Source organism: Leifsonia sp. 71-9, assembly GCF_001898805.1.
Lineage (GTDB): Bacteria > Actinomycetota > Actinomycetes > Actinomycetales > Microbacteriaceae > Leifsonia.
In genome coordinates this window covers 1-55,660 of sequence record NZ_MKVJ01000007.1, presented here as the reverse complement: position 1 = coordinate 55,660, position 55,660 = coordinate 1, and the positions used below count along the sequence as shown (strand labels likewise).

At 65.0% G+C, this 55,660-nt stretch carries 60 protein-coding genes and 1 riboswitch (1 of these 61 cut by a window edge); of the genes, 23 read left to right on the top strand and 37 right to left on the bottom strand.

Annotated features, from left to right (window positions below; genetic code table 11):
• From BGO91_RS04850 to BGO91_RS04825, 6 genes are all read right to left on the bottom strand, one after another.
• On the bottom strand, positions 1 to 662 hold the 5' portion of the coding sequence (locus BGO91_RS04850; RefSeq protein WP_290471739.1) for a hypothetical protein. It extends 208 nt beyond the left edge of the window; 662 of the gene's 870 nt are visible here — the first part of the coding sequence; its start codon is at positions 660 to 662; the stop codon falls past the left edge of the window.
• Entirely contained in the window at positions 659 to 1,492 is an 834-nt protein-coding gene (locus BGO91_RS04845) for a M23 family metallopeptidase (RefSeq protein ID WP_290471738.1), read from the bottom strand. The genes BGO91_RS04850 and BGO91_RS04845 overlap by 4 nt, the downstream gene beginning before the upstream one ends.
• A 101-nt stretch (positions 1,493 to 1,593) precedes the next feature.
• Positions 1,594 to 2,178: a DUF305 domain-containing protein gene (locus tag BGO91_RS04840; RefSeq protein WP_290471737.1), complete on the bottom strand. Its 585-nt coding sequence runs from the start codon at positions 2,176 to 2,178 to the stop codon at positions 1,594 to 1,596.
• Between the two features lie 95 nt (positions 2,179 to 2,273).
• Complete coding sequence (locus BGO91_RS04835) at positions 2,274 to 2,774, bottom strand: DUF6153 family protein (RefSeq protein WP_290471736.1); 501 nt, start codon at positions 2,772 to 2,774, stop codon at positions 2,274 to 2,276.
• Between the two features lie 99 nt (positions 2,775 to 2,873).
• Positions 2,874 to 4,937: a heavy metal translocating P-type ATPase gene (locus BGO91_RS04830; RefSeq protein WP_290471758.1), complete on the bottom strand. Its 2,064-nt coding sequence runs from the start codon at positions 4,935 to 4,937 to the stop codon at positions 2,874 to 2,876.
• A gap of 213 nt (positions 4,938 to 5,150) precedes the next feature.
• Positions 5,151 to 6,542 carry an MFS transporter gene (locus BGO91_RS04825; RefSeq protein WP_290471735.1) on the bottom strand — a complete coding sequence of 464 codons (1,392 nt, stop codon included), beginning with the start codon at positions 6,540 to 6,542 and terminating at the stop codon, positions 5,151 to 5,153.
• Positions 6,543 to 6,746: 204 nt separating this feature from the next.
• On the opposite strand from BGO91_RS04825, the gene BGO91_RS04820 reads away from it, so the two are divergent.
• The 7 genes from BGO91_RS04820 to BGO91_RS04790 all read left to right on the top strand — a co-directional run bounded on the left by BGO91_RS04820 (position 6,747) and on the right by BGO91_RS04790 (position 13,427).
• Positions 6,747 to 7,028, top strand: a complete 282-nt coding sequence (locus tag BGO91_RS04820; protein WP_290471734.1) for a metal-sensitive transcriptional regulator — start codon at positions 6,747 to 6,749, stop codon at positions 7,026 to 7,028.
• 24 nt (positions 7,029 to 7,052) lie between these two features.
• Positions 7,053 to 7,385, top strand: coding sequence for a heavy-metal-associated domain-containing protein (locus BGO91_RS04815; protein ID WP_290471733.1), 333 nt, complete (start codon positions 7,053 to 7,055; stop codon positions 7,383 to 7,385).
• Positions 7,382 to 9,667, top strand: a complete 2,286-nt coding sequence (locus tag BGO91_RS04810; RefSeq protein ID WP_290471732.1) for a cation-translocating P-type ATPase — start codon at positions 7,382 to 7,384, stop codon at positions 9,665 to 9,667. Before BGO91_RS04815 ends, BGO91_RS04810 begins: the two co-directional genes overlap by 4 nt.
• A gap of 141 nt (positions 9,668 to 9,808) precedes the next feature.
• Positions 9,809 to 10,213, top strand: coding sequence for a four-helix bundle copper-binding protein (locus BGO91_RS04805; protein ID WP_290471731.1), 405 nt, complete (start codon positions 9,809 to 9,811; stop codon positions 10,211 to 10,213).
• Positions 10,214 to 10,781: 568 nt separating this feature from the next.
• Entirely contained in the window at positions 10,782 to 12,047 is a 1,266-nt protein-coding gene (locus BGO91_RS04800; protein WP_290471730.1) for a hypothetical protein, read from the top strand.
• A gap of 226 nt (positions 12,048 to 12,273) precedes the next feature.
• Positions 12,274 to 12,654: a hypothetical protein gene (locus BGO91_RS04795; RefSeq protein ID WP_290471729.1), complete on the top strand. Its 381-nt coding sequence runs from the start codon at positions 12,274 to 12,276 to the stop codon at positions 12,652 to 12,654.
• Between the two features lie 50 nt (positions 12,655 to 12,704).
• Complete coding sequence (locus BGO91_RS04790; protein WP_290471728.1) at positions 12,705 to 13,427, top strand: hypothetical protein; 723 nt, start codon at positions 12,705 to 12,707, stop codon at positions 13,425 to 13,427.
• Between the two features lie 80 nt (positions 13,428 to 13,507).
• Here BGO91_RS04790 and BGO91_RS04785 read toward each other — a convergent pair whose 3' ends face one another.
• The 7 genes from BGO91_RS04785 to mobC all read right to left on the bottom strand — a co-directional run bounded on the left by BGO91_RS04785 (position 13,508) and on the right by mobC (position 19,857).
• Positions 13,508 to 14,020 carry a hypothetical protein gene (locus BGO91_RS04785; protein WP_290471727.1) on the bottom strand — a complete coding sequence of 171 codons (513 nt, stop codon included), beginning with the start codon at positions 14,018 to 14,020 and terminating at the stop codon, positions 13,508 to 13,510.
• On the bottom strand, positions 14,017 to 14,469 hold the full coding sequence (locus BGO91_RS04780) for a hypothetical protein (protein ID WP_290471757.1): 453 nt from the start codon (positions 14,467 to 14,469) through the stop codon (positions 14,017 to 14,019). The genes BGO91_RS04785 and BGO91_RS04780 overlap by 4 nt, the downstream gene beginning before the upstream one ends.
• The gene (locus BGO91_RS04775) at positions 14,466 to 15,536 is read right to left on the bottom strand and encodes a nucleotidyltransferase (RefSeq protein ID WP_290471726.1); all 1,071 of its coding nucleotides are present in this window, start codon (positions 15,534 to 15,536) and stop codon (positions 14,466 to 14,468) included. Before BGO91_RS04775 ends, BGO91_RS04780 begins: the two co-directional genes overlap by 4 nt.
• Before the next feature lie 250 nt (positions 15,537 to 15,786).
• Entirely contained in the window at positions 15,787 to 16,659 is an 873-nt protein-coding gene (locus BGO91_RS04770; protein WP_290471725.1) for a hypothetical protein, read from the bottom strand.
• Positions 16,660 to 16,960: 301 nt separating this feature from the next.
• The gene (locus tag BGO91_RS04765; protein WP_290471724.1) at positions 16,961 to 17,803 is read right to left on the bottom strand and encodes a hypothetical protein; all 843 of its coding nucleotides are present in this window, start codon (positions 17,801 to 17,803) and stop codon (positions 16,961 to 16,963) included.
• Between the two features lie 15 nt (positions 17,804 to 17,818).
• Positions 17,819 to 19,420: a relaxase/mobilization nuclease domain-containing protein gene (locus BGO91_RS04760; protein ID WP_290471723.1), complete on the bottom strand. Its 1,602-nt coding sequence runs from the start codon at positions 19,418 to 19,420 to the stop codon at positions 17,819 to 17,821.
• A 38-nt stretch (positions 19,421 to 19,458) separates the two neighbouring features.
• The gene (gene mobC / locus BGO91_RS04755; RefSeq protein ID WP_290471722.1) at positions 19,459 to 19,857 is read right to left on the bottom strand and encodes a plasmid mobilization relaxosome protein MobC; all 399 of its coding nucleotides are present in this window, start codon (positions 19,855 to 19,857) and stop codon (positions 19,459 to 19,461) included.
• A gap of 240 nt (positions 19,858 to 20,097) precedes the next feature.
• Here mobC and BGO91_RS04750 point away from each other — a divergent pair, with 240 nt between their 5' ends.
• Entirely contained in the window at positions 20,098 to 20,406 is a 309-nt protein-coding gene (locus tag BGO91_RS04750; RefSeq protein ID WP_290471721.1) for a hypothetical protein, read from the top strand.
• 253 nt (positions 20,407 to 20,659) lie between these two features.
• Entirely contained in the window at positions 20,660 to 20,956 is a 297-nt protein-coding gene (locus tag BGO91_RS04745) for a glutaredoxin family protein (RefSeq protein WP_290471720.1), read from the top strand.
• A gap of 256 nt (positions 20,957 to 21,212) precedes the next feature.
• On the opposite strand, the gene BGO91_RS04740 is transcribed toward BGO91_RS04745, so the two are convergent.
• Together BGO91_RS04740 and BGO91_RS04735 are read right to left on the bottom strand one after the other, a co-directional pair.
• Complete coding sequence (locus BGO91_RS04740; RefSeq protein WP_290471719.1) at positions 21,213 to 22,301, bottom strand: cation diffusion facilitator family transporter; 1,089 nt, start codon at positions 22,299 to 22,301, stop codon at positions 21,213 to 21,215.
• On the bottom strand, positions 22,298 to 22,678 hold the full coding sequence (locus tag BGO91_RS04735; protein ID WP_290471718.1) for a metalloregulator ArsR/SmtB family transcription factor: 381 nt from the start codon (positions 22,676 to 22,678) through the stop codon (positions 22,298 to 22,300). The genes BGO91_RS04740 and BGO91_RS04735 overlap by 4 nt, the downstream gene beginning before the upstream one ends.
• Positions 22,679 to 22,784: 106 nt before the next feature.
• On the opposite strand from BGO91_RS04735, the gene BGO91_RS04730 reads away from it, so the two are divergent.
• The 4 genes from BGO91_RS04730 (at position 22,785) to BGO91_RS04715 (ending at position 24,816) form a co-directional block, all read left to right on the top strand.
• The gene (locus BGO91_RS04730; protein ID WP_290471717.1) at positions 22,785 to 23,117 is read left to right on the top strand and encodes a metalloregulator ArsR/SmtB family transcription factor; all 333 of its coding nucleotides are present in this window, start codon (positions 22,785 to 22,787) and stop codon (positions 23,115 to 23,117) included.
• On the top strand, positions 23,114 to 23,791 hold the full coding sequence (locus BGO91_RS04725) for a cation transporter (RefSeq protein WP_290471716.1): 678 nt from the start codon (positions 23,114 to 23,116) through the stop codon (positions 23,789 to 23,791). Before BGO91_RS04730 ends, BGO91_RS04725 begins: the two co-directional genes overlap by 4 nt.
• 121 nt (positions 23,792 to 23,912) lie before the next feature.
• Entirely contained in the window at positions 23,913 to 24,248 is a 336-nt protein-coding gene (locus BGO91_RS04720; protein WP_290471715.1) for a hypothetical protein, read from the top strand.
• A complete protein-coding gene (locus tag BGO91_RS04715) occupies positions 24,235 to 24,816 on the top strand; it encodes a carboxymuconolactone decarboxylase family protein (RefSeq protein ID WP_290471714.1) in 582 nt (193 codons plus the stop codon). Before BGO91_RS04720 ends, BGO91_RS04715 begins: the two co-directional genes overlap by 14 nt.
• Positions 24,817 to 24,837: 21 nt before the next feature.
• Here the strand turns inward: BGO91_RS04715 and BGO91_RS04710 are convergent, their stop codons facing one another.
• From BGO91_RS04710 to BGO91_RS04700, 3 genes are all read right to left on the bottom strand, one after another.
• Entirely contained in the window at positions 24,838 to 25,428 is a 591-nt protein-coding gene (locus BGO91_RS04710) for a recombinase family protein (protein ID WP_290471713.1), read from the bottom strand.
• Positions 25,429 to 25,455: 27 nt separating this feature from the next.
• A complete protein-coding gene (locus BGO91_RS04705) occupies positions 25,456 to 25,659 on the bottom strand; it encodes a hypothetical protein (RefSeq protein ID WP_290471712.1) in 204 nt (67 codons plus the stop codon).
• Positions 25,660 to 25,964: 305 nt separating this feature from the next.
• Positions 25,965 to 26,387 carry a hypothetical protein gene (locus tag BGO91_RS04700; protein ID WP_290471711.1) on the bottom strand — a complete coding sequence of 141 codons (423 nt, stop codon included), beginning with the start codon at positions 26,385 to 26,387 and terminating at the stop codon, positions 25,965 to 25,967.
• 133 nt (positions 26,388 to 26,520) lie between these two features.
• Positions 26,521 to 26,690, top strand: a riboswitch (M-box (ykoK) riboswitch).
• 209 nt (positions 26,691 to 26,899) lie between these two features.
• Here BGO91_RS04700 and BGO91_RS04695 point away from each other — a divergent pair.
• Together BGO91_RS04695 and BGO91_RS04690 are read left to right on the top strand one after the other, a co-directional pair.
• The gene (locus BGO91_RS04695) at positions 26,900 to 28,540 is read left to right on the top strand and encodes an NRAMP family divalent metal transporter (RefSeq protein WP_290471710.1); all 1,641 of its coding nucleotides are present in this window, start codon (positions 26,900 to 26,902) and stop codon (positions 28,538 to 28,540) included.
• Positions 28,541 to 28,583: 43 nt separating this feature from the next.
• Positions 28,584 to 29,840 carry a CBS domain-containing protein gene (locus BGO91_RS04690; RefSeq protein WP_290471709.1) on the top strand — a complete coding sequence of 419 codons (1,257 nt, stop codon included), beginning with the start codon at positions 28,584 to 28,586 and terminating at the stop codon, positions 29,838 to 29,840.
• A gap of 177 nt (positions 29,841 to 30,017) precedes the next feature.
• Here the strand turns inward: BGO91_RS04690 and BGO91_RS04685 are convergent, their stop codons facing one another.
• From BGO91_RS04685 to BGO91_RS04660, 6 genes are all read right to left on the bottom strand, one after another.
• Positions 30,018 to 30,650, bottom strand: a complete 633-nt coding sequence (locus tag BGO91_RS04685; protein ID WP_290471708.1) for a recombinase family protein — start codon at positions 30,648 to 30,650, stop codon at positions 30,018 to 30,020.
• A gap of 354 nt (positions 30,651 to 31,004) precedes the next feature.
• Complete coding sequence (gene katG, locus BGO91_RS04680) at positions 31,005 to 33,278, bottom strand: catalase/peroxidase HPI (RefSeq protein ID WP_137837658.1); 2,274 nt, start codon at positions 33,276 to 33,278, stop codon at positions 31,005 to 31,007.
• Positions 33,279 to 33,526: 248 nt separating this feature from the next.
• On the bottom strand, positions 33,527 to 34,279 hold the full coding sequence (locus BGO91_RS04675) for a VIT family protein (RefSeq protein ID WP_137837649.1): 753 nt from the start codon (positions 34,277 to 34,279) through the stop codon (positions 33,527 to 33,529).
• The gene (locus BGO91_RS04670; protein ID WP_137837650.1) at positions 34,276 to 34,818 is read right to left on the bottom strand and encodes a DUF2231 domain-containing protein; all 543 of its coding nucleotides are present in this window, start codon (positions 34,816 to 34,818) and stop codon (positions 34,276 to 34,278) included. The genes BGO91_RS04675 and BGO91_RS04670 overlap by 4 nt, the downstream gene beginning before the upstream one ends.
• A gap of 277 nt (positions 34,819 to 35,095) precedes the next feature.
• On the bottom strand, positions 35,096 to 36,016 hold the full coding sequence (locus BGO91_RS04665; RefSeq protein WP_290471707.1) for an HAD-IC family P-type ATPase: 921 nt from the start codon (positions 36,014 to 36,016) through the stop codon (positions 35,096 to 35,098).
• A gap of 20 nt (positions 36,017 to 36,036) precedes the next feature.
• A complete protein-coding gene (locus tag BGO91_RS04660; protein WP_290471706.1) occupies positions 36,037 to 36,939 on the bottom strand; it encodes an HAD-IC family P-type ATPase in 903 nt (300 codons plus the stop codon).
• Positions 36,940 to 37,338: 399 nt separating this feature from the next.
• Here BGO91_RS04660 and BGO91_RS04655 point away from each other — a divergent pair, with 399 nt between their 5' ends.
• The 3 genes from BGO91_RS04655 to BGO91_RS04645 are packed head-to-tail and all read left to right on the top strand — an operon-like array spanning position 37,339 to position 40,160.
• Entirely contained in the window at positions 37,339 to 37,962 is a 624-nt protein-coding gene (locus tag BGO91_RS04655; protein ID WP_290471705.1) for a recombinase family protein, read from the top strand.
• A 6-nt stretch (positions 37,963 to 37,968) separates the two neighbouring features.
• Entirely contained in the window at positions 37,969 to 39,351 is a 1,383-nt protein-coding gene (locus BGO91_RS04650) for a Mu transposase C-terminal domain-containing protein (protein WP_290471704.1), read from the top strand.
• On the top strand, positions 39,351 to 40,160 hold the full coding sequence (locus BGO91_RS04645) for an AAA family ATPase (RefSeq protein WP_290471703.1): 810 nt from the start codon (positions 39,351 to 39,353) through the stop codon (positions 40,158 to 40,160). Before BGO91_RS04650 ends, BGO91_RS04645 begins: the two co-directional genes overlap by 1 nt.
• Positions 40,161 to 40,268: 108 nt before the next feature.
• On the opposite strand, the gene BGO91_RS04640 is transcribed toward BGO91_RS04645, so the two are convergent.
• The 7 genes from BGO91_RS04640 to BGO91_RS04610 all read right to left on the bottom strand — a co-directional run bounded on the left by BGO91_RS04640 (position 40,269) and on the right by BGO91_RS04610 (position 47,901).
• Complete coding sequence (locus BGO91_RS04640) at positions 40,269 to 41,471, bottom strand: TniQ family protein (protein WP_290471702.1); 1,203 nt, start codon at positions 41,469 to 41,471, stop codon at positions 40,269 to 40,271.
• Entirely contained in the window at positions 41,468 to 42,373 is a 906-nt protein-coding gene (locus tag BGO91_RS04635; RefSeq protein ID WP_290471701.1) for a TniB family NTP-binding protein, read from the bottom strand. The genes BGO91_RS04640 and BGO91_RS04635 overlap by 4 nt, the downstream gene beginning before the upstream one ends.
• Before the next feature lies 1 nt (position 42,374).
• The gene (locus BGO91_RS04630) at positions 42,375 to 44,030 is read right to left on the bottom strand and encodes a Mu transposase C-terminal domain-containing protein (RefSeq protein WP_290471756.1); all 1,656 of its coding nucleotides are present in this window, start codon (positions 44,028 to 44,030) and stop codon (positions 42,375 to 42,377) included.
• A 202-nt stretch (positions 44,031 to 44,232) separates the two neighbouring features.
• Positions 44,233 to 44,835: a cadmium resistance transporter gene (locus BGO91_RS04625; protein ID WP_290471700.1), complete on the bottom strand. Its 603-nt coding sequence runs from the start codon at positions 44,833 to 44,835 to the stop codon at positions 44,233 to 44,235.
• Positions 44,836 to 45,014: 179 nt separating this feature from the next.
• Complete coding sequence (locus BGO91_RS04620; protein WP_290471699.1) at positions 45,015 to 45,638, bottom strand: signal peptidase II; 624 nt, start codon at positions 45,636 to 45,638, stop codon at positions 45,015 to 45,017.
• Positions 45,635 to 47,449 (bottom strand): cation-translocating P-type ATPase, encoded by a 1,815-nt coding sequence (locus BGO91_RS04615; protein ID WP_290471698.1) that lies wholly within the window; start codon positions 47,447 to 47,449, stop codon positions 45,635 to 45,637. The genes BGO91_RS04620 and BGO91_RS04615 overlap by 4 nt, the downstream gene beginning before the upstream one ends.
• Positions 47,450 to 47,541: 92 nt before the next feature.
• Positions 47,542 to 47,901, bottom strand: a complete 360-nt coding sequence (locus BGO91_RS04610) for a metalloregulator ArsR/SmtB family transcription factor (protein ID WP_290471697.1) — start codon at positions 47,899 to 47,901, stop codon at positions 47,542 to 47,544.
• A 35-nt stretch (positions 47,902 to 47,936) separates the two neighbouring features.
• Between BGO91_RS04610 and BGO91_RS04605 the strand changes: the two genes are divergently transcribed.
• Positions 47,937 to 48,077 (top strand): hypothetical protein, encoded by a 141-nt coding sequence (locus tag BGO91_RS04605; protein WP_290471696.1) that lies wholly within the window; start codon positions 47,937 to 47,939, stop codon positions 48,075 to 48,077.
• Between the two features lie 8 nt (positions 48,078 to 48,085).
• On the opposite strand, the gene BGO91_RS04600 is transcribed toward BGO91_RS04605, so the two are convergent.
• A complete protein-coding gene (locus BGO91_RS04600) occupies positions 48,086 to 48,418 on the bottom strand; it encodes a hypothetical protein (protein WP_290471695.1) in 333 nt (110 codons plus the stop codon).
• Positions 48,419 to 48,463: 45 nt separating this feature from the next.
• Between BGO91_RS04600 and BGO91_RS04595 the strand changes: the two genes are divergently transcribed.
• Positions 48,464 to 48,790 (top strand): hypothetical protein, encoded by a 327-nt coding sequence (locus BGO91_RS04595; protein WP_290471694.1) that lies wholly within the window; start codon positions 48,464 to 48,466, stop codon positions 48,788 to 48,790.
• Between the two features lie 364 nt (positions 48,791 to 49,154).
• Here the strand turns inward: BGO91_RS04595 and BGO91_RS04590 are convergent, their stop codons facing one another.
• The gene (locus BGO91_RS04590) at positions 49,155 to 49,682 is read right to left on the bottom strand and encodes a hypothetical protein (protein ID WP_290471693.1); all 528 of its coding nucleotides are present in this window, start codon (positions 49,680 to 49,682) and stop codon (positions 49,155 to 49,157) included.
• A gap of 68 nt (positions 49,683 to 49,750) precedes the next feature.
• A complete protein-coding gene (locus BGO91_RS04585; protein WP_290471692.1) occupies positions 49,751 to 50,032 on the bottom strand; it encodes a hypothetical protein in 282 nt (93 codons plus the stop codon).
• A gap of 470 nt (positions 50,033 to 50,502) precedes the next feature.
• On the opposite strand from BGO91_RS04585, the gene BGO91_RS04580 reads away from it, so the two are divergent.
• Positions 50,503 to 50,661, top strand: a complete 159-nt coding sequence (locus tag BGO91_RS04580) for a hypothetical protein (RefSeq protein WP_208042386.1) — start codon at positions 50,503 to 50,505, stop codon at positions 50,659 to 50,661.
• 81 nt (positions 50,662 to 50,742) lie between these two features.
• Here BGO91_RS04580 and BGO91_RS04575 read toward each other — a convergent pair whose 3' ends face one another.
• The gene (locus tag BGO91_RS04575) at positions 50,743 to 51,789 is read right to left on the bottom strand and encodes an IS110 family transposase (protein WP_290471691.1); all 1,047 of its coding nucleotides are present in this window, start codon (positions 51,787 to 51,789) and stop codon (positions 50,743 to 50,745) included.
• Between the two features lie 824 nt (positions 51,790 to 52,613).
• On the opposite strand from BGO91_RS04575, the gene BGO91_RS04570 reads away from it, so the two are divergent.
• Positions 52,614 to 53,552, top strand: coding sequence for a ParA family protein (locus BGO91_RS04570; protein ID WP_290471755.1), 939 nt, complete (start codon positions 52,614 to 52,616; stop codon positions 53,550 to 53,552).
• On the top strand, positions 53,549 to 54,031 hold the full coding sequence (locus BGO91_RS04565) for a hypothetical protein (RefSeq protein ID WP_290471690.1): 483 nt from the start codon (positions 53,549 to 53,551) through the stop codon (positions 54,029 to 54,031). The genes BGO91_RS04570 and BGO91_RS04565 overlap by 4 nt, the downstream gene beginning before the upstream one ends.
• A 162-nt stretch (positions 54,032 to 54,193) precedes the next feature.
• Here BGO91_RS04565 and BGO91_RS04560 read toward each other — a convergent pair whose 3' ends face one another.
• Both BGO91_RS04560 and BGO91_RS04555 read right to left on the bottom strand, forming a co-directional pair.
• On the bottom strand, positions 54,194 to 54,628 hold the full coding sequence (locus BGO91_RS04560; RefSeq protein ID WP_290471689.1) for a hypothetical protein: 435 nt from the start codon (positions 54,626 to 54,628) through the stop codon (positions 54,194 to 54,196).
• 56 nt (positions 54,629 to 54,684) lie between these two features.
• On the bottom strand, positions 54,685 to 55,660 hold a 976-nt coding region (locus BGO91_RS04555), incomplete at its 5' end, for an ArdC-like ssDNA-binding domain-containing protein (RefSeq protein WP_366925290.1).

The window sequence follows — 55,660 nt, the reverse complement described above, 5'->3', positions numbered from 1 at the left end:
ATTTGGTTGAGGATCGGGGCGGTGGTGTCGATGGTGAAACTTTTGCCGCTGTCGGTGCTGATGGCGATGCCGGCGCGGGCGGTCGCATAGAGGGCGTCCGCTTTTCCGGGTTGTGCGGCGAGGTCCATGGCGTCGATTGTCGCGCCGCTGGTCCAGGTGTTGCCGCTGTCTTCGCTTCGAAGTACTTGTCCGGTGGCGGCGTCGAGCCCGTAGATCGTGGTGGCTGCATCGACGCGGGCGGTGGTGAGTGCATGGAAGTCGACCTTGCCGCCGAGGGAGGTGTTGGTCCAGTCGTCGTTTCCTCCGGTGCTTCGCATTACACCGATGTTGGGAGCTTGGAAGGCTTCGGGGGAGGCGGGGCTCGGGTGGCCGGAGGCGAACATGGTGTCGCCGCTGCTGGTGAAGGACATGGCGTCGAAGTGTGCGTCGCCGAGGGGTCCGGTGGGTGTGCCGCCGCCGGCCAGCGGGGGGAGTCGGTAGATGCCGTCGTGGGTGGCGATGAGGATGTGGTTTTGCTGGTCGATGGCGAGGTCGTGAATGTGGGCGAGTGCTGCGGCGGCGTTGACGGTGGGTTGTGGTTGTTGCGGTGCTGCGGTGCAGCCGGCGAGGAGGAGTCCGCCGAGGGCGAGGAGCGCGGGCAGGTAGCGGTGGCGGGTTTTCACGAGCCGACTTTCTGTTTCATGTAGGGGAACGGGTCGATGGGGGTGCCGTTCAGGGAGATCCCGAAGTGAAGGTGGGCGCCGGTGCTCATTCCGGTGCTTCCGACCTGACCGACGATGTCGGTCACTTTCACCTGGTCGCCGACTTGGACGCGGAGGGAGCCTTGGAGCATGTGGGCGTAGAGGCTGCTGACCTTTTGGCCGTCGATGACGTGGTCGATGATCGCGTATACGCCGAGTTCACCGCTGGGGTTGCCAATTTCATAGACGACGCCGTCGGCGATGATCTGGATCGGTGTTCCAGCGCCGGGGTTCATGTCGATGCCTTGGTGCATGGAGGAGCATCCGGAGCAGGGGGCGTTGCGGTATCCGAATCCATCACTGATCGGCACGCCGCGGGTGAAGGGCCACTGCACGGGCGAGGCCGGGTTGTTGGTAAAGGTGTCCGCGATCGATGAATATCCCCGGGATGCGGCAGGCACGACGGGTTTGGGTGGCGGCGGATTCGTGACGGAAAATTGTTCCCGGGCGATCGCTGCGATGCTGGCCTCGGCTGCGACCTCGACCGTCTGGGCGCCTTCCAGCGTTCGGATGACGGGGATCGCGTCTGGTTCGGCGGAGTTGGCGAATGCAGGCAGGGCAAACGGTGCCACCAGTAGGGCGGCGGCGCTGCCGGCGAGCAACGATCGCCAGCGCAGTCGCCTGACGCGGACGGGAGACCCGTGCGGTTGTTGCTGCTTACGACGTGTCGAGGCGGTCGTTGTCTGGCGTAGCCGGTTCGTGCGGAGGTCGCGTCGGCGCGGGTCTCGGGGTGTGCCGGGGGTGTCGGTCATGGCTCATTTCCGTGCGCCGTTGGGGCGCAGAGGATAGGGCGGGTGCCGCCGCTGCAGGGGGGACTGTGGGGTCGCGACGACACCCGCGGGGGTGGGACGGATTAGAGGCTGGCGAGCAGGCTCTGCATGGTGGCGATCTCGGCGGTCTGATCGGTGACGATCTTCTTCGCCAGGGCCACGGCGTCCGTGTTCTTTCCCGTCTTTACTTCCTCGCTGGCCATGTCGATGGCACCTTGGTGGTGCTGAATCATCTGGGTGAGGAACAGTTTCCCTGCGTCGGCGCCGGAGGCGTCTTTGAGCGCCTTCATGTCGGAGTCCGACATCATCCCGCCCATGTCGTGAGACATCCCGGCGGAGGCGCTCCAGGTGTTCAGCCAGCCGTTCATGGTGTCGATTTCGGGCTGCTGCGCTGCTTTGATCTTCTGCGCAAGCTCAGTGACTTTCGCGTTCACGCCGGTCTTTGACAGCACCATATCGGCCATCTCGATGGCCTGCTGGTGGTGCATCACCATGTTCTGGGCAAACGAAATGTCGGCCTTGTTGTGCGCGCCGGTTGCCGTAGCGGAACTGGACGAGCCGCCCATGTCCATGCCGGAGTGACCGCTGCCAGTGGTGGTGGAGCAGCCGGCGAGGATCAGTGCGGTCGCGAGAGCGCCCGAGGCGAGCACCATCATCTTCAACTTCATAGCGAATTGCTTCTCTCTTGCTCGAAAAAGGATTGTTTCCGGCCCGACATAAGGACGGGTCGACCGTGCCCGGGTATGACCGGGCGCAGGAGCAATCAGGTTCGGCTGATGGAGAGAGCGAGAAGCGACGGTGGCGATGGGGGAGCCAGCGCGGCCGGTAGCGCTGCAGAAAGCGCTGCAACGAGCCGATAGAGGTCGCTGCCCCACCGGCTGATGATGACTCGGACGGTGAGGATGAGGGTGGTGATCAGCAGCGCCAGCAGACAGGCCATGCTGGCCATGTTGTGTCCGGACTCGCAGGCGCCGTTACAGTCCGTCGTGGCGGCGCCGGCCGGAGAGGTGTCCGTCATCAGCATCGTGTCGGTGTGTTCGTGGGTCGTCGCGGCGGCGCCGGCCGGAGAGGTGTCCGTCATCAGCATCGTGTCGGTGTGTTCGTGGGTCGTCGCGGCGGTGTGGTGGCCGGTGTGGTCGGTACTCGTGGCGGTGATGACGTGCATCGCCAGCAACCCGACAACGATCGCCGCGACACCGAGGGCCAGGAACGCGATCCGGTGCCAGCTGTTTCGTCGTGGCAAGCGAAGACTGTTGCTGACCACGACACCTCCAACCGATTCGAACGGACGCGCCTAGGGTAACGCGTGATTCTGGATACGCCCAGGGGGTGTGGCCGATGCCCGCACCGCTGGGCGCTGTGGTCACCGTCTTGATGCTGTTTCCCGGGACGGTTCCGCGAGTGCGGGTTGGTTGGTTGCGGCGCGCACACTTGTCTCGGGGCGCAGGTCGAGCCGGCGCAGGAGTTGCGCGTTCAGTGCGACGACGATGGTCGACAGGGACATGAGCAGGGCGCCGACCGACATGGGCAGCACGAACCCGATCGGGGCGAGCACGCCGGCGGCGAGGGGAACGGAGATGAGGTTGTATCCGGCGGCCCACCAGAGGTTCTGCTTCATTTTGCGGTAACTGGCCCGGGATAGCTCGATCACCGAGAGCACCGAGCGGGGGTCGTCGCTGGCGAGGATCACACCAGCGGAGGCGATCGCCACATCCGTACCGGCACCGATCGCGATGCCGACGTCAGCCTGGGCGAGGGCGGGGGCATCATTGACGCCGTCGCCGACCATCGCCACCTTGCGGCCTTCGGCCTGCAGCTCCTTGACCTTGGCGGACTTGTCCTCCGGGCGGACACCGGCGAAGTAGCGGTCGATTCCGAGCTCTGTGGCAACGGATTTCGCCACCGCTTCGGCGTCCCCGGTGATCATCACCACCTGAACCTTCTGCGCCTGAAGCGCCTGGACGGCCTGCCGGGACTCTTCCCGGACCTCGTCAGCCAGTTTCAAGGCCCCGGCCACCTGTCCGTCGACGAGGACGTGCAAGATGATCGCACCGTCGGCACGCCATTCTTCGACACCGTCCAGCTCGTCCGCGTTCTCCTGCTCGAGCAGGTTCGGGCCGCCGACCTGCACCCGGTGTCCGTCGACCGTCGCGGAGACTCCGACGGCGGGGGAGGATTCGAAATCGGACGCTGCCGGCACGGTAAGTGTGCGGGTGCCTGCTGCGCTCACGATCGCCCGCGCCAGCGGGTGCTCCGAGTCGGTCTCGGCTGCGGCTGCGAGAGCGAGGAGTTCGTCCTGCTGGATGCTGCCAGCGGTCTGAATAGCGGTGACGGTCGGTTCGCCCTTTGTGAGGGTGCCGGTCTTGTCGAACAGGACTGTGTCAACCGTGCGCATGCTCTCCAACGCCAGCCGGTCCTTGATCAGGACGCCGCCGCGGGCGGCCCGTTCGGTCGCGATCGAGACGACGAGGGGGATTGCCAGGCCGAGGGCATGAGGGCAGGCGATCACCAGCACAGTGATCGTTCGCACGACCGCGTCATCCGGCTGTCCGATCATCGTCCAGACGAGCGCCGTGATCACCGCGGAGCCGAGAGCGAACCAGAACAGCCAGCCGGCGGCGGTGTCAGCGATCCGTTGCGCCCGTGATGAGGAGTTCTGGGCGTCGCTGACGAGGCGTTGGATTCCAGCTAAGGCGGTGTCGTCACCGACGGCGGTGATTTCGATCCGCAGTCCGGAGTCGGTTGCGACGGTGCCGGCAACGACTGGGTCTCCGACGTCACGGCGGACGGTGCGGGATTCTCCGGTGATCATCGACTCGTCCATGCTCGCCGTACCAGAGACGATCCTGCCGTCCGCCGGTACCCGTCCGCCCGGCCGGACCACGACCAGGTCACCGCGCTGCAGCTCGGCCGGTGGGACGGACACGGTGGTCTCACCCTCGACCCGTTCGGCCTCATCCGGCAACAGGGCCGCCAGCGAGTCCAGCGCGGAGGTGGTCTGCGCGAGGGACCGCATCTCGATCCAGTGTCCGAGCAGCATGATCACGATCAGCAGTGCCAGCTCCCACCAGAAATCCAGCTGATGATCCAGCAGCCCGAGGCTGGCACCCCAAGAGGCAAGGAAGGCGACGGTGATCGCCAGGGCGATCAGGAGCATCATTCCCGGCTTCAACGCACGCAGTTCACTGACCGCGCCAGTGAGGAACGGCTTGCCGCCCCACACGTACATCACAGTGCCGAGTACGGGTGAGATCCACGCAACCCAGGCCGCGTCGGGAAGCGGGTAGCCGAGGATCATTGCGAACATCGGGGAGAACACGACGACCGGGATCGCCACCACGAGCATGATCCAGAACAGCCGGCGGAACTGGCCGACGTGGTCACCATGCCCGCCGTGCCCGCTGTGGTCCATGCTGCCGTGCTCCATCGCAGCGTGATCCATCTGTTCATGGCCGTGGTGGTCGTGTCCCATCGCGCCGTGGTCCATGCCGTCGTGCTGACCGGCAGGCGGCCGCGAGGTGGGGGTGTGCATGCTGTGGTCCTGTTCTGGCGTGCCCATACCAGGAAGTTATACCCCTAGGGGGTATGTGTCAAGAGGTGGTCGCCCGTGTGAGGGGCGCCCGAGGGCGCCCCTCCTTAATTAGTGGGACTGTCCGACGGTTGCCGTCTGGGGTTCGGGGGCAAGGGCGCGCGGCCGTCGCATCGTCGCCATAACGATGATGGCGCCGGCGGCCGCGACGAGGGCTGCGCCGAGGAAGGCCGCCGCGTAGCCGTTGGTCAGGGCGATCTGGCTGGTGCCGGTGCCGGTGATGCTGGCCGCGACGGCGGTCAGGACGGCCAGGCCGAGGGCTGAGCCGATCTGGTAGCTGGTGCTCACGAGCCCTGAAGCGATCCCGGTTTCGGCGGACGGAGCGGCCCCGATTGCTGTTCCCAGGGACGGGACGAAGGCGAGCGACATGCCGAGCGCTGCGACGAGCGAAGCCGGCAACACATCTAGCAGATAGCTGCCGTCAGGTCGGACCAGTGCCAGCCAGCCAAGCCCGACGGCCAGCAGCAGAAGCCCGGTGACGATCATGGTCTTCGCGCTGAACCGTGCCTGCAACCGCGGTGCGAGAGCAACCATCCCCAGCACGATCAGGCCCGTCATGGGCAGCAGCGCCGCTCCAGCGGCGAAGGCTCCAGCGCCGAGCACCTGCTGCAGGTAAAGGTTCAGGAAGAACCACATCGATACCCAGGCGGCACCGAGTAGCAGCTGTGCGATGTTGGCGGAGCCGAGCTGTGGCGCGCGCAGCAGGCCCAGGCGTAGCAGCGGGTGCCGCGAGTGAGCCTGGATGAGGAAGAACGCGGCGAGCAGCGCGATGCCGATACCGAGTACCACCAGGGTGGGAGTAGTCAGCCAGCCGAGTTCGGGTGCCCTGACGATCGCATAGACCACTGCGGCGAGGCCGCCGGTGGCGGTGATAGCGCCGGCTGCGTCGATTGAACCGGCCGCACCTCGCGCCGTCTGAGGCAGTGACCTGGCGGTAAATGCGAGGACGAGGAGGGCGATCGGTACGGTGATGTAGAACACCCACGGCCAGCTGGCGTACTCCGTCAGCACACCGCCGAGGAAGACTCCCGCGGTGCCGCCGATCGGCGCGGCAGCTCCGTAGACGGCGAACGCCTTCGGCAGTTCGGCGGTGCCGCCGAAAAGCATCATCAGCAGGGTCAGTGCGGCCGGTGCGATCAGCGCAGCTCCGGCGCCCTGGATTGCTCGACCGGCGATTTCAACACCGACGTTCCCGGCGGCGCCGGCGAGGATCGAGCCGGCGATCAGCACCAGCCAGCCGGTGACGAAGATCTTCCGTGCTCCGAACAGGTCGGCGAGGCGGCCACCGAGAAGGAGCAGGCCGCCGAACGCGATCACATACGCGTTGAATACCCACGACAACGACTCCGGCGTGAAGCCCAACGCGCGTTGCAGGTCCGGCAAAGCGACGCCAATGATCGAGGTGTCCATGATGACCACGAACTGGGCGGCGGCGATCAACACGAGACCGAGCCACCGCCTCGGGTGGGGGGCTGGCGGGGGACTAAACATGGGGTTCCTTTGCGCTCAACAATTGCCGTGTACCCGGCGGGGGTATAAGCTATACCTACGGGGGGTATGCGTGTCAAGCTCTGCGGCTGATTGACAAATCGGCATTCCGACGAGTTACAATGCATACCCTGGTGGGGTATCAGCGTAGGGAGCATCATGATCGGCTACATCGACAACAAAGAAGACATCCTCAAACGGCTGCGCCGTGCCGAGGGCCAAGTGCGTGGCATTCAGCGGATGGTCGAAGAAGACACCTACTGCATCGACGTGCTCACCCAAGTGTCTGCCGCGACGAAAGCGCTGGAGACGGTGGCGCTTGCCCTGCTGGATGACCACCTCAGCCATTGCGTCGCCGAAGCCACCGCCGAAGGCGGCACCGTCGCCGAAGACAAGATCCGCGAAGCATCCGCCGCGATCGCCCGACTCGTCCGTTCCTAACCACACGATCCAAGGAGAAATCTCATGTGCAGTACAACCACCGGTAACAGCGACCTCGGGCTCACTGACAAGAACAGCGCGTGCACCTGCAGCACGGACGCTCACGGTCACACCGACACCGCCTCCGTGGCCTCGACCGCGCCAACGGTCGACTACCTGGTGGCCGGGATGACCTGCTCGCATTGCGTGGCCAGCGTCACCGAAGAGCTGGAAGCCCTTGACGGTGTCGAAGCGGTCAGCGTGGAGCTGAACGCGGGCGGAACCTCGAAGGTCACAGTTTCCTCGGCGACGCCTCTTGACGCTGACGCTGTCCGCGCCGCGATCGACGAGGCGGGATACTCGCTGGTCACGGCATGAGTGCCGACGCGGTTGAACTCGAGATCGGCGGGATGACCTGCGCCTCCTGCGCCACCCGGATCGAGCGCAAGCTCAACCGGATCGAGGGCGTTGAGGCGACCGTCAACTACGCCACCGAGAAGGCCAAAGTGAGCGCGCACGGCGTCGACACATCCACGTTGATCGCTGCGGTAAAGTCCGCCGGCTACACCGCCACCGTGCCGGCCCCACCCCAGACCGTCGAGGAGCCGGCCGGGTCACTGGCCGACCGGGAGACGATGGAGTTGCGCCGACGCCTGTTCGTGTCGGCGGCCCTGGCTCTGCCGGTGGTCGTGCTGTCGATGGTCCCGGCTCTCCAGTTCACCAACTGGCAGTGGCTCGCGCTAACGCTTGCCGCACCCGTGGCGGTCTGGGGTGCGTTGCCGTTCCACCGTGCCGCGTGGGTCAACGCCCGGCACGGTGCAGCCACGATGGACACCCTGATCAGCGTCGGCGTCATCGCTGCTTTCGGCTGGTCCCTCTACGCGTTGTTCTTCGGCATGGCTGGCATGCCGGGCATGCACATGAGTTTCCAGCTGATCACGACTCCAGGCGCCGGTGCGGATGAGATCTATCTGGAGGTCGCATCTGCGGTCACCGTGTTTATCCTCGCCGGCCGCTACTTCGAAGCCCGGGCCAAGCGCGAGTCCGGTGCGGCGCTGCGGGCGCTGCTGGAACTCGGTGCGAAAGACGCTGTCCTCCTCACCGACGGTGTCGAGACGCGGGTGCCGGTGACCTCTCTTGTCCTCGGTGATCGTTTCGTCGTGCGGCCAGGGGAGAAGGTCGCGACCGATGGCCAGGTGGTTGAGGGTTCATCCGCGATCGATATGAGCATGCTCACCGGCGAATCCGTTCCCGTCGAGGTCGGCCCCACCGATCACGTCGCCGGTGCCACGGTAAACGTCGGCGGACGCCTGGTGGTCGAGGTCACCGCGGTCGGCGCCGACACGGAGTTGGCCCGTCTGGGGCGGCTCGTGGAAGAGGCCCAGACCGGCAAGGCCGAAGCGCAGCGCCTGGCCGATCGGGTATCGGCCATCTTCGTGCCCGTTGTGATCGGTCTGGCGTTGGCGGCCTTCGTACTCTGGCTGGCGCTTGGTGCCGGTATCGAGCCGGCGTTCACCGCAGCCGTCGCCACGCTGATCATCGCCTGCCCGTGTGCGCTCGGCCTGGCGACCCCGACTGCGTTACTGGTCGGTACCGGTCGTGGAGCGCAGCTGGGCCTGCTGATCCGTGGCCCGCAGGTCCTGGAACAAACCCGCCGCACCGACACGATCGTGCTGGACAAGACCGGCACGGTCACCACCGGCCGGATGAGTCTCACCGCCGTGCACACCGCCGCGGCCGAGGAAGAAGGCATCGTCCTTGCCGTAGCGGCCGCCGCTGAACACGGGTCGGAGCACCCTGTGGCCCGGGCCATCGTCGACGGCGCGCGCGACCGCGGGATCCCGCTTGCCCCAGCGGAGTCGTTCCGTTCCGAGCAGGGCCTCGGCATCCAGGCCGTCATCGACGGCCGCCACGTCGTCATCGGACGCGCCTCCTGGCTAACCGACGCGTGGGCGCTCGATCTGCCGGCAGACATCGCCAAGGACATCCAGCTTGCGGAGAGCCAAGCGATGACCGCTGTCGTGATCGGCTGGGACGGTGCGGTACGTGGTGCACTTGTAGTCAGCGACACCATCAAGGAGTCCAGTGCGGCCGCGATCACGGAGTTCCGGCGACTTGGACTGACCCCGGTGCTGTTGACCGGCGACAACGAGGGTGCCGCGAAGGCGATCGCCGAACGCGTCGGCATCCGCGACGTCCGCGCTGGCGTCACCCCACAGGGCAAGCTCGACGCGATCCGTCAGCTCCAAAGTGACGGTCACGTGGTGGCAATGGTCGGCGATGGGGTCAACGATGCGGCCGCCCTCGCCGCCGCCGACCTCGGTATCGCCATGGGCGCCGGGACAGACGCAGCCATCGCCGCCAGCGACATCACCGTGATGAGCGGTGACCTCCTCGCCGTCGGCGATGCGATCCGGCTCGCCCGGCGCACCCTCGGAACCATCAAGGGAAACCTCTTCTGGGCGTTCGCGTACAACGTCGCAGCCATCCCAGTGGCCATGCTGGGCCTCCTGAATCCGCTGCTAGCAGGCGCAGCGATGGCGCTATCCAGCGTCTTCGTGGTCAGCAACAGCCTCCGACTGCGCAGCTTCAAAGGACACACCACCACCCGCGTGCCGCAAAGAAGAACCAGCGCTGTCGTCGCCACTGCCGGCCAGTAGTTCCGGCGGGCAAAGAGCCCCTGGAAATGCGGAAGACCCGAGCCCCCAGCTCGGGTCTTCTCGCATTTTTTCTTTGGCTCCGGTTGCGATCGGCGTACCGTCGCTTTGGCAAGGGGACTGCCGATCCGTGAGGAGAGCCCAATGTCCACCGTCCAGCAAATGCTCGAGAGCTACCCAGCCGACCTCGGCGCTATCGACCAGCAGAAACTCGTAGCCTGCATCCAAGCGTGCGGCGAATGCAGGCAAGCATGCACCAGCTGCGCCGACGCTTGCCTCAGCGAAGCAATGGTCGCCGAGCTCATCAAATGCATCCGCACGGACCTCGACTGCGCCGACATCTGTGCCTCCACCGAGTCAGTGCTTTCACGTCACACCGGCTATGACGCCAACGTCACCCGAGCGGCGCTGGAAGCCTGCCGTACCGTATGTGGCGCGTGCGCGGCCGAGTGCGAGAAGCACGCCGACATGCACGAGCACTGCCGCATTTGCGCAGAAGTCTGTCGGCGCTGCGAGCAGGCATGCTCCGACCTCATCGGCAGCCTCTGAAGACCCGCTATGAGGCTGTGTGGTCTTGGTGCCCGTCGGATGAATGGCTGTGCTCGAACCGGGCCAGAATATGCTCACGAGTGAGCGCCGGCCCGACGTGCCCGTGACTGCGGGCATGCTCACGAGCGTTCTCAACGAACTCGTCATCGGACCCGCCGGAGATGACCTCACCACACGCTTTGCAGGTCAATCTGAGTGCCATTGGATCTCCTCCAGATAGATATCGATTCATGGTCTCACTCGGCGGCGCGGCGAGCACGCTCAGAGATGTAAGCCTTGAGCTCACCCCGTCAACGAGAAGCCCACTCGAGCTGGCTCGGCCTGGCCACACCTCACACGGAGACGGACGATCCCGGGCATCGGGCCAATCCTCAACGGTGGACCCACCGACGGCGTGTTGCGGGAAGGCGACCAGTCGCCGCGGGATAGCGTCGGAAGCTCGGTGACCGGGCATATTCGCTGGCCACAATCAGATTCCCTACTGTTCGAAAGCCAAATGCGACGACCTCTCCGCTTAGCGCCTCGCCGCCGGGTCGCCCGGTCGCGTCTGGGGACGATCCTCATCGTCGTGGCAGTTCTCGCCGCCTGGAATGTGGTCGCAGTCCCGAAGGCGTTCGCGGATAGCTATCCTTCGTGGGGCGATGTGCAGGCCGCTCGATCGAGCGAGGCCGCCAAGCAGGCCCAGGTCAACGCGATTACCGCGCTGATTGCAGGGCTCAAGATACAGACGAAAGCGGCCGAGGATGCCGCCGCCGCCCGGGAGAAGGAAAACGAGGCGGCCCAGTTCGCTCTGACCGCCGGCCAGATCAAGTCGGACTCACTAGCCGCTGAGGCAACACGACTAAAGAAGAAATCTGAGTCGTCTCATCAGCAGGCCGCAGCGGTGATGACCAAGTTGGTCCGCACGGGAGACCAGAACCTGACCGGGACCTTGCTGATCAGCAAGTCGGCCGACGCAAGCGGACTGTTGTATCGACTGGCCAGCCTGGGAAAGCTCACTTCAACGATCAATGGTCTGTACTCGCGAGCGGCGCAGGACAGCAACAACGCCAAGGCGGCCAGTGACCAGGCTGTCTCGGCAAAGAATGCTCTTGCTGCCCTTGCTGCCGCGTCGAAGGCAGCGCTCGCAAAGGCCGTGCAGGCGCAAAGAGAGATGATCGCCGCCCTGTCGGCGCAGACTGCTCACGAAAATGAGCTCCAGGCTCAACTGGTGTCGCTCACGAGCGCGACAGCGATGACAGAACAGCAGTATCAAGCCGGAGTTGCCGCACGAGCCGCAGCTGCAGCAGCGGCGGCTGCGGCTGCTGCAGCAGCGGCTCGCGCTGCGGGCCCGAGCGCGCCAGTATCCACCGATGCGCGCGCGCTTGCCCAAGAGCTGATGGGATACGTTTCTGCCGGCCAGCTATCCGGTTCGTATCCGGACCACATCATGGAAATCCAGTGGATCGCGGAGGGCCGCTCTGTACCGAACTGTGGGATCGACACCCAGGTTCTCCAAGTGATGGTGATCGCTCTGCATACCTTCTCGAGCGTCGGCGTCAGCGACATCAACCGTCGCTGTACCGGCCAGATTGAAGGCGCCGGGATCTATTCGCAGCACTACGCGGGAGGTGGCGGCCATGCGGTGGACTTCTACAGCCTGGGCGGCCGTTCTTCGACCGGCGCCGACGGCAACTCATTGGCTCTGATCAGAGTCCTCGACCCGAGGATGCCGTACGGTTCGGGCCTAGGTCAGAGCAACTGCCGACATAACGCAGGCAACGAGCCCGCCCTGCAGAACTTCCAAGACTTCTACGACACCTGCAACCACCTCCACATCAACGATCCGATGTAGTCACCCCTTGAGGTAAAGAAGCCTCATGCTTCCGCGGGCCACGCCAGGACCGGTAGTAGGAGGGTACAAAGCTGGTCGGTATGGATATCAGGGGAGGGGTGTATCCGCAGGATTTGCGAATATGCCAATTACAAACTGTCATAACGACGGTTATCAGCGATTTGTTTAGGTTACTTTTCAGTTACTTTTTTGACGTTCTGCCGTCGAAGGCGCGTAAACTCGTGCCATGACCACCCACACACCGGTAACCCTGCACCGGAGCACTAACAAGAGCAACCCGCACGAGATCGTTCGTCAGCTCAACGAGGTGCTCGGCTCGACGTTAGTCGCAGCGTTGGCCGGTGTGAAGAACCGCAAGCAGCCGCACGACTGGGCGCGACCAGACGGCCCCGAACCGCGGGACGCTGCATGGAACCGTGTGCAGTTTGCCCATCAGATCTGGACGGCCTTGGAGGCCGAGGAGGGCCGCGATGTGGCACGCCGCTGGTTCATCGGCGGCAATCCGCTGCTCGGCGAGGGAACCCCGGTGATGGCAATCCGGGAGGACCGGCACGCCGAGGTGCGTCGAGCGGCGCAGGCGTTCATCGACGGCGACGTCGACGAGTGAGCCCGGCTGGAGCGCGCACCTGCACAAAGACGGGATTGCGGTTGATACCGGTGGACGACGCCGTGGGGTTCCATGTCGCGAAGCGGGCCTACGCTCAGCCGTCGGCGCCTTGGCGCTCTCCGGACGTCCATCGCCAGGAGTGGGGCCGCTTCGACACGCTTGGCTACACGTACTACCTGGCGGAGACGGCCGAGTGTGCATACGCGGAGGTGCTCGCATATCTCAGACGGGCTAACGGGAGCAAAGACCCACTAGCTCCCATTGCGGCAGCTCTTGAGATGACGCTCGATGAGACGGTGAAGGCGATCGCTGAGGAGTGGGACGAGGCCGACTTTCGGGGCGTTGGTGCACTGCCCTCCACCTGGTACGAGCGGCGCCGGATGTACCAGGGGCGTCTTATTAGCGGCGGCTGGTTGGTCGACGTGCAGCATCCTGATTCGATCGCTGCGCTGCAGGGGCCGGCGGATGGCGGGGTGGCCAGGTTTCTCGCGAATCAGGGTATCCCGTCGCTCAATCGCTCGGTCTTGATGAGCGATAACCGCTTGGTGACGACCATGCTCGCGGAGATGATGCGCGACGCCGAGCTGGATGACGGATCGAACCCGCGCGGCGTGCACTTCGGCAGCAAGCATGGTCGAGCCTGGTGCCGCGCTGTCTGGCTTCCCTACAACGAGGCCAGTCCCTCCGGCATTGAGATCACGGCTGCCGACGACATTCCGTCGAACGATCCTGCGATGCGCGTCGTAGCGCACCGGTTGGGTCTGACCGGGTAGCTGCGGCCGGGGAGGACCCTGGTCACCGATCGGCCGATGCTGCCCATCGCGCGAGACCAGTGTGGTCTGCTATTTGCGCTTTACCCTTTCATCGCGAGGATCAGCTGTTCGATCATCTCGTCACTTTTTGGATGCGGTAGCGGGGTCCCGAGCGGGACGGACTTATCGGCCCGTGTGGGCCTGCCTGCCCATGCGCCGCTCATTTGAGGGCCGGCTTCGGAGCGAGCAGCTGCAATCAACTGGTCGTACTGAACAGAAACAGCTTCGGGCGCATGTAGTTGAAGGAGGGTCCTGTAGTAGGCAATGCGGGACTGGACATCGCTGACGTGATTGGTAACGTCGAGTCGACTGGCGGCGCGCCCGTCCCGCCTCCGCACACGATAGGGCGCCTCGAGGTAGTCGTGAATGGCTCGGATGGCTTCGGCGTAGACGGCGGCTTGGCTTGCCTTCCGAGTTTGTGATTGTTGAACGCGATAGCCGATCACCACCATCATCGCGGCAAGAATCGCCGCGATGATGGTGGCGATCCCATCGCCGGTTATTGCGACGAACGCTGCTCCGGTGGGCGCTGGGATCGGCGTCGGTGTCATCATGCTGCAAACCCGTGAGGAGCCTCTGGACCCAGCCATTCGGTCGTCTCGCGCCAGTAATCCTCGAAAAAGAGGTGGTCCGAGATGAGATCGAATAACGCGAGGAGTCCCCGGGACGGCGTCCAACGCCGCTCCTCGGGGTCAGCGGCGTAGTAGAGGCAGAGCGCCCCGTCGCCTGGCATCCGATGCTTGGACGCAGCACCGCGGTCTGCGAACACTCGTGGATACTCGTCCGGCGTGAGTCCGTAAGTGGCATAGGGCGGCGACGCATAGAACCGGATCTCCACAGGAACTGCTTCTATACGGCCCCGCACCTCGACCCCTTGATGCTTGTAGGCGAGCCAGCCAGGACCATCGACTGCTCTGATAAGCCTGCCGTAGTGACGCTTTGCGTCTCGTTCCATCGGATAGCGCCAGGCCGGATCGTTGCCATACCAGCGACCCTTATTCATGCCGACCACGACTGTGCGTTCACCCGGTCACGCGGCGAGGCGGTGCTGGTAATGAGAGCCGGCGCGCCGAACTGCTTCGACTGGCCATGACGCTCCGCCATTGTCCGACGTGCCTGCTCGAGGCGAACGGCTGCCTGCGGCGGGTGCGGGAGCATCGATTCGTCTTTGAAGAGTTTGGCGAGCTCGTCTTGTGCGAGCAATTCGTATCCGTCACTCTCCAGTTGGATCGCGAACTTGAGGATCTGAAGCGCGCGACGAAGCTCCCGGACCACCTCGGTACGGTTCCACTTCTCGCTGATCTTGATCGGATGGGGCGCTACGCCTGCCGGGTCTTCGGTTTCGCCCAGGTTGAGCTCGTCGGCCGCGTACTCGAACCAAATTCGCAAGCCCTCGATGAGTTCAACTGGGCTAGTGATGCAGCCCAGGGCGAGCGCCTTGATGTTCCAGGAGCAGAGCGGCTTATCGTGGGTGCGGTTCCAGTGCTTCACGAGGCGAACGACTCGCGCGTAGCTGGTGTTGGTTCCTTTCACTGCTGCCCGTACAAGCCGAGTGTGCGTTTCTGGGTCCGAGCGATCCCAGCCGTTGAAGCGGGGGATGAAGAGGCCCGCCCCTGCGGGGTTGTCGATGGCTACGATGACGTCCGCGGTGAAGTCGGGCTGGCCTGGGGTGACGGGATCCCTGAACCTCACCAGGATCGAGCGCTTGCGGCCCTTCAGTTCGACGGCGATGTCTCCATAGGCCTCCTTGAGGTCGCGACGAGTCGCCGCGGCGGCGCGTTCCTGGAGGACGGAAGGGCCGGTCTTGTAGGGACCGTAAATGTGATCGGGGTCAGGGACGACCACGCCCAGGTCTACGTCGGTCAGCGGTGTGAGGGCATCACCGTGCGCGATACTTCCGTTGACGTAGGTGCGAGAGCCGGCGAATTCGGCTCGGAGGGATGCCGCTACAGCGTCTCTACGCTTGCGCGCTTCGAGCAGTTCTTCGTCTCTGACCTCGATACGGCGTCGCGCCTGATCGAGTACGGATTCGAGGTCGTCTTTTTGGGTGGGTGTTTCCAAGAGAGTCACGAGTGTCTCCCCTTTCTGCCGTCTTTTGACGTGCTGATGGGAGGCTCCGCGTTCGTCTCCGAGGAATTCCGCAGTTGAAATTCCCAGTCGGAGAGCGATAAAGTCAGTTGATTCTCGCCAAAGAATTCTGACTCTACGGAGCCGGGTGGCCCTGCCAGCTAACGCTGGCAGGGTATTTCTGTCTAATCCTCACTATTTTACTTGGCACCGCCGACACTGAGAGTCCCGAGCAGGAGCTGGCGTGTCGTCGCTAGGGGATACCTCCTTCCTCGGCGTTCACCGGAACGAAGACGATCGGCGTGTGCCTCTTAGGCTTTGTTTTCATCAGGGCGTCGCGCTCCGACTTTGACCAGATACCGACCGTGGTGTAGCTGCGTACTTCGACCCAGCCGAACTCACTCCGTCCGTTGATGTGCCAGTCAGTGTGCACGTCGATGATCCCGCGCCGGGCCAATCCAGTCAGCCCTCGCTTTGCGGTCGATTCAGACACTCCATACCACTTCGAGAATCTGTCGTAAGGGATCTGGAACCCGTCCGGTTGATCGAGCGCAATAAGCAGCATCACCTTTTCTGCCGTTGACAGCTTCGCGTCCCACCCGTCCAGCCAGTATTCGTAGGGAAGGGAGAACCACCTGCCGTCGGCGAGCTTTGTCGGTCTCTTGTAGGGGTCGCCGTTGCCTGCTTCGTCGAGTAGGTGGTACTCCTGCACGTTGCCTACTCGTTTGCGTTCGATGAGTTTGAGTTTCTCGAGTCGCGTTGCAGTCTTGGACCATCGTGAGCTCGCTGCGGCTGGCGCAGCGTCTTGGTCGAAGCGCATCAGCCGCACCCAGGAGCTCGAGAAGTAGGCCGCTCGATAAGGCTCACTGGCTGATGCCATCGCGTGGATCAGGAGGTAGGCGTCTAACGTCGAGCCGTCCCTACCGCGAAGCATCTTGGCAAGAGTCGCTGCGCGCGAACCATCTGCGCCGGCTCCGTCGGTCTGAAGGAACCGACGGCGGATGGGCACTCCGTGCCGGCCCGTCCTCGCCAGCATGTCCGGCAGCAGAAGGTCGCGGGAGGCAACCGGAGGCACCGTTGGCCTGCGCTTCTCTGCCACTTGCTGGCTGGGGGCTGTCGTCGTCATGTGGCAATGATGCTCTCCCCCAGGACCATTCGCCAACCACATCCGCTCCGCCGATGGAGTGTCTGGAACCGTCTATAGGATACGTAGCAATACCCATTAGAGAGCCCACATAGGACTCTCATAGTTAGGCCCGCAGTGGCTCCACGGACTCGAGGCCAACGATCGCCGAGACGGGTCTAGACCGATCCCCGACACCGCGACATCTGAGTTGTGATTTCGGTGAATTTCACAACCACTTGCCGAATGTCGGTCTTCCCTGCGGAATCACGGCGGGCGAGCACCATGTGCGACTCTTGCGCCATTACCTACTGAGGTTCCGTTCACGCTGTGGCGCCTGTCCGGTCGACGCCTTGCGCGCCTTGGGCGCTCGTGTCATCGCGGTGGTCACTGCCTCCCTGGGATGGCGTGCCTGGCCCGCGGCAGCAGTCATGCGCGCGTCGATGACCTCGCGGTCGGCCTTGCCTTCAAGCGACGATGCGAACCGGTCTCGCCGCTCAGCGCTATCGAAAGCCTCAGCTGCGTCCACGCGGTTCGCGTTCGCATCGCCGCGCAGTTCGTCGGTCACGTCCCTGTCGTTCTCCGCCGCAACTCGCTCGTCGCGTTCGTCCGCCTGTTGCTGGCGTTCCTCGGCCATTCGATCGAGCGTCTCGGCCGCGGTGAGGAACGCGCCGGTTTCCGCTATGTCGACGGCACTTTCACCGCGCGAGGCGGCTGCTTCTGAGCGTGCGCGCTCTGCCCGGGCCAGCGCCTCACGCACCGCGGACGGGTCGGCGTCGAGGTCCTGGACGTCCAGGCCGTAGCGGTCTCGGACCTCCTGTGCGATGCGTTCGCCGGCTCGGTCGGCCTCGGGGTCGATGCCGTGCCAGGCGGTGGCGGTCTCGTGCACGTTGGCGATCTGCTCGAGGTTGGCGGAGTCCCACCAGTTGCGCTCATAGACCGGTGCGAGTTCGGCGCGTGCTGCCGCTCGTTCGGCGTCGAATCGTGCTTGCAGCTCGCGGTTCTGCTGTTCGGTCTGCGCTTGGCGGGTGCGGGCGAGCTCTTCGCGGATACGCGCGAACCGTGCGCCCAGCTGTGCCGCCACAGTGAGTGCGATGCGCAGCTGACCGTCCAGTGCGTCCGCGATGCCGTCGTTCTCTTCTGCCATGATTGCCACCTTCCGTTATCGTCCGATGCCGCGGTCTTGCTCGGGTCCGGTCGCGGGCTTGTAGGGTTTGGCGGGTTCGATCTTCGTCGGCACTGGCGACCCGGGCCGCGGAGCGCTAAGTCCGGTCTGCGCGATCCGCACAGCTTCGGCGGTGCGCTCGTCGACGTCGGCGGCCGGGGTGCTCTGACCCTTCCGTGGGACCTCCGGGAGCCGCGAGGCCACCGTGGCCATCTGCGAGTTCAGAGTGCGGGAGATCTCCGCCGCGCGAACCTCGTCCCCGATGGCCTTGTGCATGTCGATGATCGCCACGGTGAGCCGTGCGAGCTGGCGCATCAGGATCGCCTCGGCCATCGTCCCTTGGCCCTGGCTCGCGGCCTGCATTAGGAGCATGGCGGCGCCGCCGGCGCTGCCCATGTTGACCTTCTTCGGCTTCGACGTGTGCGCTTTGATCTGCGCGGATCGGGCAAGCTCACGCGAGGTTGCAGCAAGCGGCCCTGGCGTCGTCTCGACGCGCTGCGACCATGCGGCGAACGCTCCGGCGGTGTCGCGCGCGACGTGTGCCCACGCCGCCCGATCGCCCGGTGGCACGCTGCGCAGCTCATCGCGCATCCGCCGCATGTCGTCGGAGTATTTCTGCCACAGCTCCGGTGCCGGTTCGTGCTCTTCACGGCCCGGTGTGACCGGCCGGTACTGCCACGGGTTGCGGCTCGTGGCCTTCCACTCGTCGACCGCACCCTGCGCCGCCTGGGGGTTGTCGGGCCATCCCTCGCGCAGCCGCGGGAGAGTCAGGTCGCGGGCGAGCCGACCGCCGCCGTACCAGATCGGGGGTGTGCCGTGCTCGGTGCGCAGCGCAACCGAGTAGCCGGCCACCACGTCGTCACGACCGGCCGCGAATCGGGGACGGATGAGGACGCCGGCCCGGCGCACGCGACGCACAAATTCGCCCTCGTCGACCGACGCGGCCGCCGCCGCACGGACGGCCCGCTCGAGCCGGTGCGCGTCGACTTCGACCGCGCCGGTGCGGCGGGCGCGTTCCTGTTCGGCGGGCTTTATGCCCCGCTCCCCCAGACCGTGCTCGCGGCTGCTGAGCTGCTGCAGCCCGTACTCGCGCTCGAGGTCGCGGCACGTGTCCTGCGCCTTCTTGAAGTCGTTGTGCGTGCTCGCCTTCGTGCCGTCCTCGCGCACCAGTGAGACCGCGATGTGGATGTGGTCGTTGCCATTCGTGGAAAGTCCGTGACGGACAGCGACCCACCGGCACTCGGCCTTGCCGCTGGCCTCAGTGAATCCCATCCGGTCCACGAAGTCTTGCGCGATCGCGCCCCACTTCTCATCAGACAGCTGACCCTCGTCCGCGCGCAAAGACAGTGAACAGTGCCACACATCCGCCGGGGTCGCGGTCGAGTGAACCTGACCCGTTTCCGGGTCGGTGATGCTCTGGGCGCGGGTCACCTCGACGCCGAGCGCGACGCGCGGCTCGTCGAGGTCCTTCGCGATCGCCAACGCCGTCTCACGATCGAGCACTCCGTAACCGTGCATCGTCACGATGGCGGAGTTGCCCGCGACCAGGTGCTGCTCCTCGTGTTCGTTCGACCGGCCCGGACCGGCGAGGTAGACCATGAGCCCACCCATCCGGCTCCCCCGGGTGATGTTCGGCATCATGAGTCGGCCAGCGTTTCAATCGCGGCGGACAGGCGCGGGACGATCGCCCGATACTCGGTCACAATCGCCTCGGCCTCGTCCGGGAACGTGCCCTCACTGTTCGCGTACTTCGCCAGCTGATTGGCATTGTTCGCCAGGCTCGCAAGCAACCGGCGCACCGCGAAAATCTCCACGATCGCCGCCTTACGATCCGTGTCGGTCTGCACATGACTACTCATCGCGGACTCGAACAACAGACGCGGAACGGTCACACCACGAACCGCGGCACGGGCGCGCAACTGTGTGTCCTCCTCGGGAGTAACCGACACCTCGTAACGCTTGGTGCGCTTCGCTTCACCGCGGGCGTTGGCGCGTCGAGAACGGCCGAAGAGCCGGTTCTCGTTCTGCTCCGACATCGCCCCTCCCCCGTCCTTCTGGCCCAGCGCAGCGAACCCGCCTCCTGGCGGGGACCATACGACCAGTATGCCGGTGCCGGACGCGACAGTCCAGCACCGCAAGCCAGTTACCCCGGGTAACTGTATAGCTTGCTCCGTCTGGGGCTCCGCCCGAATGGCGCGTGAGCATCGGTGAGGCAGCACCTGGCGGGTGCAACGTTACGCCTAGTGGAGCGCTTGCGGTCCTGTTAATCTGGTGCCATGAGCGACGTACAACTGGACCCACAGGAAGCCGCCCGGAAGGCGCGGGCCATCATCGAGGCCGAGCAGAACGCACGCGTGCGCTCCGTGGAAGAACTGGTGTCTGCCACCAACGCCTTCGACGCCGCGGAGCAGGCCGTCAAGGATGCCGCCGCCGCGCACGACAAAGCCTGGAGTGCTGCACTTGCCGCCGGTTGGACAGAGAAGAACCTGCGCGAGATTGGCGCCCGTGCGCCCGGCCAGTCCGCACCCCGCGCTCGCAAGCGCCGTGCTGCAGCTGCACCGCCCACCCAGACCATTAAAGGGTGAGCCTACGGCTCCTCAACTTGTAGAACAGGCCCCGCCGAGCGTCGCTCGGTGGGGCCTGTTCGCTGGGCAACTCCGTTGCCTTTCGGCTAGGTGATGGTACGCACCGTTCCTCTCTGAGCAAGAGCTTTCGCGGCATATCCTCACTCGCTGCGCTCCCTCCGGTATTCCACGGTCTCTTGCTCATTCACCCCCGGCGCTGTTTCGGCAAGAGCGCCGAAAGGCAAATGGGTTGAGATGAGAGAGGGAGCGCGTCATGAGCACGAACGTCACCTTGTACGTGGAGTCCGGATCCGCAACAAGCGAACGCACCAAAGCAGCAATGGACAGCGCCGGCATCGCATACGAGCTGGTGTCAGTCAGCGCGGACGACTACCCCCTGCGGGCAGTGGAAACCTCATACGCGACAGCACCGGTCACGGTCGTCGACGGGAGCAGCTGGGACGGGTACCGGCCCGATCTGATCGCGCGGCTCGCATCCCAGCAGGCGCTCGAGGTGTACGAGGTGCCCGTCGATCCGACGGACGAGCTCTACTGCGAAAGCTGCCAGTGATGAGCGCCGCATACCTCCGCCGGCACCGCGTCACCGTGCCCGCACAACTGCGCTCCTACACCCCCGACGAGGCCGCAGCCCAGACCGGTTTGACGCTCGAGGAGCTGCGCCGAATGCGTGAGAGCGGGCAGGGTCCAGCGTTCGTTGCAGTCAGCAAACGAACAATCCGGTACCTCGGACCCGACGTGGAGAAGTGGCGGGAGCGGTTTGTGAGGTAGGACCAAAGCGTCGGAATCGTGGAGAAGCCGAAGTGTCGTCACGACGACGCAGGCGCTGCCTCCGGTACGAGCTCGAGCTGGAGCTCATCGAGATTGCGGAGGTGGCTGCGCGCGTGGGAACGCGCCGCCTCCAGAATCAGCTGCGCGTCGTGCAGACTCTCCGTGTCGACAACCAGTTGCGCGCCGCCGTGCAGACGGTGGCCGACCCAGCGCAACTGCACGTGCGGAACAGCGGTGACACCGGGAGTCTCCTCGAGCGCGTGCTCGAGCTGGTCGACGAGCTCGGGTTCGATCCCGTCGAGCAGGCGTCGGCCGATGCTGCGGACGGTGCCCCAGAGCAGAACGATGATCGCAGCAGAGATCAGCAGACCCACGATCGGGTCCGCCAGCGGAAAACCGAGCATCACCCCCAGCGCACCGATCACCACGGCGAGGGACGTGAACCCGTCGATGCGCGCATGGACTCCGTCGGCGACAAGGGCGGCCGAGCCGATGCGCTGACCGACCCGAATGCGGTAGATCGCAACCGCCTCGTTCCCGACGAAGCCAATGACGCCGGCAACGATCACCCAGCCGAGATTCTCAAGCGGATGCGGATGGAAGAGCCGGTCAATCGACTGCCACGCGGCAACTATCGCCGAGAGCGCGACGACGGCGATGATGAACAGGCCAGCGAGATCCTCCGCTCGCCCGTAACCGTAGGTGTAGCGGCGAGACGCAACTCGGCGGCCCAGCACGAACGCCACCCACAGCGGCACCGCGGTCAGCGCGTCCGAGAAGTTGTGAATGGTGTCCGCCAACAAGGCGACCGACCCGCTGAACCCGACGATGATCGCCTGCAAGAGCGTCGTGCCCAGCAATATGAACAGGCTGATCTTCAGCGCACGAACACCCTCGGTACTCGCCTCAAGAGCGTCGTCGATGGAGTCGGCGGCGTCGTGCGAGTGCGGGACGAACAGCCCGTACAAGAATCCCTTGAAGCCGGTCGGATGCTGATGACCGTGCTCATGGCTATGACCGTGCCCGTCCCCGTGCCCGTCCCCGTGATCGTGCCCGTGGTCGTGCGTGTGCCCGTGGTCGTGCGTGTGCCCGTGGTCGTCGTGCTCGTGGGTGTGCGTTCCGCTCACGCGCTCGCCTCCGCGCCGAGATTGGCCTCGGTGTGATGGTGCCGCGGTGTCCCACCGAGCGAGTGCTCCGCCTGAAAGACTGCATCTGTCACGAGACGGCTCGCGTGCTCATTCTCGAGCCGGTAGAACACCCGCTGGCCGTCCTGGCGCGTCGAGACGATCCGAGCGAGCCGAAGCTTCGCGAGGTGCTGGGAGACCGCAGCCGGCTGCTTGTCCAGGATGTCCGCCAGGTGGTTCACCGACAGCTCCCCCGCATCCTTGAGCGCGAGCACGATCCGTACACGGGTCGCGTCGGCCAGCATGGCGAACACCTCGACCGCGAGTTCGACGTACTGACTGTCGGGGAGGCGTCCACATATCGCCTTATCTGCATCCATACGCAGATTAAAGATCATTCGCTTCCGATCCGCAAACCGCGTCCAGGTTGCGGTGGGGCATTGATACACGGTTTCGTTAATTCAGCGTTCTCTGTACTGTTGTTGCATGGCAACTGCGACCGCAACCCACACCGGGGCGTTGGCCCGGTTCGGGCACGCCCTTTCGGACCCGACCCGGGTCGGCATCCTGTTGGCGTTGCGGGAGGCGCCGGCGTATCCGTCGGATCTGGCTGACGCGCTCGGGGTGTCTCGTCAGGTGATGTCGAACCAGCTGGCCTGTTTGCGCGGGTGTGGCTTGGTGGATGCGGTCCCTGACGGGCGGCGGACTTGGTATCGGTTGGCCGATCCGCATCTGGCGCCGGCGATGGAAGAGCTGCTGCGGGTGGTGCTCTACGTTGAGCCCGGTTGCTGCGCTGGAGAGGTTTGCACCTGCTCGTGACCGACACGCATACGCAGCCGAACCCGCGCAGGGGGCTGCTCGAGCGCCGGATACGGTGGATCGTCGCTGCGACGATCGGCTACAACCTGATCGAGGCAGTCATCGCGATCGTCGCCGGCAGCGCAGCATCTTCTGCGGCACTCGTCGGCTTCGGCCTGGACTCAACAATCGAGGTCCTCTCCGCCGCGGCAGTCGCTTGGCAGTTCACCAGGCGCGACCCCGAGCGCTGGGAGAAGGCAACCCTTCGGGTCATCGCGATCGCGTTCTTCGCCCTCGCCGCTTACGTCACCGTCAGCTCGTTGCTGACTCTGCTCGCGCGCGTCGAGGTTCACCATTCACCCGTCGGGATCGTCCTCACAGCCGTCAGCGTGGTCGTGATGCCGTTCCTGTCCTTCGCCGAACGGCGAGCAGGCCGGGAACTCGGCTCGGCGACCGCTGTCGCAGACTCCAAACAGACCCTGATCTGCACCTACCTCTCAGCCGCGGTCCTCATCGGATTGCTGCTGAACACGCTGTTCGGCTGGTGGTGGGCCGACGCAATCGCTGGCCTCGTGATCGTCGTGTTCGCCATCCGCGAGGGCGTCGAGGCATGGAAGGGCGACGCGTGTGCGACCTCGGTGGGAATGCTTCTAGACGATGACCACGAGCACGATGAGGACCACTCCTACACGTAGTCGACCTTCGCGCCATACCCGGAGTGAGCGCCGCTATCGCCTCCTCCGGCTTCGCGTGCAACTACAGCGGCGGACTGCCAGCAGCTGTCCCGCTCGATACGTTCGCGCGTAGAGTCTGTGCATGTCCGGAGAAGATCTCGGATCCCACGAATTGCACGCTGAACAGCTTCGCACCCGTGTTGCGGCATCTGGGCTGACAGCCCAAGAGCTGCGCCTGGCTGTGCTTTCCTCTGCTGCAGGCGGCGCAGAGATTCGGGAACCGTACGGTGCTCTGGTTCGCCAGATCAACGAGGACTCCTCCCGTGTCACCGACGCGCAGGTGGGAGCCGTCCGCGAGGCTGCCGGCTCTGACAAGGCCGCATTCGAGCTGATCTTCACGGCCGCGATCGGAGCTGGCTTGGATCGGTGGGACGCGGCGCACCAGGCGATCACCGAGGCAACTGATGCGGCTCGCTGAGATCGACCGTGGGGACAGCCTGCAGCACCGGATGCTCATCGGGATGATCTCGCGTGTCTCCGGCATGCGGCTGCCCGATGCCGCTCGTGTCGCGTTCTATCACCAAGACTTCGCAGGCCCCACCCTGGGCGCGTGGACGCAGAAGACGATGCGCGGACCGAGCCCCTGGAGTGTGTCCGAGCGGGAGCTGATGGCCGCGACAGTCGCCCGCTGGAACTCGTGCCCGTTCTGTGTCGGCGCGCACTCCGCCATCGCCGTCCGCGGTATGGATCGAGCCGTCACTGATGCCGTGCTGGAGGACTACCGTTCCGCTCCCATCTCGGCCAGGCTCCGGGCAGCGCTGACGTTCATCGAAAAGATGACGCTCACCCCGAACAATCTCACCGCCGACGACGCACGAGCCGCATTCGCGGCAGGTCTGAGCGTCGAAGAGCTCGATGACGCGGCGGCTGTGGCGGCCGTCTTCAACATCATCACCCGATACGCAAACGCGCTCGATTTCGAGATCCCGACCGATGAGGAGTTCGACAAAGCCGCAGGAATGCTGCTGCGTCGCGGCTACTCGTAATCCTCAGCGTCCACCGGTCGGCTACCTGAGAGAGCCTGGACCTCTGTCTGGGCTTGAGGCGAGGGCGCGTCTGACGGTGGCCGAGCCGACTCGGAGGGTCTTGGCAATCGTGTCCCACGTCGCCGGCGGAGTCTGCTCACGCATCTGACGTGCCACCTCTACGCGCTCCGGCGTCATCACCGTGGGGCGGCCGCCGACACGACCCTGGGCGCGTGCGTACTCCAACCCGAGCCGCGTGTTCTCGCGGATGGTGTCGACGCGCAGCTGCGCGAACACGGCGACGATGCCGAACAGTGCTCGGCCCATCGGGCTTGTGGTGTCGATCACCGGTTCGGTGAGGCTCTTGATATCGACGCCCTTGTCCTCGAGCTCGTGCAGCGTCTCAATCAGAATCCGCTCGGTGCCGCCGAGGCGATCCAGCCGGCGCACCAGCAGCACGTCACCGAAGCGGAGGTAGTCCATGCAGGCGACCCATTGCGGGCGGTCTTTGACCCGGCTCGAGTCGCCGTGGTCGATGAAGACTCGTTCGGCGCCGGCGGCTTTCAGCTCGGCCTCCTGCGCCTGCGAGTTCTGTTCTCGCTTCGAGACTCGCGCGTATCCGACAACCGTCATCGTCGCCTCCCCCTTTCGTCGACGACGTTAGACAAGGCCATAGCGGGCGCGGGTGCGGCGCCCCAGCTCGCCGGCGTCGAACTCCCCCGCTACGAACGCTGCAGCGTCCGCGCGGTACTCGGCCGAAGATGCCAGACCCTCCATCTCGGAACTGTGCGCGGCGTCAGCCACTACACGCGCACGGAGCTCGCGCTCCGCGTCGGAAATAGTGCCGGTGCTTTTAGCGCTCATCACTGCCCCTTCGACCTCTCCATTCTATCGAAGCTGCTCAAAAACCCTCGCATAGCGTTTTGAACAAGTCCGGGTTTCGGCAAGGGTTTTGAGCAACCCGGAATCCCCGAAGTTTCGGGCGTGTCTGTCAGTTCTCGCACTCGCCTGCACTAATGCTCAAGGTCGATTGCACGGCTGTAGGCACCGGGTCACGACTGGGCGTTCTCCTTCTCCCCGGGCTGCGTGACTTGCCTGGGTCGGTGCCGAGCGTCGTTTGCCGGCTCTTCTCGCATGCACCCAGTTGGCGGTTGGAGGATGGGGCTGGCTCAGGGGCGAAAGCGGATTGGCTGCAGCTCTCGATCAAAGCGAAACAGTTCGGGTCGGCCAAGTGTTGTGTCCGCGGGGTTCGGGTCGATGAGGTTTCGTAACGCGCCGGTGACCGAAGCGCGCACCAGCAGCACCACCGACTGGCCCTGTATCAGCGCCGGCGCGATGTGATCGTTGTAGAACTCCTGGACGGTGGCAGGGTTGTCCAGTCGAGCGTCGGCGATGATCTTGCGGGGAAGTCTGCCGAGCTCCTCGAGGGTCCGGTTCGCCAGGGTGCTGTCCCTGGGATCGTCACCGTGGGCGACGACGTCGAGTTGTATCCGGCTCTCCGAGATGTCAGCGGCCAGCGCCGCTGCCGCAGCAGCGATCTCGGAGCTGGCCAGGTCGGACGGAAGCAGCAGGAGGTATCCGAACGCGCTCACGATTCGTGTCGTCGGATGAGCACGTCCGCGTAAGACGCGGCGTGTACGCCCAGGAATTCACAAGCCGGTAAACCTGCATTCATACGCAGATTATTGCACGGGATTATTGTGCAGCGTATAGTGATCATCGCAAGGTGCTGATCGTTAGCTGAGGCTCCTTCGCGGATACAAGCCAGCGACCCCGAACGTCGAGAGACGCCCCGGGTCAGGACAGGCCCTCCCGGCGTAAGGGATGGTCCCGATTGGCTCCCGTTTCACGGGTTCACGCCGCGGAGTGCCAAAGGTCTTACGAGGAGAGGTACCCACCGCCGACCGGCCGTGGCTTCTCCGTGTGCGTCGCGAACCGAGAGGAGCAGACCCGTGAGCGAAAGCCATAGTCCGCGCTTCCGGCTGTCGACGATGACGGCTTAGAGCGCCAAAATTCTCGCACCCGCGGCGGCGTAGACCGCTGTTCGACGTGCCGCCGCGTTCTCACCCTCTTTTTCCATCCCCTCGCGGGAGGAGGCATCACTATGACCGACGTGAACCACGCCGACACGGGCGCGACCTCGGCTGTGCTCGATAGCGCGCACATCGGCGACATCGAAGGCGCGATGGGCACTATCCGTCTCGGCGACGACGCGCCCCGCCAGAAGCTCTCGGCGAAACTCCGCACACTGCTGGCCATCGTCGGTCCCGGCCTGATCGTGATGGCGGGCGACAACGATGCCGGTGCCTTCGGCACCTACACCCAAGCCGGCCAGAACTACGGCACCACCCTCCTGTGGACACTGCTTCTTCTGGTGCCCGTGCTCTACGTCAACCAGGAGATGGTGCTGCGTCTCGGCGCGGTCACCGGTGTCGGGCACGCCCGGCTCATCCTGGAGCGGTTCGGCAAGTTCTGGGGCGCGTTCAGCGTCATCGACCTGTTCCTGCTGAACGCATTGACGATCGTGACGGAATTCATCGGGATCAGCCTGGGACTGAGCTACCTGGGCATCCCGCAGATCCCCGGCGTGATCGTCTCTGCCCTGGTTGTGCTCGCGGCCGCGAGCACCGGATCGTTCAAACGGTTCGAGCGCACCTGCATGGTGCTCATCGCTGGTTCGGTGGTGCTCATCCCGATCTTCCTCATGGTGCACCCACCGCTTGGGCAGATCGCCCGCGACTTCGTGATCCCCGGAATGCCCGCCGGTGCCCAACTGTCGACGGTGATGCTGCTGATCATCGGCATCGTCGGCACCACTGTTGCGCCTTGGCAGCTGTTCTTCCAGCAGTCGTATGTGATCGACAAGCGCATCACCCCGCGCTTCATGAACTACGAGAAGGCCGACCTGTGGATCGGCATCGTGGTCGTGATCGTCGGCGCGGGCCTCATCATCTCCTTCACCGCCGCGACGTTTGCCGGTCGCCCGGAGTTCGGCAACTTCACCGATGCGCTGGGCGTTGCGAAAGGCCTCGGCACGTACGTCGGGCAGATCGCCGGTGTGCTCTTCGCGATCGCACTGATCGACGCCTCGATCATCGGCGCTGCGGCGGTGGGGCTTTCCACGTCGTATGCGCTCGGCGATTTCCTCGGGCTCAAACACTCCCTGCACCGCAAGCCGAGCGAGGCGAAGGGGTTCTACGCGGTGTTCGCGGGACTGCTGCTGGTGTCGGCGGTGGTCGTCCTCATCCCTGGCAGCCCCCTCGGACTCCTGACCGTCGGCGTGCAAACGCTCGCGGGTGTGCTCCTGCCGTCGGCGACCGTGTTCCTGCTGCTGCTCTGCAATGACAAGCAGGTTCTCGGACCCTGGGTCAACGGCCGGTGGCTCAACCTGTTCACCTCGATCGTCATCGCCATTCTGGTCATGTTGTCGATCGTGCTCACCGCAAGCGTGCTCTTTCCCGACATCACTTCATCGACCATCCTCTGGATCCTCGGCGGCGGCAGCGCGATCACCATCGTCGCCGGCATCGTTCTCGCCGTCTCGCGGCGAGGACGGTCCGCGGTGGTGCAGGAACCCGTCGACCGCAGCCAGCGCATGAACTGGCGGATGCCTCCGCTCACCCTGCTCGCCCGTCCCGAGGTCTCGGCCGGTCGCCGCATCGGACTGACCGTGCTGCGCACTTACCTGCTCGTCGCGATGATCCTGGTCGTCGTCCGGGTCGTCCAACTCGCCCTAGGCCACTAGAGTCGCCACCCCTACACTCGAACCTGTACAAGGGAGTTCTGTCATGAACACCGTCACACTGGCCGAACTGCTCAAACACGCCGTGATCGACGCGAAACACGAACCGCTCGGCAAACTGTCCGACCTGATCGTCCGTCTGCATGCCGACAACTATCCGGCACTGGCCGGGCTCGTCGTGCGAGTCGGATCCGCATCCATCTTCGTCCCCGTCTCCGCAGTGACCGAAATCACCCGCGACCGCATCACCCTCTCCACGGCGCGACTGGACCTGCGGCCGTTTGAACGCCGCAACGGCGAGGTCCTGCTGAACGCGGACGTGCTGGGGCACCGGCTGATCGATATCGACCGCGCCGCCCTGGTTCGCGCACATGACATCACCCTCACCCAGACCACCGAAGGGTGGGTGGTCACCGGCCTCGACGTCCACAAGCACCGCTGGCTCGGCCCGAAACCGCGCGGCCAGCACCAGGTCCGCGACTGGCGTTCCTTCGAAGCGTTGATCGGTCACCAACCATCCGCCGTGGTGCGTTCCCCGTTCGGGCAGCTGCGGCGATTGAAGCCCGCGCAGATCGCCGACCTGATCGAATCGGCCTCGAGCAGGGAGCAGGACGACCTGCTCACCCAGGTGCACAGCGATCCCGAACTCGAAGCCGACGTGTTCGAAGAACTCGACGACGACAGCCAATCCCAACTGCTCAAAAGCCGCAGCCTCGACGACGTCGCCTCCGTTCTCAGCCGGATGCGCGCCGACGACGCCGCCGACGCCATCCTCGACCTCCCGCAGCAGCGGCGCCAGGGGGTCCTCGATCTGCTGCCCGAGCCGCAGCGGTCATCGGTCCTGCGACTGCTCGGCTATCACGGAGCCACAGCCGGCGGCCTCATGGGCCTGGACTTCCTCGCCATGCCCGGCACCGAGCTGGTACGCAACGCGATCGAACGGATCCGTTCCGCGCGCGACCAGCAGGCGGAGGCTCTCCTCACCATCTACTGCACCGACACGGACGGCGCTCTCTCGGGAGCCGTAAACCTCATCCACGTCCTCCAAGCCGACCCGGAGGCTACGCTCGCAGAGATCGCAGACCGCGACCCCGTGCATGCATCACCAGAAGACGACGTCGTCGATGTCACCACCCGCATGGCCGACTTCAATCTCATGGTGCTCCCCGTCATCGACCACCAAGGGCACCTCCTCGGTGTGGTCACCGTCGATGACGCGCTGGAGGCTGCGATCCCCGACGACTGGCGACGACGCGAACCCCAGACACACTCCACGGAGACCGCCCCAATCACGACCGTATGAGCGAGAGACTTGATCAAGCATTCGGCTCCGCCTAACAAATGAGCGGGGCGAGCGTGCTGGTTCGCGTCAGTTTCAGCGACCAATTCCTCCGCGTGAATTTCTTGCTCCAGCGTCCCCGACGTTCCCGGCGTGGTCGGGTCCGACATGGGCACCTGATGGACTGGCTCTTGCGGGCTCCTAACTCCGCGGCCCCGAGTTCTTCCGGCCGATGACACGCAGGCCATCCGCTCGCACTTCCCCGCTTGGTGACACGTGGCGGTACAGCGTCTGTCGCGAGATTCCCAGCTCCTTGCACAGCTCACCGATGTTCGTCTCCGGCTGCCCCATCGCGGCCATCGCGGTGCGCACCTTCGCCGGTGTCATCGTGAATGGTCGGCCTCCGGTACGCCCGCGCGCTCGGGCGGACACGAGACCGGCGACGGTTCGCTCAGAGATCAACTCACGCTCGAACTCCGCGAGAGCGGCAAAGATCCCGAATACGAGCTTCCCGGCGGCGGTCGTAGTATCGATCGCGGCGCCTTGCCCGGTCAGGACCTTCAGCCCGACACCGCGCGCGGTGAGGTCGTGTACCGTGTTCACCAGGTGGTGCAGGTTGCGGCCGAGTCGGTCGAGTTTCCAAACGATCAATGTATCGCCGTCGCGTAACGCTTTGAGGCAGGCGGCGAGACCGGGCCGATCGTCCTTCTTCCCCGACGCCCGATCTTCGTATAGCTGCGCCTCATCGATACCGGCCTGAAGCAGCGAATCACGCTGCGGATCCGTCGTCTGTGATCCATCGGACTTCGACACGCGCATATAGCCGACGAACATCGCGAACTCCCGGTCATTTATACGGCCGAATACGTGACAGGCCCGCGAGCTTACGACTCGCCGCCTGTGGATGTTGGCGCTTCATTGCGGCGTTCTGACGCCGCCCCGTGTCGCGAGTCGGCGTCAGCGGTTTTCGGTGAGGTGGCGGTAGATGGTGACCGGTGGGTCATCGCCCGCACCGTCGCCTGCGCCTGGTAGCCCTCGCCCCCAACCCATCAGGAGACGTGCCGTGGAAGGCCTGGAACGTCGGATGCGCGGCTTCGAAAGCCTCACTCGGTTATGGCGGGGGCGCGGATGCGCTTGCGGGACCGCGCCGTCCTCCAGACCATCGCGCGTTGGGACGAGAGCTCCGGGTCAGGCGGCCATCGCGCCGTACCGCTTGTGGCCCTTGATGTCGTAGCGGTCGAGCATCATGACCTTCGACCAGGTGCGGATGAAGTCGCGCACGAACCGGTCTTGCCCGTCGCTGCCCGCGTAGGCGTCGACGATCGACCGCAGTTGTGCGTTCGAGCCGAACACCAGGTCGTTCCGAGAGGCCCGCCAGCGAGTGTCGCCGGTCGCCTGGTCTCGGCCGGTGAAGGTCGTAGCGGTCTCGTCGTCCGTCGTCCACACCAGGTCGGTGTCGGTCAGATGCACGAAGAAGTCCGTTGTCAGGATTCCGACGCGCTCCGTGAGCACCCCTAGGTCTGACCCGTCCCAGTTGGCGCCGAGCACCCGCAGCCCAGCGGTGAGGACGGTCCACTCGGGTGCGGTGAGCGTGAACAGGTTCGCCTTGTCGAGGAACGCCGCCTCGGGCGCGACGCCCGGAGCGAATTGATCGAAGCGCTCGGACACGAAGTTCCGGAAGCCGTCCGCGACGGGTCGCAGCCACTCGAACATCTCGATGTCGGTGAGCTCCTGGGTGGTGTCGACACGTCCTGGCGTGAACGGCACGGTGACGTCAGCTCCTGCCGCCTGCGCGGCGCGCTCCACCGCGGCGCTGCCGGCGAGGACGATCAGGTCGGCGAGGGAGACCTGCCGCCCGCCGGACGTCACCGCGAATGCCGCCTGCACGTTTCGCAGCGCGTCGATGACCGGGACGGTGCGTCGGTTGACCGCCCAGTCCTTCTGCGGTGACAGGGCGAGCCGGGCGCCGTTCGCGCCCCCGCGCTTGTCGCTGTCGCGGTAGGTCGAGGCTGCGGAGAACGCCGTGTACACGAGGTCCGACACGGACAGCCCGGTCTCGAGGACCGCTTCCTTGAGCGTTGCCAGGTCACCTTCGTCGAGTGCGTCTCCTGCTGCGTCCGGGAGCGGGTCCTGCCAGAGCAGGTCGTCGGCGATGGTGACCTCGGAACCGAGGTACCGGTGCTTCGGCCCCATGTCGCGGTGCGTGAGCTTGTACCAGGCCTTCGAGAACGCGAGTGTGAAGAGGTCGAAGTCGGCCAGGAAGCGCTCGCACACTGCCCGGTACTCCGGGTCGACCTTGAGGGCGATGTCCGAGGTCATCATCATGAGCGGGTTCATCCGGCCGGGTACGTGTGCGTCCGGGGTTCTCGGCGCCTCCGGGTCGGTCGGTGTCCACTGCAGAGCACCGGCCGGGCTCCTCGTCTGCTCGTAGTCGTACGCGAACAGGTTCTCGAGGTAGGCGTTGTCCCACTGCGTCGGGTTCGGAGTCCAGCTGCCTTCGATGCCGTTCGTGGAGGTGTGTTCGGCATTGCCGGTGCCGACCGGGTTGTGCCAGCCGAGCCCCATCGACTCGATCGGAGCTGTCTCAGGTGATGGCCCGATGTCGGATGCGGGCACCTGGCCGTGACTCTTGCCGAAAGCGTGGCCACCGGCGATCAAAGCGACCGTCTCCTCGTCATTCATCGCCATCCGAGTGAACGTGATGCGGATGTCGCGCGCTGAGCCCATCGGGTCGCCGCTTGCGTAGGGCCCCTCGGGGTTGACGTAGATGAGCGCCTGGTGCGAAGCGGCCAGCGGGCTCTGCAGGTCGTAGTCCTCGTCGCCGTTCTTACCGTGCCAGCGTTCGTCGCGGCTGACCATCTCGTCAGGGCTCGCGACCGCGTGCGGGTTCCAGACCTCCGGGCCCCACCATGTGCCATCGTCAGGCTCCCACGCATCGAGTCGTCCACCACCGAAGCCGTACGTCGGCAGCCCCATCAGCTCGAGGGAGCAGTTGCCGGTCAGCACCATCAGGTCGGCCCAGGACAGCGCGTTCCCGTACTGGTGCTTGATCGGCTGCAGGAGGCGTCGTGACTTGTCGGTGTTGCCGTTGTCCCACCAGCTCCCGATCGGTGCGAACCGCTGCATCGCGGTGCCCGCCCCGCCACGGCCGTCCGCGATGCGGTACGTGCCGGCGGCATGCCAGGCCATCCGGATCATCTGCGGGCCGTAGTTGCCGTAGTCCGCCGGCCACCAGTCGACCGAGGTGGTGAGCAGACGCTTGATGTCCGCCTTAAGAGCTTCGAGGTCGATCGTGGCGAAGGCCGCCGCATAGTCGAAGTCCGCGCCGAGCGGATCGGCGGCGATGCCGTTCCGATGGAGGAGCTCGACCCGCAGCCTCTGCGGGTACCAGCTGTCAAGGCTCGGCGACTGACCGAAGGTGCCGCCGAGGTGATCGCCACCGGCCGGCAGCGCCCCTGCCATGGGGAAAGTGCATGTGTTGGTCTGGTCGTGCGTAGCCACGGGAAGCTCCTTGCTTGCTCAGAATGGGGGAGGGGGCGACATCATCGCGGTCGAAGACTTCACTACCGGTCAGAATCACAGCGGCGACCTTGATTCCTCAAGGTGACCTCGATTGGCGTCCGAGGATCTTCCTGATATTGGTTATCGAGGTGACTGAAGGCGGATCGCCACAGCGGTTGTGGCGATACGGCGAGGTGCGGCAACGCGGCCTAAACGAGGCCCGTTGTGCCGAGGAGTGTGCCGATGGCGAAAGTGGCGATGAGCGCGAGCGCTCCGCCGATGACGACTCTCAGAGTGGCGGCGATAGCGGGACTGCCGCCTAACCGGGCGCCGAGTGCTCCCGTCGCGGCGAGTGCGACGAGCACGACCACGAAAGTGATCTGGACGCGAAGGGAATCGGGAATCAGCAGGATGGCCAACAACGGCAAGATACCGCCGATGAGAAAGGCGAGTGCTGACGCTCCAGCAGCATGCCAGGGACTCACGACATCGGCTTCATCGATGTTGAGTTCCATCGCAAGATGAGCCTTCAACGCGTCCTTCGCGCTGAGTTCGACGGCGACTTGGTGGGCTGTTTTTTGTGAGAGGCCGCGTGCCTGGTAGAGCCCCGCGAGTTCAGCGAGTTCTCCGTCCGGATCGTTCCTGAGCTCCTGTTTCTCCTTCTCGATGAGCGCGCGCTGGCTGTCGCTCTGGCTGCTGACCGACACGTACTCGCCGAGGGCCATGGAGATGGCCCCACCGACGAGCGCGGCCGATCCCGCCGCAAGAATCGCCGGCGTCGACGAACTCGCCCCGGCGACACCGACGACGATCGCCGCAACGGACACGATCCCGTCGTTCGCGCCGAGTACACCTGCGCGCAACCAGTTCAGGCGGCCGGAGAGGCTCCCCGTATGCGGTTCGACCGGTTGTGACGCGACTGGGGTCGCGTCGGACGAGCTGGTTCCGACATGCCGGCTCATTCCGAGTCGCCAGACGGTGTAGACGTTCCCATGTCCTCGGTCCACACGGCGGTCGCACCACTGTGACCGACCAGCACGGCTTGCACGGTCGTTCCCGTCGAGACGAGGAGGGCCAGCACGAGAAGGCTCACCGGCACCCAGCGCAGCTTCTTCTTCGCTGGTTCCGTTCCGGGCGCCCTGTCGCTCTCTGCCGTGGAAGCACGTGCCGTACGACGTTCTCGGATGTTCCACCACAAGAGCGCCGCAGCAACGATGACGAGCCCCGCAACCCAGGGCAGGAGTCCATCGGCCAGCTCGGAGTGGGTTTCGATCAGGTCATTCTCACCTACCCGACTTTCCAACTTCTCTCCGGACTGGGTAGTGATAGGAACGAGCGCTAGCGCGACGAGTGTCACGGTAAGGGTCAGGTATCCGGACCAGCGACGGAAGCGCGGCCATGCTGCGGTGAGAATGACCAGAATGGCAGCCAGCGGAACGACGACCTCAGTGGCGTGCACGACCAGCGGATGGAGGGGAAGACCGAAGAATGTATCGAACACGAGGCTCCCAAAGGATTAGTGATGAAAAGAAGTCAGTCGACGAGACTGTGAGTGGATCCAGAGTGCGGAAGTGCGCGGATTCTCTAACACTAGGCGCGTGGCGTCTGCCGCGCCACGCAGGATAGGCATCCCTTGGCGGGGCTGCCGGATACCGCATCGCGAAAGCGGCACGGGTATCGGTCTACTGCTCGGCGACCGGTCAGGGATTCACATCAGCTGTGGGTTCACTTCGGATCGGCAGGGGAAGTCGTGCCCTCGGGTGGCGGGTGAGGTGATTTCAGGTGCCGATACGCACGACCGCCACTTCCACTGGGACGGGCGACGCCGGTTTCGCGGCGGGCTGCCTGTCGCGCAGTGCCCGGAGGGCGTTGAGGATCGTCGCGAGGTCGACGACCTCCTGCGTCGCGGCACCGAGGGTCGCCGGTATCAGACCGAATGCGGCGACGATCATGAGTCCGATGCTGAGGGCCATCCCGATCCAGATGCTCTGCAAGGCGATCCGCACAGTGTCCTGGCCGATCCGGACGGCTCGGACCACGACGGAGATGTCGTCGAGAAGGATCACCGCTGCAGCGGCCTCACTCGCCGCCGTCGCTCCCCGGGCGCCCATGGCGATTCCGACGTCGGCGGAGGCGAGAACCGGGGAGTCGTTGACGCCGTCGCCGACCATCAGCACAGGGCGGTCGACGATGCCGCGGAGTATGTCCACCTTGTCCCGCGGCAGGCAGTCGGCCCGCACCTCGGTGATCCCGACGGCACGCGCGATGTGATCGGCCGTCGTCTGCGCATCGCCCGTCAGCATCACGATGCGGTTCACTCCCTCATCTCGGAGTCCCGAGATGGTCTGCGCCGCGTTCTTCCTCACGCCGTCGCTGGCGATGACGATGCCGGCGGCGCGTTCATCGATGACCACGTAGATGGCCATCTCACCTCCCCTGAGCGACGCCTCGACGACATCGGGCGCACTGGTTCGCGCGAACCGGAGCGTCCCGACGGACACGGTGTGATTCTCGAGGACGGCCGTGACGCCTTCAGCGGCGGTCTCTGTGGAGCGCTGCACGCGAAGCGGGGTGAGCCCGCGTTCTCGGGCGGATTCGACGATGGAGGCGGCGAGCACATGGGAGGAGTGCTCCTCGGCGGAGGCGACGAAGGTCAACAGAGTGTCCTCGTCCCACGGCGGGAGGGCGTCGATGCGCACGATCTCTGGTCTGCCGTGCGTCAGGTGCCTGTCTTGTCGAAGACGGCCGTGCGTACCCGCGCGAGCAGCTCGAGAACCCCTCCGCCCTTCACGATGATCCCGCTGCGGGCGGCGCGGCTCATGCCCCCCATGAACGCTACCGGGGCCGCCAGCACCAGGGGGCACGGCGTCGCCAGCACGAGCACCTCGGCGAATCTCACCGGATCGCCCGACAGCCACCACGCCACGCCGGCGATCAGAAGCGACACGACGGTGAAGGGCACCGCGTAACGGTCGGCGAGTCGAACGACGGGGGCACGATTCGACGAGGCCTGCTTCACTAGGGCGACGATCGCCTGATATTCGCTGTCCTGTGCTCTCGCGGTCGCCTGGATGGTCGCCGACGTGTTGCCGTTGACCGACCCGCTCAGGACACGCTCTCCCCGCGAACGATTGCGCGGCAGGCTCTCGCCGGTCAGTGATGACTGATCGAAGGCCGCCGTCGAGGACTCGAGGATGCCGTCCACGGGCACAGCCTCGCCGGACAGAACACGGATCAGGTCTCCGATGACCACATCGTCGGCTGGGACATCGACGGTATCGAGCGAGCCCGCGTCCAGGCGATGCGCTGTCCGCGGCTCGCGTGCGAGGAGCGCAGTCAGCTCCCGTTGGGCACGGCCCTGAGCGAAATCTTCGAGGGCTTTGCCACCAGAGACCATCAGCACGATGATCATGATGGCGATGACTTCACCCACCGCGACTGTCGCGACGATCGCGAGGATGTCGATTCCGAACCGACTCCGGCGCAGCTCGCCCACCACCCGGATCGCTTGGACGCTAGCGATCAGGATGGCGAACACGCCGAAACCCCAGTGCGCGACGACGTCGAATCCCGCGAACCAGATCACCGCACCCACTGCCCCGACAACGAGGGTGAGCGTCACGATCGGATACCTCAGAAGCAGGTGCTGCGGCCGTGCACCTGTGTCACCCACGTTTTGCAGACGCTTCGAGCTGCTCCTGCCTTAGAGCGGTCGAGGCGGCGACGCGAAGGATGACTTGTTCGACTACGTCCATGTCGCCACTTTGCTCGGCCGTTGGTGCACAGAACAGGGTCCAAGGTCCCGAAAACAGGATCCTTTGTGAGTGCGTCCAACTATCGCCAGTCAAATTTTCGTGGGGGCGGAGGCGCACCCGTACTCTGAGACCTTCGTCTCGAAAGTCAATAGCTTTCTGAGACGTGCCTCCCGGCGGTCGCATCGCGCCCAACGGATCCGGATTATCGGGACGTCGGCTGTCTCGGAAAGACGTCTTGCCGCGTTTCGTCTCAGGAGGGGACACGGATGGTGTTTCCGAGTCAGAATGAGGTCGTGAGACTTCTGGGTTATACGCGTGTGAGTACGTCGAGTCAGGACGCGCAGCTGCAGCTCGAAGCGCTCGTCGCCGCCGGCGTGCAGAAGCGCGACGTCTTCGCGGATGTCACCTCGGGGAGTAAGACAGCGATCGAGCGGACCGGGATGAAGAAGCTCCTCGAGTACGCCGAGGATGGCGACACCGTCGTCGTCTGGCGAGTCGACCGCCTCGGCCGCTCCCTGATCGACGTGCTGAACACGGTGAACCTGCTGCGCGAGCGTGGTGTGCAGGTCCGGTCGATCTCGGACGGTATCGATCCGTCGACGTCGACGGGCCGGCTGATGCTGAACATGCTTGCCACGCTCGCGGAGTACGAGCGCGAGCTCATCGTGGAACGGGTCAACGCTGGCATCGCGGCCGCCCGCGCGAACGGGACACGATTCGGTCGGCCTCTGTCAGATCCGGTCGTGATCGCGGACAAGCTCGCGATCGCCGCAGATGCGCGAGCGCGCGGTCGCACCGCTGAGGACGCTGCTCGTCTCGTCGGGTGGAGTCGCGCGACGCTCTATCGCCACCAGCAGGCTCACGCAGCCCGCGAGAGTGCAGCGATGTAGCGACTGATGGACGGCCTCGAGCGGTGGCGGATCCTTCGACTTCACGTCGAAGATCAGGTCCCCCTCGCGGCCCTCGCCCGCGAGAGCGGCATCGGCACGCGGACGCTGCAGCGCTGGCATCAGCTCTATAAGAGGGACGGGCTCGCCGGGCTCGACGACACTGCGAGGACGGACAAGGGCGGTCGGCGCACGGTTCCGGCGACCGTCGCCGCCATCGAGCGACTCGCCCTGACCCGGCCTCGTCCGTCGATCGCGACGTTGCATCGCCTCACCGTCGAGGAGTGCCTGCGCGACGGCCGGCCGACGCCGAGCTACGCCACCGTCCGCGAGATCGTGCAGGCCCTCGACCCCGCACTCGTCACCCTCGCGTTGGAGGGTCCCGCTTCCTATCGCGACCGCCACGAGCTGGTGTTCCGCCGCCGGGCGGAACGACCGAACCAGATCTGGCAGGCCGACCACACCGAACTCGACATCCTCATCGTCGGCGCGAACGGGAAGCCTGATCGCCCGTGGCTGACAACCGTGATGGATGATCACTCCCGCGCGATCTGCGGCTACATGGTCTTCACCGGAGCGCCCTCCTCGCTGAACACCGCTCTCGCCTTGCGGCAGGCGATCTGGCGGAAGACCGACCCCGCGTGGGCGATGTGCGGGATCCCCGACGTGCTGCACGTCGATCACGGCTCCGACTTCACCAGCCACCACCTCGAGCGCACCGCCGTCGAACTGCACCTCCGGCTCATCTTCTCGACCGTCGGTCGACCCCAGGGGCGCGGCAAGATCGAGCGCTTTTTCGGCACCATCAACACCGAAGTCCTCCCGACCCTCCCCGGCCATCTCGGCCCCGGGAACCGCAGCCCGCAGCCCGTGCTCGATCTCCCGGGCGTGGATCGGGCGATCGGCTCCTTCATCGCCACCTACAACCAGCGCACCCACCAAGAGCTCGGTATCTCCCCGCGAGACGCATGGGTCGCGGACGGCTGGATGCCTTGCATGCCCGACACTCTCGAGCAACTCGACGGCCTGCTACTCACCGTCCCGACCCATCGCACCGTGCAACGAGACGGCATCCACTTCCAGGGCCAGCGCTACCTCGCGCCCACCCTCGCCCCCTTCGTCGGACACACCATCACCATCCGCTACGACCCCCGCGACGTCTCCGAGATCCGCGTCTACGACCACGACACCTTCATCTGCGTCGCCGTCGACGAAGCCCACCCCAACATCCGCCTCAGCCTCCGCGACATCGAAACCGCCCGCCGCGCCCGCCGCCACGAACTCCGCCGCACCATCAACGACCACATCCCCACCGTCGCCCACCGCGAGGAACCCCACCTCGCGGACCCCACCCCGCGCAAGAAACGACTCCGCACCTACGAGGAGGAGTGATGACCCAGACCTTCATCGCCACCAAGGAACACCGCCGCTTCACCGAGTTCGCGAACGCGGTGAAGAAGGAACGCACCATCGGCATCTGCCACGGCGACGCCGGAGTCGGCAAGACCAACTCCGCCCGCCGATACGCCAACTGGGACACCCTCGAGCCCTACATCACCGCGTGGGGCCCACGCGGCGAAGACGACGCGAAACACAACGCGCTCGCGCATCGCTCCCGCACCGTCTTCTACACACCCGAGGTACTGCCGCGACCCAAAGACCTCATGCGAGAGATCGGCAAGTGGCAGGCCCACCTCGGCATTTGCATCGACGAGCACCTCCGCACGATCGGGAAAGTCAGCGGCATGCACAACGGCAACACCACTCGGCGGGTCGAGATGCTCATCGTCGACGAAGCCGAGCGGCTCACGCCCACCGCGCTCGAGCTGCTCCGCGACGAACACGACCGCACCCACCTCGCGATAATCCTGATCGGCATGCCCGGCATCGACCAGCGCTTCCGCCACTACCCCCAGCTCTACAGCCGCCTCGGCTTCTCCCACCGCTACCGCGCCCTCGGCCGAGACGAACTCCTCTTCGTCCTCGACCGACACTGGAAGCGCCTCGGACGCACCCTCAACCCCGACGACTTCACCGACGCCCAAGCCGTCGCAGCCATCGAACGGATCACCCGCGGGAACTTCCGCCTCCTCGAGCGCCTGTTCCCTCAGATCAGCCGCGTGCTCAAGATCAACGACCTGGAGACGATCACCGACGACGTCATCGAAGCCGCCGCCAGCGTCCTCGTCATCGGGAGCTGACCGGCGCCATCGAGCAATCGCAGACACCGCCATCAAGCGAGCAACTCCACACTCGCCGCCACCTAATGTCACGTAACTGTTCACTTATTCTATGACTCGTGATCGGCTCTAAGGGATGTTCTGTGACGAGGCATATTCGGTGATGCCGATGTCGGCGAGTATCCGGCGGGCGTTGTTTGGTCCTCCTGGTCCGGATGACACGAAACGGTAGAGCAGCTCGGCTTGGGCTGGGTCGGCGAGAGCGAGCGAAACCACTTCGTTGAAGCTGTCGACGACCGCCTTCCAGTAGTCGATCGGCTCAGCCTGCGTTCTCGTGCTATCCGCGATTGGTCGTGGTGTTCGGCCGTCGTCCGCTGGGCGGTGCGGCGCTGGGAGAAAGAGTGCACCATCGGTGCCAGGCGCTCGGATGGTCCCGTCTTCGATCATGGCGATTGCGGCGGCCGCCGCTTCGAGGAGACGTTGCTGTATCGACCAGTCGAGGAGCTCGAACGATCTCCAGACGCTCAGTCCGCCCCGGATGGGTTGCTCGATGCTGGCCCACACTTCTCGCAGGGTGTGCGCGTGGGTTCGCGCGTGGGTTGCGGAGGTACTGAGTTCGTCGATGATCGTGCGGAGCATCCGGAACCAGATGCCGGCGTGCACGTCGCGCCGAGGCAGTCGGACGATGCCGACGCGCAACGCGTCAGCTGAGCGCTGGTCCATCGCACGAACGGCGGGCGGTGCCGGTCGTGGCTCGGCGTGGCCGTCGACCCAGATGATGTTGGTGTCGAGGGAGCCGTAGGCGGATTCGAGGTAGCAGCCGTGCCGGGGGCAGCTGAGCGTCAAAGGCAGCTGCGACACGAGGGTGAGGCCGGGAACGCGTTCTGGGCCGGCGATGCATGTAGGGCAGGCGCGTCGTAGCGGCTCACGGGGAAGCCACGCGCGCCAGGGAGACGCCAACCGTGCTGGGCGCTCCCGCGCGGTGAGGAGAACATGGTGCTGGCGGACGTAGGTGTGGAACGCTTCTTCGTCGTCGGACGGTTCGAGGTCATCCAGGAGCCACGGCACGTTCCCGGCGATGCTCATCCCCCACAGTTCGTGTCGGTCTCGGCCCGTGCGCTGCTCCAACGCGACGAGCAGCTCGCGGGGTGGGGTGATGTCGAGACCGCCGGTAGTGCGGTCAAAGACGTCGAAGGTGTAGGTGCCGAGATTGTCAGCGAGGAGCTCATCGAGGCGGAGCCGGTGAGCGGCGGCAATGCGGGTCAGCCACGATGACAGCGCCTCTCCCGCGGATGGTGGTGGGTGCAGTGGCCATCTGGCGGGTGAGGTCACGCGAGCTCGCGCTCAAAGAGACGGCGACGCTCTGTCGGGCCCGCATAACTCGACAGCAGCAAAGTAGTCCGGTTGATGCACTCCTCGCCGGAATCTAGCGCCGCAACCGCCGTATCCATCAACAGCTGGTTCAACTCACCGATGGTCCCTTCACTGCGAGTGAGGAGGTAGCTGGCCATCTCGAGACCAGTGATGTCCGAACGCCGCCGCAGCGGGAAGGATGCGGCGAAGCTGGCGAGCAACGAACGGGTGCCGGTGTCGACTTCCCAGCGGGGCAGCGTGAACGGCTCGAACCGATTCTCGAGCTGATCGTCGGAACGGATCGCAAGATACGCATCCCGCGTGCCGACTCCGACCAGCGGAATCCGCAACTCGTTGCCCAGGAAACGCAGCAGGTTCAGGAACTCGCGCCTTACAGGGGTCGTCCCGGAGAGCACGTTGTGCAGCTCGTCGATCACGAGCAGCTGCACTCCGACTCGACTTAAAAGTTCGAGCGCGATCTGTTCCAGTTCGGCGAGGCGTTGCCGGGGCCTGAGTGGGGCCCCCATCGAGGCGAGCAGCCCCACGTAGAAACGGATCACGGTCGGGTCGGAGGGCATCTGCATCACCAGTACCGGGATGTGCTCTCGATCAGGAAGCGACACCGCCGGGTGCGTGCGGCGGAACTTCTCGATGATCATCGACTTGCCGTTGTTCGTGGGACCGATCAGGAGCAAGTTCGGCATCCGCTGCTTCGATGGCCACTCGAACAACGCCTCCAACCGGGCGAGCGCATCAGTGGCGCGGCTGTACCCGATCCACCGATCCGCACGCACATGGGCGATCCGTTCCGCTGCCGGCAGCACAGCGATCCGTTGCGCGGCCGGGGTGAGATGGGTCAGGTCGACCAGGTCATCGTCCACGTCACCACTCCTCAATGACCGGATACGGAACCGCCGGACCATCGCCACTCGGACCGCTCGGCGGAACGGGATCTCGTCGCGCTGGGCTTGGTCGGTCGGTGCGCCGGTCGGCGGCGCGACGCGCCCGTTTCGTCGATGCCGCGGCATTGGTGACCACCTGCCGCATCTTCTCGATTGTGCGAAACAACGCATCCTCATCGATTTCTTCGCGGCCGGCTGCACGGAGCGCGATAGTGGCCGCGCGCTGCTCCCACACGGATACCGGCGGGTGTGACATTCGTCGGTACGGGACATCAATGTAGTTCGCACCTTCCGGGTCGAGCACCCAAATGCGACTGATGTCGCGAGGGTCTCGCCGGATCACGAAACGGCCGAGTTTCTCGCGGCGCGCAATCCACGGCTTCAACGCGTCGGAGAAGTACTGCACGTGATCGATGGTGAAACCGGTTCTCCTCAGGGTCCGCCGGATCACCGGGAGAAAGTCGATCAGGAACGCAGCCGCGTTGGTCACCGTCGCAGGCGTTCCGTTCGCCTCCACCCCGGCCGCCCATCGCCCGGCCGGAGTCTGCCCAATCCCGCGATGCACCTGCCCGTGATAGGCCGCCACAGCCAGGGCTAGCCAATGCTCCAGCTCCTTGACGGTGAGGGTTGCCGACTTCTCGGAGTCGTAGCGGCCACGCTCGCCCGGATTCGAGAACGTCGTACCCGGAAGATCATGAACTGACCGCATCATCGTGCCGATCACTCGCTCCACGATGCCGCCGTAGTGCGGCTGACCCGGTGGACGGTAGCGCAGCTTCACACCGTGCTGCTCGCATCCGCGGCGCAACGCCTCGCTCTTGAACTCCGCGGCATTGTCGAGATACAACTCGGCAGGCTTCCCACTCATCGGCCACGACACCGACACGTCAACACCGTCCAACCAGGGCTGCTTGTCGGTGACCATGTGCGCCAAACAAAGGCCGACAGACAGTGCAGACGGGGCCTCGAGAGTGACAACGAGCCCCACGATGCAGCGACTGAACACGTCGATCGCGACCGTCACGTATGGCCTACCGATCGGTAGCCGGTGACGCTCGTCGACCACGATCACATCCACCACGGTGTGATCGATCTGCACCTGCTCCAACGGCCGCCGCACCGGCGGCACGAGACCAGCCGCGGATTGCAACGCCCGACCCGCATCCGAACCTTCGCGACGTGTAGCGGTCTCCGCCGGATCAAGCCCTGCGATCCGGCGCTCGATCGTCGCCCGCGAGGGAGCAGGAAGACCCTGTTGGCGGCAAACACGGACGATATCCCGATGCACCACAGCAACCGTCCGACGCTGGCGGTTCAGATACCCCTTCTTGATCACCTCCGAGACGATTGCTTCGACCAGCTCCGGCAGGTGCGTTCGGCCGCGACCGCCGTTCGATTGCCCAGGGATTAGGTCCGAAACGAGCCCCTGCCCGTCGCGCCACCGCCGCATCAGAACGTACAACTGCCGACGCGAGATACCCAGCTCCGCCGCCGCAACGTCCACACGGGAATGCCCAACGCGTGAGAGATCCGAGAGCGGACCAATGACCGCAGCCGTCTTCGCAGCGCGCTCCCACGCATCATCGCACGCGGTCAGAACACCGCGGTCGCGCACAGGCTCTCGAATGTCATCCATCACCGACCTCATCGTCGTGATCGCAACGGTAGTGCAGACAACCTCGCGCAGCTAGATCTTCACACTCACCTGCACGAACGCAACAACAGCGCGATCAATCGCGCAGGCGACCGCGAGAAACGACAGTGTCAGCCATCGTTCTCGAGGCTGCTCGCAAACGATCGTTTACGGCGATCTTTCACTGGTGCCTGCATTGGTGGCGTCAGAGCCCAAACGCCCCACCACTGATCAGGATGAAGATGCCCAAACTGATTAGAACGACCGGGAATAGGACGTGCTCCCAGCGCTCCAGAATTTCGGCGATCGGACGTCGCGTGGCGATGAACTTGGCAATCATCACCAGGACTGCAACAAGCGCGAGGAACACAACACAGTAAGCGACGACAGCACCGGGCCCTACACTGAGGAAGACCGGGACATAGACGCCGATGTTGTCCCCGCCGTTCGCAAAGGTGACCCCCGCCACCGCCCAGACCGCGATCTTCTTGCCCTCGAGCTTGCCTTCATCATCGTCATCATCGTGCCGGCGGCGCCACGTTTGCCAGGCCGCCCAAACCCCTAATCCCAGGGGAATCAGGCCGAAGTACGGGATGACCTCGGGGGGCAGGAAGGCTCCGGCACCGATGGATACCAGTACGGCGGCACCGAGGATGCCTGCGAATCCTAGGTACTGTCCGATCAGGATCCGAACGGTCGTGCCTCGCTGCCCTGCACCGCGGGCGAAGAAGAGCGAGAGCACGATGATGTCGTCGATGTTGGTGGCAAGGAATAGCCCGATCGCTTGTGCGATGGAGAGAACAATCATGAGATCACCCCTGCCGTGCAGCGCTCCGGGGCCGCGCAGAAGGGGGTCGATCCACTCCGCTTCATGATTCACAGCCGTGGTTGCCCGGCAGAGCAGTGAGCGCACGTGCGAGGCGGCAGTCCGCAACCTCGAACTGTTCTAATTGCATCGGATCAGTCCTTTGGCTTATGCGGGGGTGATCACGGGTTCGTGTCGGTGCGGACGTGCAGCGAACCGTGCTCTGAATCCGCGTTCTGGGGCGCGTGCGGCTTTGGCCGCCAGCTCGAGACGATGAGGATCAGGCAAAGCAGGGCGACGCCGCTGACGACGAGGACATCGGCCATGTTCCCGATGAAGAGGTCGCCATAGGCGATGAAGTCGGTGACGTGCCCCTGCCCGAACGAGGGAGGTTTCATGAGCCGGTCGACGAGGTTGCCGATCGCGCCACCAAGGATCAGGCCGAGTGCGATGCCCCAGCCGATGCCCCGCAGCCGCACGGCGATGCCGATCGTCACGGCCGCGGCTAGGACCCCGATGACCGTGAAAACCCACGCGGCTCCGGAGCCGATGGAGAACGCGGCTCCGGGATTGTGAACGAGCGATAATGACAGCAAGTCTCCGATGATCGGGACACGACTGCCCGGTGACAGCTGTGCGACCGCGAGCATCTTCGTGGCCTGGTCGAGGATCAGCCCGAGTGCAGCGACGGCCACGGCGATGCCGAGCGCACGAGGAGGCCTCCTCCCGATCGCGCGCCTAGACGAGGCCTCCGCGACGCCTCCGGCAACCGCCTCGGAAGGTGGGCGAGCGTTCCGGGTCGTCATGAGACGCCGTTTCGGGTGCGCGCCGCACGGAGTCCGTTGAGGATCACGATGACCTCCGCGATCTCGTGGACCAGGACGACGGCTGCGAGCCCGAGGACGCCGAACAGTGCCAGCGGGAGCAGGGCGGTGATGATCAGCAGCGACAGGATGATGTTCTGGTTAATAATGCGGCGTCCGCGGCGGGCGTGGTCGAACGCGCGCGGGATGAGCCGCAGATCATGCCCGGTGAAGGCGACATCGGCTGATTCGATCGCGGCGTCGGAGCCGGTCGCTCCCATCGCGATGCCGATATCGGCGGCGGCGAGAGCGGGGGCGTCGTTGATGCCGTCGCCGATCATCGCGACCGATCCTGCCTGGGACAGCTCGCCGATCGCCGCGGCCTTGTCCTCGGGGCGGAGCTCGGCGCGCACGTCGCCGATACCGGCTTGCGCGGCCAGAGCGCGCGCGGTGCGGGCGTTGTCGCCGGTCAGCATGGTCACGCCGGCACCCTGGGCCGCGAGGGTGCGCACGACCTCCGGTACCTCGGGGCGCAGCTCGTCTCGGACGCCGATCGCGGCGACCGATGCCCCGCCGCGGTGCACGATCACGACGGTCATACCCTGCTCCTCCAGGCTCGTGACCTGGCTCCCAAGGCTCTCGGCGTCGAGCCAGCGAGGGCTGCCAACGGTGATCCGTGCGCCGTCGACGGTGCCTTCGATGCCGTGCCCGGCCTGCTCGGTCACATCGAGGGCCGCAGGGACACCGGGGGCGGCTGCGGTGATCGCAGCGGCGAGCGGGTGGGTGCTGTGCTGCTCCAGCGCAGCCGCCCACTCCAACGCCTGGCGTTCGGTGACGCCGTCGGCCGTGAGGACCGCCGTAACGGCCGGCTGGTTGCGGGTGAGGGTGCCGGTCTTGTCGACGGCGACGTACCGGATCGCGCCGAAACGTTCGAAGGCTGCGCCGGACTTGATGATCACACCGAACTTGCTGGCCGCGCCGATCGCGGCTACGACCGTGAGCGGCACCGAGATCGCCAGGGCACACGGCGACGCGGCGACGAGCACGACCAGAGCCCGGGTGATCCACAACTCCGGGTCACCGAACAGGGACCCGATCAGCGCGACAAGGGCCGCGAGGATCAGCACGCCGGGGACCAGGGGGCGGGCGATCCGGTCCGCGAGACGCGCGCGGTCGCCCTTCTCCGCCTGGGCCTGCTCGACAAGCTCGACAATCGTGGTCAGCGAGTTGTCTGTCCCCGCCGCAGAGACCTGAACTTCGAGTGCCCCGGCGGTGTTGATCGCACCGGCGGAGACCGCGTCTCCGGGTTCGACCTCGACCGGGATCGACTCGCCGGTGATCGCAGAGGTGTCCAGGCTGGAACGGCCCGAGCGGACGATCCCGTCGGTCGCGATCCGCTCCCCGGGGCGGACAAGCATAATCTGGCCGACGGTGAGGTCCTTCGCCGCGATCTCGACCGAGGCCCCGTCGCGTCGGACCGTCGCCGTCTCCGGGACGAGCTTCAACAGTGCGCGCAGGCCGCCGCGGGCGCGGTCCATCGCCTTGTCTTCGAGTGCTTCCGCGATCGAGTACAGGAACGCCAGTGCGGCCGCTTCTTCGACGTAGCCGAGGATGACCGCGCCGACCGCGCTGATCGTCATCAGCAAGCTGATGCTGAGCTTGCCCTTGAACAGCTTCCGGATCGCCCCAGGTGTGAACGTCGACGCGCCGAGCAGCAATCCGATCCAGAACAGCACCAACGCCAGGATCTCCGCACCCGACCACCCGCAGATCAGACCCGCAAGGAACGCGACACCTGAGAACGCCGGGACCATAATCCCGCGATCCTGCCACCACGGCCCATCATGGTCGTCATCATCATCGTCGCCGACCGCAGACCCCTCCACCTGAGACTTCGTCACCGCCCTCACGCGCCGGCCTCCGTCCCGCAGCAGCCCGGCACGGTGCAGGACGCATCGACGCACGGCGCGTTCTCGTCGACGGCCAGCGTCACGTCCACGAGAGCGATCAACGCGGCGGCCAGGTGCGGGTCCGCGATCTCATAACGGGTCTGTCTCCCCTCCGGCTCAGCGACGACAATCCCACAGTCGCGCAGACACGTCAGATGATTCGACACGTTCGAACGCGTGAGCACCAGTTCACGCGAGAGCACGGCCGGGTAGCTCGGCCCACCAAGCAGAGTCATCAGAATGCGAGAACGCGTGGGATCCGCCATGGCCCGACCGAGCCGGTTCATTACATCGAGACGCGAAGCAATAGTCAGCATGTGATGATCATACAGCAGACACTGAACTATCGTGGATGGGAAGTGACTCCACCAGCGCCACTGAGATCACCGAGCTGTTTGGCGTCGCACACTCCACGATCTACCGCCCTGTGGTCGACGACCAGGCGCTCGTCGACGAGGCGGTCCGTGCGGGTGTCGCGGAAGCGGAGACGTAGCGGTTCGATCAGGTGGGGCCGGTGCGCGGGTCGAGTCCCGCCTGCCACCGTTCTCGCTGCTCCTCAGGGGTAACGATCTGTCCGTGGGGGTCGGTGACGGGGGCGAGGAACTTCGGGGCGCCAAGGGTGCTCTCTGCGGCCAGCTGGGCGTCTGCGAGGGTTTCGTAGTAGCCCAGCGGCCACCGGTCACTGCGTTTGAGAACCCAGTGGTCGACGCGGTACATCATCAACGTCTCGCGGGTGATCTTGTTCACCGTCGGCCCGTGATGGATCAGGAAGCGCGGTTGAATCGCGTCGTCGAGAACGAGCCAGTCGCTCTCCCCCACCCGAATCGTCTTCACGAACTCTATTCGAACATACTTTCGAATTGCTGTTCTAATGGGCTCATGGGAACGAACCGGCGATACCCCGAGATGGGGCTCGGCCGCGGCATTGACGAAATCCTGATCCGCGCCCAACCGGTCAGCCTTACCGATGACGAGCTCGACGTGGAGCACCACCCCGTCTATCGGCCAGCGGAGCCGCGGCCGGTGCGGGCGTGGGTGCGTTTTCCGGAGACCGTGATCCGGCCGGAGTGTGAAGCTATTGCCTGGACTGATCGGGCTGTGAAGGTGCGTTGGACGTCGGTCAACGGCATCGTGCGCACCGCATGGGTGTGGCGGGGCGCGATCGAGGATGGTTGGGGCCGTCCGCCCATCCCACCGCGCCGGTAGTGGCAGCCAATCGGATGCGCCCATGCAGCTGGTGCCCTTCCCTGATCGGGAGAACCCGACGATGTGGGTCAACCCTGAGCACATCACATCGCTTGTTCCAACGATCACGACGCCACCGGCACCGATTATGGTCAGCGTGCGCTGCAAGCTGCAGGGGCTATCGGAGTTCGTCATCCACCTCGGCCAGTTGGACTCCCCCGCCGCTGCGCAGCAGCGGTGGTTAGGTCTGCTCGAGCTCCCTGGGAAACGCTGTGCTCGATTCGCCTAAACGCCCCATGTAGACGCAAGAAGGCCCCGGCCGGGAGAGAGAGCGGCCGGGCTTTGTTCTTGTGAGATGTGGTTCGGAGCGTCGACGTTGACTCCCCTATTCGCCCTGTAGCGGCCGTAGGTATTCGCCGGTGCCTGGTTGTCGGATCGGTACGTCCCAGGGGGCGAGCGGCGCCGGCTGGTATTCGTTCTTCGTGCGGTGCTCGAGGACGGTCATGTAGTGCAGGTGGCGGTCGAGAATGTGGGTGATTGTTCCGTCCATCGCGATGAGCATGCGCTCTATGTCGTGCTCGGCGTCTTCAATCTGGTGCAGGAGCTCGTCTCGTTCCCGCAGCGCTGCGCGAACGCCGTGCACGTACAGCGCAAGGCCCTTCTGGGTGAGGCGGTCCATTCGGACGCGCCGTGCCGGCCGTTCGAGATCCTTGCCACCGAACTCCGGTGGTGCGGGATGGAAGTCCACCACACCCTCCTGCTGGGGTTCGGGCCCGTCGTCGACGAAGGCGCGGTGATAGTAGTACGCCGCTTCTTGGCGAAGCTCGTGCAGCTCGACGTACAGGTTCGCGAAGCTCTCGCGTGTGTCCTGGATGCCTCCGGCCATGATTTCTGCCGGCGTGAACGTGGTCATGGGGATGCCCCGCTCAGGCGCATCGAAGGGGCGCACGCAACGCGTGCGTCCCTGCGTCTTGTCTGCCGTCACTGGCAGGAGTCGCATTGAAGGTCCTCCATCGGGTCGATCGGGACGATGTAGGGCTCGGGTGCAGTCTGGTAGTGCTGGTCCCCCGGCTCGTCACCGTGTGCGTGTGCGTCCAGCCACATATCGGCTGCTGCAGGCTCTCCCAGCGCCCGGAGGATCCCGGCCAGCGCTTCGGCCTCTCGGCATCCCAGCATCGCGGCGACGTCGTGTGCGAGGGTCACGTCGGAAAAGACCCCACAGAACCGGGTGACGTCATCGGTGTCCGTAATGAGTGTGCTCATCGTTCCCTTCTCTCTCTCAACCAACCGACCCTTCTATAGGTCTGTGTCAAATCAGCGGGTGTTGCTTTGGTTCTCCCGCCGATCAGTTTTTTTGCCGTTCCGGCAGAGAGATCGAGAGCGCGTGGAGGCAGCGCAGTGCCCGGAAGGGAGCGGTTGCTAAGTGGAGGGAGCGCAGCGAGTGGAGTCTGCAAATAGCGACCGGAGGGAACGGAGCTGCCGGAGGAAGCTATGATCGGCCGGCCGGAATGGCGAAAACTCCGTGGAAAGATCAGCACGCCAGCGGCGTTCCGAACAATGAAATCAGCGCCGCCTCCGTGCGGCTCAACTCGGGCCCGGCCAGATCCGGGTTCGGCAAGTGGTCACCGCTCCGCTCCCGTGGAGTGGTCGCTAAGCGTAGTGTTCGAGACGTGACGGATCGACGGGGATTACCGTTTTGGGTGATAGGCAATTCGCGCAGAGTGGCCATTGTCATGGCCGTGCTGTTTTTCCTGGAACTTTGTTTCTTCGCGTCAGCCATCGGCCGGGATCTCTTTATCGGGTTGGCAGGCCTGGCGGTCGGTGTGATCGGTGTCGGCCTGGCCATCGCGAGCGTGATCTACCACTCTCGGAAGAGCCGTTCGTCGAGATAGTCGCGCGGCCGTCGTTCCGGAACACCCAGATCAGGGGCGCCTCCGTGCTGCCGTTCGTTGCCATCACGAACCCGACAGTTGTTAGGCCATGGCGGTGTTCAGTTGCCGGAAGAGTTGCCGGGCCAGGTAGCGTTTCAGGCTCCGGCGGACCTCTCGGCGGCTCTTGCCTTCCGAGGTTCGTCGCTCCATGTAGTCCTGGGTGCTCCGGTCGCAGGTGAGCCGGACGCGGACGATGGTGTCCAGGGCTCGGTTCAGTTGCCGGTCGCCTTGCCGGTTCAGCCGGTGCCGGGTGGTGTTGCCACTGGAAGCTTGCAACGGCGCGGCGCCAGCGAGGTTTGCGAACGCGGCTTCGCTGCGAATCCGGCCCTTGTGTGAGTAGGCCGCGATGACCTGAGCGCCGGTGACCGGGCCGACCCCGCGGATGCTCTGTAACCCAGGAGCGAGCTGCTCAACATAGTCGGCCAGCGCGTCCCGGTTGGCCTCGAGCTGCTCCGTCAGTTGGATCACCGAGACCGCAAGCCGTCGGGCTTCCTGGCGGATGGTGGTCATCGGGGCATCTTCGGCAGGTCGTCGCCGCCAGCCTGCGATCTCGCGGACCTGCCCATCCGTGAGCGGCTTGCGGACGTCCATCCCCAGCTGGAAGGAGCGCAGCAAAGCGGTAAGAGCGTTGCGGTCCGCAGTGCGTCGCCCATCCATCGCCTGCCGCGCCGTGAGCAGGACCCGCAGGGCAGCGCGGATCCCGTCCGAGCGGGGCTCGGCGAGCCGTTCAACGTCCGTGGCGAGGGCGGTGCGCGCGGCGGCAACCGCGTCAATCTCGTCGGACTTTCCGTGACCAGCGCGCGATGCCCGCTTCGGCGGCCGGACATCGCAAACTGTTAGGCCCGCGCCCTGGAAGACCCGAGCAATGACAGCCCCATAGGAGCCGGCACCCTCGATCGCGACCAGCAGCCGGCCATCAGCGCGCCGATGCATCCAAGCCAACGCGCGGCTGATCCCGGTGGACGAAGTCGGGAACATCGCCGAATCGATCACTCGGCCCGTGTCCGCGGCCAACACCGCGTAAGTGTGGGTCTTGGCATGAGTATCCACTCCGACCACGTAGTCGTATTCATCGGTCACGGTCGTCACCGATTCGCTCCTCTCCCCTGCTCAACGGATAATTCATCACGTCGGTCAAGAGTGTTACGAGGCGCATCTCTAACGAGTCACGCAACCCAGAACGCCGGGAGCGGACGACCTTCTATCAAGCCATCGGAACAGACAAACCGACATTCAGCCCCCAGCGCGCGGACGGGTCGATCGCAAGGCACCACCTCGGCGGGCCAGTTTTTCTTGGAGTCACGCAGCACCAGGGCCGAAGGTCAGTCTGTCAGCCAGCCTCAGACCAACCACTGATCATTAGAGTTCTTCTTTGCCTTCCGGCGAGAGAAATCGATAGTGAGCGGGAGCGCCGAGAGTGCCGGGTCGTGGAATACCGGAGGGAGCGCAGCGAGTGAGGATATGCCGCGAAAGCCCGGAACAGCAGGCGTGGAGTGAGCTACGGTGATCGGCCGGAAAGGTCAAAGAATATAGAGCATTCTCAGCGCCGCGCAGCGGCTCCGTTGGCGGGCGGCCTCCGTGCCGTCTCGCCCCGCTGTCGACCGCTCCCCCGTGCATACAGTCCCCCGAACGGTCACTATATGCAAAACGGATCCGCGACGCGGCCTACACCGCAGGGCCAGGGTGACGTCTTCGGCATGGGGCCGCCCCGCCAAGGCACGGATCGCATACAGTGCATAAATAGCACTATTGCCGCTATTAGCGCCACTGCTTCTAATAGTGGCAATTGCACTAATAGAGCGATTCGCTCTATTAGTGCCATTAGAGCCAATCCTTCTATTGGCTCTAGGCGTGTCATTGCCGCTAATGGAGCTATTTTGCCCGAAACTTGTCATATGAACGGGAGAGTGAAGATGCCTGCAGGACCTCTAAGCGCCAACGAGCGCGCTGCGCTTAGCCGCACCATCGCAGTAATCAACAGCAAAGGTGGCGTATTGAAAACGTCGATCTCTGCGAACGTCGCCGGCTATCTGGCTTCCAGCGGCTTCCGTGTTCTTCTTGTCGATCTTGACCCTCAGGGGAACTTGGCCGAAGACCTGGGATACACGGGCCAGGAAACCGACGATGAGGGGGAGTCGTTCGCGCGAGCGCTCATGCTTGGCGAGCAGGTTGGTCCCGTGACCGCCGTCAGGCAGAACCTTGATGTGCTTGTTGGGGGACCTCGCCTCGACGAGGCAGTCGCGGTTCTCGGGGTAAAAGCGAGCAAAGACCCCGATGGTGCAAAGCTCTCACTGGCTCGCCTTTTGGCGCCTATCGCGCCGAACTACGACATCATCTTGTTGGACTGTCCGCCAGGGGATGAGACGCTCCAGTCCGCTGCCGTTGCGGCCGCGCGGTACGCATTGGTGCCGATCAAGTCGGATGCGTCTAGCCGGAAGGGTATGGCTGGTGTCGCCGCTCGCCTTGAGGGCGTTCTGACGTTGAACCCCAGCATTGATCTCCTTGGGGTTGTGCTTGTTGCCACGGGTAAGGGCGCCACAGCGATTCAGGCTGAGGCCCGCACCCATGTGAGCAACCTCTTCAACAGCGATCCTGACGTTCTTTTCAGCAGCACGATTCGTCATTCTGAGGCCGTCGCCCAGGCAACGCGCGAGCGCGGGCTTCTGGTCTATGAACTCGATGAGAGTGTCAAGCGGGCACCGAAGTGGTACCAGGTGCTTCGCGGCGAAGCGACAGCGTCGCAGCTCGCACCGCGCACAGCAGGCTCAGTCGCTGACGACTACTTCAACTTGAGCCAAGAGATCGTTTCGCGGATCACCGCGGCCGAACAGGAGGAGGCGCAGTCCGCATGAGCGACGTTGACAGCCCGCGCCGAATTGAGGGCCTTACTCCTCGACGTCAGTTGGATCTCAGCCTGCTCCAGCGGAAAAATCGCGAACAGCCTGCGGTGGACGAGCCCGCGGTCGAGGTGCCGAAGCAAACGACCAAAGGGCAGGAGGGGAGCTCGGATTCGGGAGTGGGCAGCTCGAAATCCCGTCCTCGTGCCACCCGTCATAACGCTGAAGGCCGCACGTCAACATCCTCAGAGGCGGCTGCTCAGGCGAGCTCGAACGATACGGCCCGGATCTCGTTCTATGTTCCTGATGAGTTGAGTCGACGAGCTAAAGCCGCCTTCCGCGCGACCGCATTCCAGGCAGGCGATCGCACATGGTCAGCATTCCTCGTGCGAGCGCTGGAGTCTGAAGTGAATCGCCGTGAGTCGGAGTACAACGCGGGTGAGCGTTTCGAGGATTCAGGCAAGAACCTGCCTGCCGGCCGACCGTTGGCGTAGCACCTTCAGGCAGCGACGAAGTTCAGCCCGCGGCTCGCTCGATAAGACCGGCGAAGAGAATCCTGTCGGGTTAGCCTCCGTGCCGACTGCGGGTGCGGGTGCGGGTGCGGGTGCGGGGGAGTGTGAGGGGCGCCGGCTCCCTCACGACCGGTGGCGCACCATTCAGCTGGAGGTTGTGGTGGCTGTCACGTCGTCGGGGTCGCCTTCCCAGAAGTGATCCAGGGCGGCGCGGATCATGCTGGCCGCGACACTTTCGGTATCGATGCCCCGTCCCGCTCGCTCGGGGTAGCGCAGTGTGACGGTGAGGGAATGTGTCGGCGCGGCGTGGTCGAATCCGTCGCTCGGCTCGTCGTCGGCGTATTGGTAGGTCCACGCGAATCCGACTGCACCCTCGGGGCCTTCGCCGTTGCGCTCGAATGCGGCGCGGTGCTCGTCGTCTCCCGGGTGCGGAGCGCGCGTGCAGTGCCATTCGAGGCCGCCGACGTCGTAGGTGGTGTTTCCGCATTGCTGGCCCGTGGGGCTGAGGTCCGCGTCGGGCGCGGCGGGGTCGAACTGCTGTAGGTCGAGAGTGGCGGGCCGCTCGTAGGTGATGATCATGGGGTTTCCTTCTGGGTTGGTGGGGGAGGGCCGCTCGAGAGCGCCCCTGCCAGGTCTCAGGCGGCGTCTTCGGTGTCGTCGCCCTCATCGGCGGGGTCGAGGATTCCGGCGATTTGGTGAGCGGCGCGGAGGACGCGGGCAGCGGTGGATTTGATCAGGTCGGTGTCCGCGTCCGACCATCCGGCGATGTAACCGACGCTGTAGCCGCTGGTGTCGAAGCCGATCAGGCCGGCGACGACGTAGGCGACGCTCTCGGCCTCGGTCTCCATCAGCCCGCGGTGCTCGACGTACTCGGCCAGGTCCTCGGTGTGCCCCAGGAGGACGTGCGCGGTCTCGTGAATCAGGGTCTTGGCCATGTGCTCGGGGCTGAGGTTCGCGTCGACAACGACGACCATTTCCTCGGGGTCGGTGTAGCCGTTCTTGGGGCCTTGGATCGGTCGGAGCTCGACGGTCCAACCTTCATCGACGAGGTAGGCGGAAAGGGCGTCGACGATGCCGAAATCATCCGCTCCGGTGAGCTGTGCCGTGAGGGTTCCCGCGTCCTGGGCGCCGTCCACCAGGTCGGTCTGCCCGATATCGAACACGGAGAGGATGGGGAAGCGGGCGACCCGCTTTTCTACCTCGTCGCCGTTCTCGTCCTCCGCGGTGATCTTCTTCGTGCTGTAGCCGAAGATCCGGATAGCCTTCTCGCCCTTGCGCACCTGGCGGCCGAGCGACTGCCATTTCCGGAATCCTGCGACCTGGGATGCCTCGGGCATCTGGGAGAGGATCAGCAGGAGGTTGTTCAGCGAGTAGGCGTGGAACGCTTTCGCGAAGTCGAGGAACGCCCGCCACTGGTCGGAGTCGCGCAGCTGCTCCACCTGGTCGCTGATCGAGTTGTGTAGGGCTTCTGCCTGAGCCTTCTTCTCTTCAATGGTCTTGCCGGGTCGACGGGTCTTGGTCACGATTCTCTCCCTGCGTGGACAACTGTTTTTTGTGCCTTCCGGCGAGAGAAATCGATAGAGAGCGGGAGTGCCGGAGCCCCGGGTCGTG

Coding starts and splice junctions, on each gene's coding strand:
- BGO91_RS04785 (WP_290471727.1), bottom strand. CDS start 14,020: ATGATGACACCGACGCCGATCCCAGCGCCCACCGGAGCAGCGTTCGTC.
- BGO91_RS04750 (WP_290471721.1), top strand. CDS start 20,098: ATGAGCGACGTACAACTGGACCCACAGGAAGCCGCCCGGAAGGCGCGG.
- katG (WP_137837658.1), bottom strand. CDS start 33,278: ATGGCAGGGGCGCTGCCGGCCGGTGGCGATCACCTCGGCGGCACCTTC.
- BGO91_RS04615 (WP_290471698.1), bottom strand. CDS start 47,449: ATGGTCCCGGCGTTCTCAGGTGTCGCGTTCCTTGCGGGTCTGATCTGC.
- BGO91_RS04845 (WP_290471738.1), bottom strand. CDS start 1,492: ATGACCGACACCCCCGGCACACCCCGAGACCCGCGCCGACGCGACCTC.
- BGO91_RS04770 (WP_290471725.1), bottom strand. CDS start 16,659: ATGACGACGACAGCCCCCAGCCAGCAAGTGGCAGAGAAGCGCAGGCCA.
- BGO91_RS04710 (WP_290471713.1), bottom strand. CDS start 25,428: ATGACGGTTGTCGGATACGCGCGAGTCTCGAAGCGAGAACAGAACTCG.
- BGO91_RS04795 (WP_290471729.1), top strand. CDS start 12,274: ATGACCACCCACACACCGGTAACCCTGCACCGGAGCACTAACAAGAGC.
- BGO91_RS04655 (WP_290471705.1), top strand. CDS start 37,339: ATGGTGTTTCCGAGTCAGAATGAGGTCGTGAGACTTCTGGGTTATACG.
- BGO91_RS04565 (WP_290471690.1), top strand. CDS start 53,549: ATGAGCGACGTTGACAGCCCGCGCCGAATTGAGGGCCTTACTCCTCGA.
- BGO91_RS04760 (WP_290471723.1), bottom strand. CDS start 19,420: ATGGTCTACCTCGCCGGTCCGGGCCGGTCGAACGAACACGAGGAGCAG.
- BGO91_RS04580 (WP_208042386.1), top strand. CDS start 50,503: ATGGCCGTGCTGTTTTTCCTGGAACTTTGTTTCTTCGCGTCAGCCATC.
- BGO91_RS04780 (WP_290471757.1), bottom strand. CDS start 14,469: ATGAATAAGGGTCGCTGGTATGGCAACGATCCGGCCTGGCGCTATCCG.
- BGO91_RS04765 (WP_290471724.1), bottom strand. CDS start 17,803: ATGGCAGAAGAGAACGACGGCATCGCGGACGCACTGGACGGTCAGCTG.
- BGO91_RS04675 (WP_137837649.1), bottom strand. CDS start 34,279: ATGAGCCGGCATGTCGGAACCAGCTCGTCCGACGCGACCCCAGTCGCG.
- BGO91_RS04720 (WP_290471715.1), top strand. CDS start 23,913: ATGTCCGGAGAAGATCTCGGATCCCACGAATTGCACGCTGAACAGCTT.
- BGO91_RS04645 (WP_290471703.1), top strand. CDS start 39,351: ATGACCCAGACCTTCATCGCCACCAAGGAACACCGCCGCTTCACCGAG.
- BGO91_RS04695 (WP_290471710.1), top strand. CDS start 26,900: ATGACCGACGTGAACCACGCCGACACGGGCGCGACCTCGGCTGTGCTC.
- BGO91_RS04705 (WP_290471712.1), bottom strand. CDS start 25,659: ATGAGCGCTAAAAGCACCGGCACTATTTCCGACGCGGAGCGCGAGCTC.
- BGO91_RS04650 (WP_290471704.1), top strand. CDS start 37,969: ATGGACGGCCTCGAGCGGTGGCGGATCCTTCGACTTCACGTCGAAGAT.
- BGO91_RS04840 (WP_290471737.1), bottom strand. CDS start 2,178: ATGAAGTTGAAGATGATGGTGCTCGCCTCGGGCGCTCTCGCGACCGCA.
- BGO91_RS04610 (WP_290471697.1), bottom strand. CDS start 47,901: ATGCTGACTATTGCTTCGCGTCTCGATGTAATGAACCGGCTCGGTCGG.
- BGO91_RS04570 (WP_290471755.1), top strand. CDS start 52,614: ATGCCTGCAGGACCTCTAAGCGCCAACGAGCGCGCTGCGCTTAGCCGC.
- BGO91_RS04815 (WP_290471733.1), top strand. CDS start 7,053: ATGTGCAGTACAACCACCGGTAACAGCGACCTCGGGCTCACTGACAAG.
- BGO91_RS04585 (WP_290471692.1), bottom strand. CDS start 50,032: ATGAGCACACTCATTACGGACACCGATGACGTCACCCGGTTCTGTGGG.
- BGO91_RS04715 (WP_290471714.1), top strand. CDS start 24,235: ATGCGGCTCGCTGAGATCGACCGTGGGGACAGCCTGCAGCACCGGATG.
- BGO91_RS04630 (WP_290471756.1), bottom strand. CDS start 44,030: ATGGATGACATTCGAGAGCCTGTGCGCGACCGCGGTGTTCTGACCGCG.
- BGO91_RS04820 (WP_290471734.1), top strand. CDS start 6,747: ATGATCGGCTACATCGACAACAAAGAAGACATCCTCAAACGGCTGCGC.
- BGO91_RS04685 (WP_290471708.1), bottom strand. CDS start 30,650: ATGTTCGTCGGCTATATGCGCGTGTCGAAGTCCGATGGATCACAGACG.
- BGO91_RS04830 (WP_290471758.1), bottom strand. CDS start 4,937: ATGGAGCACGGCAGCATGGACCACAGCGGGCACGGCGGGCATGGTGAC.
- mobC (WP_290471722.1), bottom strand. CDS start 19,857: ATGTCGGAGCAGAACGAGAACCGGCTCTTCGGCCGTTCTCGACGCGCC.
- BGO91_RS04805 (WP_290471731.1), top strand. CDS start 9,809: ATGTCCACCGTCCAGCAAATGCTCGAGAGCTACCCAGCCGACCTCGGC.
- BGO91_RS04595 (WP_290471694.1), top strand. CDS start 48,464: ATGGGAACGAACCGGCGATACCCCGAGATGGGGCTCGGCCGCGGCATT.
- BGO91_RS04590 (WP_290471693.1), bottom strand. CDS start 49,682: ATGACCACGTTCACGCCGGCAGAAATCATGGCCGGAGGCATCCAGGAC.
- BGO91_RS04745 (WP_290471720.1), top strand. CDS start 20,660: ATGAGCACGAACGTCACCTTGTACGTGGAGTCCGGATCCGCAACAAGC.
- BGO91_RS04560 (WP_290471689.1), bottom strand. CDS start 54,628: ATGATCATCACCTACGAGCGGCCCGCCACTCTCGACCTACAGCAGTTC.
- BGO91_RS04735 (WP_290471718.1), bottom strand. CDS start 22,678: ATGGATGCAGATAAGGCGATATGTGGACGCCTCCCCGACAGTCAGTAC.
- BGO91_RS04605 (WP_290471696.1), top strand. CDS start 47,937: ATGGGAAGTGACTCCACCAGCGCCACTGAGATCACCGAGCTGTTTGGC.
- BGO91_RS04620 (WP_290471699.1), bottom strand. CDS start 45,638: ATGACGACCCGGAACGCTCGCCCACCTTCCGAGGCGGTTGCCGGAGGC.
- BGO91_RS04810 (WP_290471732.1), top strand. CDS start 7,382: ATGAGTGCCGACGCGGTTGAACTCGAGATCGGCGGGATGACCTGCGCC.
- BGO91_RS04625 (WP_290471700.1), bottom strand. CDS start 44,835: ATGATTGTTCTCTCCATCGCACAAGCGATCGGGCTATTCCTTGCCACC.
- BGO91_RS04690 (WP_290471709.1), top strand. CDS start 28,584: ATGAACACCGTCACACTGGCCGAACTGCTCAAACACGCCGTGATCGAC.
- BGO91_RS04730 (WP_290471717.1), top strand. CDS start 22,785: ATGGCAACTGCGACCGCAACCCACACCGGGGCGTTGGCCCGGTTCGGG.